This is a genomic window from Pseudomonas sp. UBA7500 (assembly GCF_002478435.1).
Lineage (GTDB): Bacteria > Pseudomonadota > Gammaproteobacteria > Pseudomonadales > Pseudomonadaceae > Aquipseudomonas > Aquipseudomonas palmensis.
The window spans coordinates 54,299-100,132 of the sequence record NZ_DLNW01000055.1 but is presented as its reverse complement, the minus strand read 5'-3'; the positions used below and the strand labels follow the sequence as shown (position 1 = coordinate 100,132).

Genomic DNA, 45,834 nt, shown 5'->3' with positions numbered 1-45,834 from the left:
AAACCCCTATCTGCATCTGCAGATAGGGGTTTTGTCTTTGTGGCCTGTTCTGCGCCAAGGCTGGCTCCTGCGCGGTTGTGCTCCCACAATTGGGGCAACGACACTAGAATAGGCCCCGACGTTTTTACTCAGAACCCTTCTATGCCCGACCCTGACGATCGCGATTCACTCGCAGGCTTGCCGCTGGATCAATTGGTGGCGTGCCACGAATGCGACCTGCTGCTGCGCAAGCCCGAGCTCAAGACGGATGAAAAAGCGCAATGCCCGCGCTGCGGCTATGAGTTGTACGCCCATCGGCACAATGTGGTCGAGCGCAGCCTGGCCCTGGTACTGGCGGCCTTGCTGCTCTACGTGCCGGCGAACTTTCTGCCGATCATGCAACTCCATCTGTTGGGCCAGAACTCCGATGACACGGTGTGGAGCGGTGTGATCGGCCTGTACAACAGCGGCATGGGTGGCGTGGCGGTGGTGGTGTTCCTGTGCAGCATGGCCATTCCACTGCTCAAGCTGCTGTGTCAGCTGGTGGTGTTGCTGACCATCCGCTTGAACAGGGGCCGCAGCTACGGCCTGCTTCTTTACCGTTTTTATCACCACATGCGCGACTGGGGCATGCTTGAGGTCTACCTCATGGGCGTACTGGTCGCCATCGTCAAGCTGGTGGATATGGCCGAACTCAGCCTAGGGCTTGGCTTGCTGTGCTTTGTCAGTTTGTTGCTGGTTCAGGTCTGGCTGGAAGTGGTGATGTCCCCCCACCAGATCTGGGTAGCCTTGTCGGGAGAAGATGTGCATGCGGGCGATTGACGCAGGAATACTGATCTGTACCGAGTGTCATGAGCTCAACCGCCAGGAGGCGGGCGCCAGCAGCCAGACCTGCACACGCTGCGGGGCCCTGGTGCATGCACGCCGGCCCAACAGCCTGGCCCGTACCTGGGCGCTGCTGATTACCGCGGCCATCCTGTACATACCGGCCAACGTGCTGCCGATCATGACGGTCAGCACCCTGGGGCAGGGCAGCCCCGACACCATCATGTCCGGCGTCATCACCCTGATGCAGCACGGCATGCTGCCGATCGCGGCCGTGGTGTTCATCGCCAGTATTCTGGTACCTACCTTCAAGCTGGTGGGCATCGCCCTGCTGCTGTACTCGGTGCAGCGCCACCAGCCGCTGTCGGCACGCCAGCGCATCGTGATGTATCGCTTCATCGAATTCATCGGCCGCTGGTCGATGCTGGATATCTTCGTCATCGCGATCCTGGTGGCGGTGGTGAATTTCGGCCGGATTGCCAGTGTCGAAGCCAACCTGGGGGCCGTCGCCTTTGCCAGTGTGGTGATTCTGACAATGCTTGCTGCAGTAACTTTCGATCCCCGACTGATTTGGGATAACACGGAGTCGGATGACGACCATGAGTGATTTGCCTACGGCTAAAACCCGCCCAGCTTCGAACTGGTCGGCCATCTGGATTCTGCCCCTGATCGCATTGGTGATCGGTGGGTGGCTCGGCTGGCAGGCCTACCGTGAAGCGGGGGTGAACATCGAGGTTCGCTTCGAGAGCGGCGAGGGTATCGTCGCCAACAAGACCGAGGTGGTCTACAAGGGCATGTCGGTGGGTAAGGTCAAGAGCCTGGTACTTGACGACAAAGGCCGCAACAAAGGTGTCATCGCCACCATCGAGATGAACCAGGTGGCCGAGGAGCACCTGCGCAAGAACACTCGCTTCTGGCTGGTCAAGCCAAACGTGAGCCTGGCCGGGATCACCGGGCTGGAGACGCTGGTATCAGGCAACTACATTGCCGTGAGCCCGGGCGATGGCGAGCCGAGCAAGCGTTTCAATGCGTTGAGCGAAGCACCGCCGATGTCCGACAGCGTGCCCGGCCTGCATCTGACCCTCAAGGCCGATCGCCTGGGGTCGCTCAACCGTGACAGCCCCGTGTTCTACAAGCAGATCCAGGTTGGCCGGGTGAAGAGCTACAAGCTCTCCGACGACCAGGGTACGGTCGAGATCAAGGTGTTCATCGAGCCGGGCTATGCCGACCTGGTGCGCAAGCACACGCGTTTCTGGAACGCCAGCGGCGTGAGCATCGATGCCAACCTGTCGGGCGTGAAGGTGCGCAGCGAGTCGCTGGCCAGCATCGTTGCCGGCGGTATCGCATTCGCTACCCCCGAGCACCGCAAGGACAGCCCGCCCACCGACCCGAACCTGCCGTTCCGTCTTTTCGAAGACTTCGACGCCGCCCAGGCGGGTATCCGGGTCAAGGTCAAGCTGAGCGACTTCGAGGGCCTGCAGGCGGGCCGTACGCCGGTCATGTACAAAGGTATACAGGTAGGTTCGCTGAAAGCCCTGAAGGTCGATGCCGATCTCTCCAGCGCCATGGCCGAGCTGACCCTGGACCCGCTGGCCGAGGACTATCTGGTCGAAGGCACCCAGTTCTGGGTGGTCAAGCCGTCGATCTCCCTGGCGGGTATCACCGGCCTGGAGGCGTTGGTAAAGGGCAACTACATTGCTATCCGTCCCGGCGACAAGGGCGCCTCGCCTCAGCGTGAATTCGAAGCCCGGGCCAAGGCCCCGCCCCTCGATCTGAAGGCGCCCGGCCTGCACCTTGTGCTGTTCAGCGACAACCTGGGCTCGCTCGAGGTTGGCAGCCCGATCCTGTATCGGCAGGTAAAGGTGGGTAGCGTGCAAAGCTACCAGTTCTCCAGGAAGCAGCAACGCCTGCTGATTGGCGTGCACATCGAGCCCGAGTACGCCAACCTGGTCAATGGTTCGACGCGTTTCTGGAACGCCAGCGGCATTACCCTGACTGGCGGCCTGTCGGGCATCCAGATCAAGAGCGAGTCGCTGCAGAGCCTGATGGCCGGTGGCATCGCCTTCGATACGCCGAAACAGAATGTACCGCTCAAGCGTCGTATCCCCACCTTCCGCCTGCTGGCCAACCAGGAAGCGGCGGATCGCAAGGGCACCAGCATCACCATCAAGGTGGACCGTGCGGACGGCCTCAAGGTCGGCACCCCCATACGCTTCAAGGGGCTGGATGTCGGCAAGGTAGAAGCGGTGGACCTGGCGGAGGACCTGCAGTCGGTGACGCTCAAGGCGCAGATCACCGAGGTGCCCGAGCGTATTGCGCGTGTGGGCACGCAGTTCTGGGTAGTCAAGCCGGCGCTGGGTATCGTCAAGACGGCCAACCTGGAGACGCTGGTCACCGGTCAGTACCTTGAAGTGCAACCGGCGGCGAAGAATCAGGGCCCGCAGCGCAACTTCGTGGCCTTGCCCGAGCCACCGGACCTGACCGCTCGCGAGGCTGGCCTGCCGGTGGTGCTCAGCGCTGCTCGACGCGGGTCGATCAAGGTCGGTGTGCCGGTCACCTACCGTGAAGTGCCGGTGGGCAAGGTCACGGGGTACGAGCTGGGGCAGACAGCGGATCGCGTGCTGATCCATATCCTGATCGAGCCACGCTACGCCTCGCTCGTGCGCGGTGGCAGCCGTTTCTGGAACAGCAGTGGCTTCGGCTTCGATATCGGCCTGTTCAAGGGCGCTACGGTGCGTACCGAGTCGCTGGAGACCCTGATCGAGGGTGGCATTGCCTTCGCCACGCCAGACGGCGACAAGATGGGCAACGCAGCGTTGCCGCAGCAGACCTTTGCCCTGTTCGACAAGGCCGAGGACGAATGGCTGCAATGGGCGCCGAAGATCCCGCTCGGCAAGTAGGCAACGTATAGCCCTTCGCCGACCAGGCCGTCTCCTGCAGGAGTCAGCCTGGTCGACGAAGGGAGCGGCCCTGTCTTCCCGCCATCATCAAATCGCAGGCAATAAAAAACCGACCCTAGGGTCGGTTTTTTAACAAGCGTCGCTTAGGCAGCTGCAGCAATCTTCAGTGCCTTGATGTGGCCATTCAGACGGCCTTTATGGCGAGCAGCCTTGTTCTTGTGGATGATGCCTTTATCGGCCATGCGGTCGATAACTGGAACAGCCAGGATGTAAGCAGCTTGCGCTTTTTCGGCGTCTTTTGCGTCGATGGCCTTGACTACATTCTTGATGTAGGTGCGAACCATGGAACGCAGGCTGGCGTTGTGGCTGCGACGCTTCTCAGCCTGTTTTGCACGTTTTTTGGCGGAAGGTGAGTTGGCCACCGTCGAGCTCCTCGAAAGACTTGGTAAATAGCAAACAAAATAGGCCGCGAATCATGCCGATGAGTTGATCGGTTGTCAAGGGCGCTTGTTAGGTTCCGCTGAGCGGTCGATTCGCTGGAGGGGATGATTCCCTTCTGGCGCATGACCTGTAAACTCGGGAGTTTTGCTCTGTCTGCTTTGCGCGGCGGAGTATCGCATACTTGGATGCCGTTTAGGCCTCTCCTTCATCCATATGGCATGAAAATCTTTCGATGAATCTCCTCAAGTCCCTGGCTGCAGTCAGTTCCATCACCATGGTGTCGCGCGTGCTGGGCTTTGTCCGCGATACCATCCTGGCGCGCATCTTCGGCGCCGGTGTTGCCACCGACGCCTTTTTCATTGCCTTCAAGCTGCCCAACCTGCTGCGGCGAATCTTTGCCGAGGGGGCGTTTTCCCAGGCGTTCGTGCCGATCCTGGCCGAATACAAAAGCCAGCAGGGCGAGGAGGCGACCCGCACCTTCGTGGCCTATGTCGCCGGCCTGCTGACCCTGGTGCTGGCGGTGGTCACGGCGCTGGGGATCCTGGCCGCACCCTGGGTGGTGTGGGTCACCGCGCCGGGCTTCGTCGACAGCGCCGAGAAGTTCGAGCTGACCACCGACCTGCTGCGTGTGACCTTTCCTTATATATTGCTGATCTCGCTGTCGTCCCTGGCGGGCGCCATCCTCAACACCTGGAACCGTTTCTCGGTACCGGCCTTCGTGCCGACCCTGCTCAACGTCGCGATGATCTTCTTCGCGCTGTTCCTCACCCCGTACTTCGATCCGCCGGTGATGGCCCTGGGCTGGGCGGTACTGGCCGGCGGGCTGTTGCAGCTGCTGTACCAGCTGCCGCACCTCAAAAAGATCGGCATGCTCGTGCTGCCCCGCCTGAGCCTGCGCGATACCGGGGTATGGCGCGTGCTCAAGCAGATGCTGCCAGCCATCCTCGGGGTGTCGGTAAGCCAGATCTCGCTGATCATCAACACCATCTTCGCCTCGTTTCTGGTGGCCGGCTCGGTGTCGTGGATGTACTACGCCGACCGCCTGATGGAGCTGCCCTCCGGGGTGCTGGGCGTGGCGCTGGGCACCATCCTGCTGCCGACCCTGGCCAAGACCTACGCCAGCAAGGATCGCCACGAGTATTCGCGCATCCTCGACTGGGGCCTGCGCCTGTGCTTCTTGCTGGTGTTGCCTTGCACCTTTGCCCTGGCAATCCTGTCCGAGCCGCTGACGGTGGCCCTGTTCCAGTACGGCAAGTTCACCGCCTTCGATGCCGCCATGACCCAGCGCGCGCTGATCGCCTACTCGGTCGGCCTGCTCGGCATCATCCTGGTCAAGGTGCTCGCCCCTGGCTTCTATGCCCAGCAGAACATCCGTACACCGGTAAAGATCGCCATCTTCACCCTGGTGGCCACGCAACTGCTCAACCTGGTGTTCATCGGCTACCTGCAGCATGCCGGGCTGGCCCTGGCGATCAGTGTCGGCGCCTGCCTCAATGCCGGCCTGCTTTACTGGAAGCTGCGCCAGCAGAACCTGTTCGAGCCGCAGCCGGGCTGGACCGCCTACCTGCTCAAGTTGCTGGTGGCCGTACTGCTGATGGCCGGTGTGCTGGTGGCCGGCATGTGGTACATGCCCGCCTGGGAGCAGGGGCACATGCTCGAGCGGTTCCTGCGCCTGGGCGTACTGATTGGCGCAGGCGTGGTGACCTATTTCGGTTGCCTTTACCTGTTTGGTTTTCGTCCACGGGACTTCGCCCGCAAGGCGCTGCACTGATGGCCGGCGCGGGTCAGGCGTCGGTTTTGTGTTTTAGACGCCCTGGCATCGCGCTGCTGCCTGTCGTCGGCGCCCGGGTGTGGTTATAATCGACCACTTTATGAGCAAGAAGCGCGTTATGCAGCTGGTTCGAGGCCTTCACAACCTTCGCCCCGAGCATCGGGGCTGTGTTGCCACTATCGGCAACTTCGACGGTGTTCACCGCGGTCACCAGGCTATCCTGGCGCGTTTGCGTGAGCGCGCGGTAGCGCTGGGCGTACCCAGCTGCGTGGTGATTTTCGAGCCACAGCCGCGTGAGTACTTTGCACCGGACACCGCGCCTGCGCGCCTGGCCCGCCTGCACGACAAGGTCGCCCTGTTGGCCGCCGAAGGCATCGACCGGGTGCTGTGCCTGGCGTTCAACCAGCGCCTGTGCAAGCTCAGCGCCGCCGAATTCGTCGACACCATCCTGGTCGACGGCCTGGGCGTGCAGCACCTGGAGGTCGGTGACGACTTCCGGTTCGGTTGCGACCGGGTGGGTGACTTCACGTTCCTGCAGCAGGCCGGCCTGCGCCACGGCTTCACCGTGGAAGCGGCGCAAACCGTGGAGCTCGAGGGCCTGCGGGTCAGCAGCACGCAGGTGCGCGAAGCACTGGCGCGTGCCGACTTTGCCGTGGCCGAGCGTCTGCTGGGCCGCCCGTTCCGCATCCGCGGCCGGGTGCTGCATGGGCAGAAGCTGGCGCGCCAGCTGGGTTGGCCCACGGCCAACATACAACTCAAGCGTCATCGCGTACCGCTCACCGGGGTGTACCTGGTCAGCGTCGAACTCGATGGCCAGGCGTGGCCGGGTGTCGCCAACATCGGCGTGCGCCCCAGCGTTGCAGGTGATGGCCGCGCCCACCTGGAAGTGCATCTCCTGGATTTTGCCGGCGATCTGTATGGCCGGCGTCTCACGGTGGAATTCCACCACAAGCTGCGCGATGAGCAGCGATTCGCCTCCCTGGAGGCGCTGAAGTCGGCGATCGATGCGGATATCGCCGCCGCACGTGCCCATTGGCACGGTCAACCGCTAACGAAGAGCCTGAAATGACCGACTATAAAGCCACGCTAAACCTTCCGGACACCGCCTTCCCGATGAAGGCCGGCCTGCCACAGCGCGAACCGCAGATCCTGCAGCGCTGGGACAGCATTGGCCTGTACCAGAAGCTGCGCGAAATTGGCAAGGATCGTCCGAAGTTCGTGCTGCACGACGGCCCGCCCTACGCCAACGGCAAGATCCACATCGGTCACGCGCTCAACAAGATTCTCAAGGACATGATCTCGCGGTCCAAGACCCTGGCCGGCTACGATGCGCCGTACGTGCCGGGTTGGGACTGCCATGGCCTGCCGATCGAGCACAAGGTCGAAGTGACCCACGGCAAGCACCTCACCGCGGACAAGACCCGCGAGCTGTGCCGTGCCTACGCGGCCGAGCAGATCGAAGGGCAGAAGAAGGAATTCATCCGCCTGGGCGTGCTGGGTGACTGGGACAACCCCTACAAGACCATGGACTTCGCCAACGAAGCCGGCGAAATCCGTGCCCTGGCCGAAATGGTCAAGCACGGTTTCGTGTTCAAGGGCCTCAAGCCCGTGAACTGGTGCTTCGATTGCGGTTCGGCCCTGGCCGAAGCCGAGGTCGAATACGCCGACAAGAAGTCCCAGACCATCGACGTGGCCTTCAACGTGGCCGACGAAGCGCGGCTGGCCCAGGCCTTCGGCCTGTCGTCGCTGGCCAAGCCCGCCGCCATCGTGATCTGGACCACCACCCCGTGGACCATCCCCGCCAACCAGGCGCTGAACGTGCACCCCGAGTTCAGCTATGCCCTGGTGGACGTCGGCGACAAGCTGCTGGTGCTGGCCGAAGAGCTGGTCGAAGCCTGCCTCAAGCGCTACTCGCTGGAAGGTTCGGTGATCGCCACCGCGCCGGGCTCTGCACTGGAGCTGATCAACTTCCGTCACCCTCTGTACGATCGCCTGTCGCCGGTCTACCTGGCCGAGTACGTCGAGCTGGGCGCCGGTACCGGCGTGGTCCACTCGGCCCCGGCCTACGGTGAAGACGACTTCGTGACCTGCAAGCGCTACGGCATGGTCAACGACGACATCCTCACCCCGGTGCAGAGCAACGGCGTGTACGTCGACTCGCTGGAATTCTTCGGTGGCCAGTTCATCTGGAAAGCCAACCCGCACATCGTCGACAAGCTCGCCGAAGTGGGCGCGCTGATGTTCACCGACACCATCAGCCACAGCTACATGCACTGCTGGCGCCACAAGACCCCGCTGATCTACCGCGCCACAGCGCAGTGGTTCGTGGGCATGGACAAGCAGCCTGACAGCGGCGAAACCTTGCGCAAGCGCGCCCTCAACGCCATCGAAGAAACCAAGTTCGTGCCGGCCTGGGGCCAGGCGCGCCTGCATTCGATGATCGCCAACCGCCCGGACTGGTGCATCTCGCGTCAGCGCAACTGGGGTGTGCCGATCCCGTTCTTCCTGCACAAGCAGACCGGCGAACTGCACCCGCGCACCGTCGAACTGATGGAGCAGGTGGCCCAGCGCGTCGAGCTCGAGGGCATCGAAGCCTGGTTCAAGATGGACGCCGCCGAACTGCTCGGTGACGAAGCCGGCCAGTACGACAAGATCGCCGACACCCTGGACGTGTGGTTCGACTCCGGTACCACCCACTGGCACGTGCTGCGTGGCTCGCATAACATCGGCCACGAAAGCGGCCCGCGCGCCGACCTGTACCTGGAAGGTTCCGACCAGCACCGCGGCTGGTTCCACTCCTCGCTGCTCACCGGCTGCGCCATCGACGGCCATGCGCCGTACCGCGAGCTGCTGACCCACGGCTTCACCGTGGACGAGAACGGCCGCAAGATGTCCAAGTCGCTGGGCAACACCATCGAGCCGCAGAAGGTCAACGACACCCTGGGTGCCGACATCATGCGCCTGTGGGTATCGGCCACCGACTACTCCGGCGAGATGGCGGTTTCCGACCAGATCCTGCAGCGCAGCGCCGACGCCTACCGGCGCATCCGCAACACCGCGCGCTTCCTGCTCTCCAACCTGTCCGGCTTCGACCCGGCCCGCGACCTGCTGCCGGCCGACGACATGCTGGCGCTGGACCGCTGGGCGGTCGACCGTACCCTGCTGCTGCAGCGCGAGCTGGAAGAGCACTACGGCGAGTACCGTTTCTGGAACGTCTACTCCAAGATCCACAACTTCTGCGTGCAGGAGCTGGGCGGCTTCTACCTCGACATCATCAAGGACCGCCAGTACACCACCGGCGCCAACAGTGTCGCGCGCCGCTCGTGCCAGACCGCGCTGTACCACATCAGCGAAGCGCTGGTGCGCTGGATCGCACCGATCCTGGCGTTCACCGCCGACGAGCTGTGGCAGTACCTGCCGGGCGAGCGCAACGAGTCGGTCATGCTCAACACCTGGTACCAGGGCCTGACCGAGCTGCCGGAAGGCATCGAGCTGGACCGCGCCTACTGGGACCGCGTGATGGCCGTCAAGGCTGCGGTCAACAAGGAGCTGGAGAACCAGCGTGCGGCCAAGGCCATCGGCGGCAACCTGCAAGCCGAAGTCACCCTGTTCGCCGACGAGGCCCTGAGCACCGACCTGAACAAGCTGGGCAACGAACTGCGGTTCGTGCTGATCACCTCGGCAGCCAGCGTGGCGCCGTTCGTCGAAGCCCCGGCCGATGCCGTGGTTACCGAAGTGGCCGGCCTCAAGCTCAAGGTGGTCAAGTCGGGTCACGCCAAGTGCGGCCGTTGCTGGCACTTCCGCGCCGACGTGGGCGTGAACCCGGAGCATCCGGAAATCTGCGGTCGTTGTGTCGACAACATCAGCGGCAAAGGTGAGGTGCGTCACTATGCCTAACCCCAACGTGGGGCGCTTCGGGCGCCTCGCCTGGCTGTGGCTGAGCCTGCTGGTACTGGTCCTGGACCAGGCCAGCAAGCACTACTTCGAAGGTGCGCTGAGCCTGTACCAGCAGATCGTGGTCATCCCCGACTACTTCAGCTGGACCTTGGCCTACAACACCGGTGCGGCCTTCAGCTTCCTGGCCGACAGCTCCGGCTGGCAGCGCTGGCTGTTCGCCCTGATCGCCCTGGTGGTCAGTGCGGTGCTGGTGGTGTGGCTCAAGCGCCTGGGCCGCGACGACACCTGGCTGGCCGTTGCGTTGGCCCTGGTGCTGGGCGGTGCGCTGGGCAACCTGTACGACCGCATCGTGCTCGGGCATGTGGTCGACTTCATCCTCGTGCATTGGCAGAACCGCTGGTACTTCCCGGCCTTCAACCTGGCCGACAGCGCCATCAGCGTGGGCGCCGTGATGCTGGCGCTGGATATGTTCAAGAGCAAAAAGTCCGGAGAACCCGTCCATGACTGATACCCGTATCGGCCAGAACACCGAAGTCACCCTGCACTTCGCGCTGCACCTGGAAAACGGTGATACTGTCGACAGCACCTTCGAGAAAGCTCCGGCGGTGTTCAAGGTCGGCGACGGCAACCTGCTGCCGGGCTTCGAAGCCGCGATCTTCGGCTTCAAGGCCGGCGACAAGCGCACCGTCAGCGTGGCACCGGAGAACGCCTTCGGTCAGCCGAACCCGCAGAACGTGCAGATCATTCCCCGCTCGCAGTTCCAGGACATGGAGTTGTCCGAAGGCCTGCTGGTGATTTTCAACGACGCGGCCAACGCCGAGTTGCCCGGCGTGGTGAAGGCGTTCGATGACGCGCAAGTGACCATCGACTTCAACCACCCGCTGGCCGGCAAGACCCTGAACTTCGAGGTGGAAATCCTCGCAGTCAAGGCCCTTTGAGCCAGGAGTCAGCCATGCAGATCAAACTCGCCAACCCACGCGGCTTCTGCGCCGGCGTGGACCGGGCGATCGAAATCGTCAATCGCGCCCTCGAGGTGTTCGGCCCGCCGATCTATGTGCGTCACGAAGTGGTGCACAACAAGTTCGTGGTCGAAGACCTGCGCGCGCGCGGGGCGATCTTCGTCGAAGAGCTCGACCAGGTGCCCAATGACGTCATCGTCATCTTCAGTGCCCACGGCGTTTCCCAGGCCGTGCGCCAGGAAGCGGCGGGGCGCGGCCTCAAGGTCTTCGACGCGACCTGCCCGCTGGTGACCAAGGTGCACATCGAGGTGGCCAAGTACAGTCGCGATGGCAAGGAATGCATCCTGATCGGCCACGAAGGGCACCCCGAGGTCGAAGGCACCATGGGCCAGTACGACGCCAGCAATGGCGGTTCGATCTACCTGGTCGAAGACGAAGAAGATGTCGCCAACCTGCAGGTTCGTGACCCCGAACGCCTGGCCTTCGTGACCCAGACCACCCTGTCGATGGACGACACCAGCCGTGTCATCGATGCGCTGCGCACGCGCTTCCCCAGCATTGGCGGGCCGCGCAAGGACGACATCTGCTACGCCACCCAGAACCGCCAGGATGCGGTCAAGCAACTGGCTGACGAGTGCGACGTGGTACTGGTGGTGGGCAGCCCGAACAGCTCCAACTCCAACCGCCTGCGTGAGCTGGCCGAGCGCATGGCCACCCCGGCCTACCTGATCGACGGTGCAGAAGACATGCAGCGCAGCTGGTTCGACGGTGTCGAGCGTATCGGCATCACCGCCGGCGCCTCCGCCCCCGAAGTGCTGGTGCGTGGTGTGATCGCGCAGTTGCAGGAATGGGGCGCCACAGGTGCCGACGAGCTCGATGGTCGCGAAGAGAATGTAACGTTCTCGATGCCCAAGGAGCTGCGGGTGCGTTCACTGATCTGACCCGGCGGCCGCGCACAGCGGCTGATCGGTGGCGAGGTGGCGCAGGCTGACCCGCCCGGTGCGTGACAGCACCACCTGATGCAGGCTCCGGGTTCCGGGACTTTCGCACACGTGCAGGGTCCCGGCCTGGAACGCACCGCCCGCCTGCAGCGGTACCCCCAGCCCGCTGAAATGCACCTGCCGCGCCAGCGGCTGATTGCCCACCACCCGAACCTTCCCGCTGGCACGGTACTCGTGCAGCAAGCCTTCATCGTCGGCGCTCATTCGCCATCCCTTGCTCCAGTCGCCCTCCAGGGCCGTCAGGCTGACTCGCTGATTGCGCAGCAGGGCTTCGCTGCGGGCGCTGCGCAAGGCCTGCGCAAGGTTCTGCGCGCTGGCCTCGCGCTGTAGGCTCACGCTCATGGCGCTGTAGGCCGGCAGCCCTAACTGCGTCAGCGCCGCGATCAGCCCCAGCGCATACATCATTTGTATCAGTGTTACGCCCTGTTGCCCCATCGTGCATCCCTCCCTGGAAGTGCTTCTCTGTAGATTCAGTGCCGCTCGGTTGGGCGTCCAGTCGGCCGGGTAGGCAATCACATGGGGAAATTTCGCAGGAGGCGAACATGGCCAGGAGGCTGCAGCAGGGCATGACCCTGATCGAAGTGATGGTGGCGCTGCTGGTGCTGTCACTGGGGGTAATGGCGGCGGCTGCGCTGCAAGGGCGGGCGTTGCACGGCACCGACGGCGCGCTGCGTACCACCCAGGCGCTGTACCTGGCCCAGGCCCTGCTCGAAGGCGCGCGCGCTGTGGGCGGGCTGAGGGCAGGGGAGGCCAGCGCCTTGCAACGCGAGCTGGTGAAGGTGGCCGGCGCGTCCGCGCAGGCACAGGTGCGCCAGGCGGGCAATGGGCTCGCACTCGACCTGCACTGGCAGGGCGGTGGCCTTGCTGTGCAGGGGCAGGTGGGGCCATGAGGCGCGACACCGGTTTCGGCCTGGTCGAGGCGCTGCTGGCGTTGAGCCTGGGTGTGCTGCTGGTGCTGGCCGGCAGCCGTCTGTTCATCGGTGCGCTGCAGGGTTGGCAGGCGCAGGGCGCACTTGCGCAGTTGCAGGAGGATGCGCGCTTTGCGCTGCAGCGCATGGCCCGTGACATCCGCATGGCCGGTGCATTCGGCTGCCTGCGGCGCGAGGCGATCAGCTTTGCCGACCCTGCCATTGCCGCGACATTTGCCCTGCCGATCAGTGTCAGCCTCGAGCCTGACGGCACCCTGCGCAGCCTGAGCCTGGTTGGCGTGCAGGGTGGGGAGGCCGGTGGCCCGCCCAACTGGACGCTGCTCACCGACTGCCTGAGCACCGCCCAGGTGCAGGCAGGCGAGCGCTTGCCCGGGCCACACCAGTTCGCCTTGCCCGTTCGTCAGCAGGTGTACCGCCTGGTGGACGGGCAACTGCTGCTCACCAGTGGTGGCAGCCACGCGGTGCTGATCGAACATGTCAGCCGGCTGCAGGTTGACCTGGGCGTGGCGGGCGAGGGCGGTGAGCTGGCCTGGATGACGGCGGTGCCCGACCCTTCGCGCATTCGCAGCATCCGCCTGCGCCTGACCCTGGACGACCCCGCTGAACGGGTGCGCGCGCAAACCTATCAGATGGTCGCCGCCGTACGTAACCGCCTGCCATGAAGCTGCAACGGGGCATGGCGCTGCTGGTGTGCCTGGTGCTGATGCTGCTGTGCGGCCTGCTGGGTGTTTCGGTGCTGCACAGTGCCGCCTTGCAGGCACGCATGGCCGGCAACCTGGTGATGGCATTGCAGGCGTTCGAAGCGGCGGAAGCCACGTTGCGGCTCGCCGAGGCCCGTGTGCTGGCGGGGCTTGAGCCATCGGGCCCGTGCGTGTACTGCCTGCCGCCGCCGGAGGCACCCAGGGTACGCGCCGCCGGTGTGCAGGGCGGGGCGGGGCCAAGCTCCGGGCTGGGCTGGCAGGCGCAAGGGCCAGGTTTCTTCCTGGTACAGAACCTGGGCCGCAGCTCGCGCCCCGCGCGGCTGCCCGACGGCCTTGAGGTGCAGCTGCTTCGGGTGACTGCCGTGGGGCGTCAGCAGCAGGCGCGGGTGGTGCTGGAGAGCGTGCTGGCGCAGCCAGTGGTGTCGGCTGAGTGGTCGGCGCAACGTATCTTGTGGCGGCAGATCCACTAGGGGCGCACAACATGCCGCGAACTCATCAGGGCCTGAGCCTGATCGAACTGTTGATTGTCGTCGCCGTGGTCGGCATTCTGGCGGGCATTGCCTACCCCAGCTACCGCGACACGGTGAAAAGAGCCGCGCGCAGCGAGGTCGTGGGGCTGCTGTTCGACAGTGCGCAGCACCTGGAGCGCCATCGCGCCCGCACGGGCCAGTATGCCGATACCGACGCCGTGATCACCCCGTTGCCCCCCGGCACAGGCCACTACAGCCTGCACGCCAGCCGCGAGGCCGAGGGTTTCAGCCTGCTGGCCCGGCGTCATGCCGGCGGGCTGATGGCCGGCGACGCCTGTGGCGACTTCGAGCTCGATCAGCAAGGTGTGCGCGGCAACCCCGGTGCCAGCAACGAGGCGGACGGGGGCTGCTGGGGTAACTGACGTCTTTCATACGGGTACTGGACCAATAGATGACCAAGCAAGTAGTGATTGTCGGCGGTGGGGTGATCGGCCTGCTGACTGCGTTCAACCTGGCGGCCGATGTCGAGCAGGTGGTGGTGTGCGACAAGGGCGCGCTCGGGCAGGAGTCTTCCTGGGCCGGGGGCGGGATCGTGTCGCCGTTGTACCCGTGGCGCTACAGCCCGGCGGTTACTGCGCTGGCGCATTGGTCGCAGGACTTCTATCCGCAGCTGGGCGAGCGTCTGTTCGCCAGCACCGGTGTAGACCCCGAGGTGCATACCACCGGCCTGTACTGGCTGGACCTGGACGATGAAGCCGAGGCGCTGGCCTGGGCGGCCCGCGAGGGGCGCCCGTTGAGCGCAGTGGATGTGGCCCGCGCCTATGCGGCGGTGCCCGTGCTGGGGCCGGGCTTCGAGCGGGCCATCTACATGGCGGGTGTGGCGAACGTGCGCAACCCGCGCCTGGTCAAGTCGCTCAAGGCGGTGTTGCAGGCCCTGCCGAACGTGACCCTTCGCGAGCATTGTGAAATCACCGGGTTCAGCCGCGAGGGCGAGCGTATTTGCGGCGTTGAAACCGTCGATGGCCCGATCCGCGCCGACCAGGTGGTGCTTACGGCGGGGGCCTGGAGTGGCGACCTGCTGCGCCCGCTGGGCCTGGAACTGCCGGTGGAGCCGGTGAAAGGGCAGATGATCCTGTTCAAGTGCGCGGAGGATTTCCTGCCGAGCATGGTGCTGGCCAAGGGGCGCTACGCGATCCCACGGCGTGACGGGCACATTCTGGTCGGCAGCACACTGGAGCATGCAGGCTATGACAAGACGCCCACCGAAGCGGCGCTGGCGAGCCTGAAGGCCTCGGCCATCGAATTGCTGCCGGCGCTGGCCGATGCCACGCCGGTCGGGCATTGGGCGGGGTTGCGGCCAGGCTCACCGGAAGGTGTGCCGTACATCGGCCAGGTGCCCGGGCATGAAGGCTTGTGGTTGAACTGCGGGCATTACCGCAACGGGCTGGTGCTGGCGCCGGCGTCCTGCCGGTTGTTCGCCGACCTGCTGCTGGGGCGTGCGCCGATCATCGACCCGGCGCCGTACGCGCCGGGGCCGCGCCTGCTGTAACAGCAGGCATGTGGAAACCGGCCTGGCCGGCGAAGGGGCCCTCAGCCCTGGCGGGTATCGTTGGGCCCCTGCTCCAGATGCGCCGGGCTGCAATACCACAGCTGGCCCCGGTGCAAGGCACGGTCGGTGGGCAGGTGCACGCCGCAATGGGCACAGCGCACCATCTTCAGCGGGTCATCGAGGGTAGGGCGAGTATCGGCAGCAGTGCCGGCCTTGAACTTGCGCCACAACCAGAACGCAGCAGCAATCAGGGCAATCCAGAGAATTAGGCGAACCATGGTGTCCAGCTTTGTCGAATGAAGAGCCCCCAGTTTAGGGCCTGGCAACAAAAAAGGGAGGCCATCAGGCCTCCCTTTTTCATTCACCGTATGGCGTGTCAGTCGAATACGCCAAAGGTCATGTAGCTGAACCACGAACGGTCTTCGTTGTTGCCTTCGGCTTCGTGGTTTTCTTCTTCGATCACGTCGCCATTTTCGTCCTTGGGCAGCAGTTCCTGCGGGATCGCGTCTTTGGCGTCCTGGTACTGCTTCTGCACGTCCTGGTTGGCGCGGGTCTGGCCTGGCGGCAGCGGCGGCGCGCTGGAGATCAGGCCCAGGGTGGCCTTGGACAGCCACGAGCGGTTGTCCGCCTCGTCCTGCTGAGGCACGAACTGGCCGTCTTTCAGGCTCGGGTGATCGGGGTAGTTGAGTTTCAGGGTTTCCAGGCTGGTGGCTGCCAGTTCGTCCAGGTGCAGACGCATGTAGGCTTCGGTCATCACCGCCAGGCCGTCACCGACCGATGGGGTTTCCTGGAAGTTTTCCACCACGTAGCGGCCACGGTTGGCGGCGGCAACATACGCCTGACGGGTCAGGTAGTAGTCGGCCACGTGGATCTCGTAGGAGGCCAGCAGGTTGCGCAGGTAGATCATGCGCTGCTTGGCGTCCGGCGCGTAGCGGCTGTTGGGGAAGCGGCTGGTGAGCTGGGCGAACTCGTTGTACGAGTCACGCGCTGCGCCCGGGTCACGCTTGGTCATGTCCAGCGGCAGGAAGCGCGCCAACAGGCCGCGGTCCTGGTCGAACGAGGTCAGGCCCTTGAGGTAATAGGCGTAGTCGACGTTCGGATGCTGCGGATGCAGGCGGATAAAGCGCTCGGCAGCCGACTTGGCAGCCTCGGGCTCGGCGTTCTTGTAGTTCGCGTAGATCAGCTCCAGCTGCGCCTGGTCGGCATAGCGGCCGAACGGGTACCGCGACTCCAAGGCCTTGAGCTTGGAGGTGGCGCTGGTATAGCTGTGGTTGTCCAGGTCGGCCTGCGCCTGCTGGTACAGCTCGGTTTCGCTGAGGTTTTCGTCGACGACTTCCTTCGAAGAACAAGCAGCGGTGAGTCCGAGGATGGCGATCAGCAGCAGGTGTTTCACTTGCATGGCGGCTTGCGTCCCTATGACGGCTGCTGTCTTGGGCGAGGCCGTCCTGTTATGATGAGCACCCCGTTGGAACCCTCGGGGCAAAAGACGCCGTATTTAACCACAAGCGTGCAGCTGAAACCAAAGGCTGTGCCTCCGCCTGATTCGAGCATGTCCGAGAAAATTGAACTTCGCGCAGAGGTACCGTCCGAATTGGGCGGGCAACGCCTCGACCAAGTCGCCGCCCAACTGTTTGCCGAGCACTCGCGCTCGCGCCTTTCCGCCTGGATCAAAGAAGGCCTACTGACCGTCGATGGCAACGTCGTGCGTCCGCGCGACATCGTCCATGGCGGCGCCCTGCTGGCGCTTGACGCCGAGCAGGAAGCCCAGGGCGAGTGGGTGGCGCAGGACATCGAACTGGACATCGTCTACGAAGACGAGCACATCCTGGTCATCAACAAGCCGGCCGGGCTTGTGGTGCACCCGGCTGCCGGTCATGCCGACGGCACCCTGCTCAATGCCCTGCTGCACCACGTGCCGGACATCATCAACGTGCCGCGCGCCGGCATCGTGCACCGCCTCGACAAGGACACCACCGGTCTGATGGTGGTGGCCAAGACCATTCAGGCGCAGACCCAGCTGGTAGCCCAGTTGCAAAGTCGCAGCGTCAGCCGCATCTATGAATGCATCGTGATCGGCGTGGTTACCGCAGGCGGCAAGATCAACGCCCCGATCGGTCGTCACGGCCAGCAGCGCCAGCGCATGGCGGTGATGGAGGGCGGCAAGCAGGCCGTCAGCCACTACCGCGTGCTCGAACGCTTCCGCTCGCACACCCATGTGCGGGTCAAGCTGGAAACCGGGCGTACCCACCAGATCCGCGTGCACATGGCCCACGTCAACTTCCCGTTGGTCGGCGACCCGGTGTACGGCGGGCGCTTCCGCATCCCGCCGGCGGCCAGCGTGACCATGGTCGACGCGCTCAAGACCTTCCCGCGCCAGGCCCTGCACGCACGCTTCCTGGAGCTGGATCACCCGGTGACCGGTGAGCGCATGGGCTGGGAGTCGTCCCTGCCGGACGACTTCGTGTGGCTGCTGTCGCTGCTCAAGCAGGACCGCGAGGCCTTCGTCGGATGAGCCCGCTGACGCACCACCTGCTGACCCCCGACTGGCCTGCGCCAGCCTGGGTCAAGGCGTGCGTCACCACCCGGGGCGGCGGCGTGAGCCTGGCGCCCTACGATTCGTTGAACCTGGGCGACCACGTCGGTGACGCCCAGGCCGCAGTGGCCGAAAACCGTCGGCGCCTGACCGCGCAGTTCGGCATCCAGCCCGCCTGGCTCAAGCAGGTGCACGGCATCGATGTGGTCGAGGCCGACCCGGCGCGGGTTGCCGAAGCCGACGCCAGCTGCACCAGCACCCCCGGCATCGCCTGCACGTCCATGACCGCCGACTGCCTGCCGGTACTGTTCTGCGACCGTGCCGGCACCCGCGTGGGCGCTGCCCATGCCGGCTGGCGCGGGCTGGTGGGCGGTGTGCTGGAGGCCACGCTCGATGCGCTGGGCGTACCGGCCAGCGAGGTGCTGGTATGGTTGGGCCCGGCCATCGGGCCCCAGGCGTTCGAGGTGGGCGGCGAAGTGCGCGAAGCCTTCATGACCGTTCATCCGGAAAGTGCCAGCGCCTTCGTGGCGGGTGCGCAGCCCGGCAAGTTCATGGCCGACATCTATGCACTGGCGCGCATTCGCCTGACGGCCCGTGGCATCACTGCCGTGTATGGCGGCGGCCTGTGCACCGTGAGCGACCCACGCTTCTATTCCTACCGTCGCAGCCCCGTAACCGGGCGCTTCGCTTCGCTGATCTGGCTGGCGCCTCGCTGACCTGGATCAAGCCCGCTACGCTTGAATCTTCCACAATCACCCTTATCTATAGGGGTATCTCAGGCAGGTTTTTCTTCATCAGGTGTGTCCATCGCTCCGGCCTGCCCATTAAAGGAAGGTAAGTTATGCGAATAGACCGTTTGACCAGCAAGCTGCAACTGGCGTTATCCGACTCCCAGTCCCTGGCGGTTGGCATGGATCACCCCGCGATCGAGCCTGCGCACCTGTTGCAGGCGCTGATCGACCAGCAGGGTGGTTCGATCAAGCCCCTGTTGATGCAGGTGGGCTTCGACGTCAACAGCCTGCGCAAGGAACTGAGCAAAGAACTCGACCAGTTGCCAAAAATCCAGAACCCTACCGGCGACGTCAACATGTCGCAGGACCTGGCACGCCTGCTCAACCAGGCCGACCGCCTGGCCCAGCAGAAGGGCGACCAGTTCATCTCCAGCGAGCTCGTGCTGCTGGCGGCCATGGACGAGAACAGCAAGCTCGGCAAGTTGCTGCTCGGCCAGGGCGTGAGCAAGAAGGCGCTTGAAAACGCCATCAGCAACCTGCGCGGCGGCGAAGCGGTGAACGACCCCAACGCCGAGGAATCGCGTCAGGCCCTGGACAAGTACACCGTCGACCTGACCAAGCGTGCCGAAGACGGCAAGCTCGACCCGGTGATCGGCCGTGACGACGAGATCCGTCGCACCATCCAGGTGCTGCAACGCCGTACCAAGAACAACCCGGTGCTCATCGGTGAGCCTGGCGTGGGTAAGACTGCCATCGCCGAAGGCCTGGCCCAGCGCATCATCAATGGCGAAGTGCCCGATGGTCTGAAGGGCAAGCGCCTGCTGTCGCTGGACATGGGCGCGCTGATTGCCGGCGCCAAGTTCCGCGGCGAGTTCGAAGAGCGCCTTAAAGGCCTGCTCAACGAGCTGTCCAAGCAGGAAGGCCAGATCATCCTGTTCATCGACGAGCTGCACACCATGGTCGGTGCAGGTAAAGGCGAAGGCTCGATGGATGCCGGCAACATGCTCAAGCCTGCGCTGGCGCGCGGCGAGCTGCACTGCGTCGGTGCCACCACGCTGAACGAGTACCGCCAGTACATCGAGAAGGATGCGGCGCTGGAGCGTCGTTTCCAGAAGGTATTGGTAGAAGAGCCGAGCGAGGAAGACACCATCGCCATCCTGCGTGGCCTCAAGGAGCGTTACGAGGTGCACCACAAGGTGGCGATCACCGACGGCGCGATCATTGCCGCGGCCAAGCTCAGCCATCGCTACATTACCGATCGTCAGTTGCCCGACAAGGCCATTGACCTGATCGACGAGGCGGCCAGCCGCATTCGCATGGAGATCGACTCCAAGCCCGAGGTGCTCGACCGTCTGGAGCGTCGCCTGATTCAACTGAAGGTGGAATCCCAGGCGCTGAAGAAGGAAGACGACGAGGCGGCCCTCAAGCGCCTCGAGAAGCTGACCGAGGAGATCGTGCGGCTGGAGCGTGAGTACTCCGACCTGGAAGAGATCTGGACCTCGGAAAAAGCCGAAGTGCAGGGCTCTGCGCAGATCCAGCAAAAGATCGAGCAGTCCCGTCAGGAGCTGGAAACCGCCCGCCGCAAGGGCGACCTGAGCCGCATGGCCGAGCTGCAGTACGGGGTGATCCCGGACCTGGAGCGCAGCCTGCAGATGGTCGACCAGCACGGCAAGGCCGAAAACCAGCTGCTGCGCAACAAGGTGACCGAGGAAGAGATCGCCGAGGTGGTGTCGAAGTGGACCGGTATCCCGGTATCCAAGATGCTCGAAGGCGAGCGCGAAAAGCTGCTGAAGATGGAAAGCCTGCTGCACCAGCGCGTGATCGGCCAGGAAGAGGCCGTGGTGGCCGTGGCCAACGCGGTGCGTCGTTCGCGGGCCGGGCTGTCCGACCCTAACCGGCCAAGTGGTTCGTTCCTGTTCCTGGGCCCTACCGGTGTGGGTAAAACCGAGCTGTGTAAGGCGTTGGCCGAGTTCCTATTCGACACCGAAGAGGCCATGGTGCGTATCGACATGTCCGAGTTCATGGAGAAGCATTCCGTGGCGCGGCTGATTGGTGCACCGCCAGGCTACGTGGGCTACGAAGAGGGCGGCTACCTGACCGAAGCCGTGCGGCGCAAACCCTATGCGGTAGTGCTGCTGGACGAGGTCGAGAAGGCCCACCCGGACGTGTTCAACGTGTTGCTGCAAGTGCTTGAAGACGGTCGCCTGACCGACAGTCATGGCCGTACCGTGGACTTTCGCAACACGGTGATCGTGATGACCTCCAACCTGGGGTCGGCACAGATCCAGGAACTGGTGGGTGATCGCGAGGCGCAGCGCGCTGCGGTGATGGACGCGGTGGGTTCGCATTTCCGCCCCGAGTTCGTCAACCGTATCGACGAAGTGGTGGTGTTCGAGCCTCTGGGTCGCGACCAGATCGCCGGTATCACCCAGATCCAGCTGTCGCGTCTGCGCAGCCGTCTGGCCGAACGCGAGCTGAGCCTGGAGCTGAGCCCCGAGGCCCTCGACAAGCTGATCGCGGTCGGTTACGACCCGGTGTATGGCGCACGGCCGCTGAAACGGGCGATCCAGCGCTGGATCGAGAACCCGCTGGCGCAACTGATTCTGTCGGGTCAGTTCATGCCGGGCAGCAGCATCACCGCCAAGCTGGAGGGCGAAGAGATCGTCTTTGCCTGAGTTTTCGGCGGGTTACGCTAAGGCCTCGATTTTCGAGGCCTTTTTTCTTTGCATTTTGCTTCGAGTGCTTGTAAAGTGCGCCCCGCTGTATGTCACCCCGCAGGTTTCCGGCAGAAGTGGGAATCTGAAAAAAAGTTGCAAATCAGTGTGTTGAATGCAAATTAAGGGTTGACAAGGGTTTTGAAGATTGTAGAATAGCGCGCCTCAGAGACATGAACGCAGCGATGCACAAGGTCGAAGAGTTCGAAGCGGTAGCGATACAGTTTTCGAAATTGCAGCAAGTTGTACTTGAAATTGATAGTTCCGCGATAGCTCAGTCGGTAGAGCAAATGACTGTTAATCATTGGGTCCCAGGTTCGAGTCCTGGTCGCGGAGCCAAATTTCAAACCGGGGTATAGCGCAGTCCGGTAGCGCGCCTGCTTTGGGAGCAGGATGTCAGGAGTTCGAATCCCCTTACCCCGACCATATTTGGGTCGTTAGCTCAGTTGGTAGAGCAGTTGGCTTTTAACCAATTGGTCGTAGGTTCGAATCCTACACGACCCACCATTTTTGAATCCGGTTCGCTGGGTTTGAATCTTAAAAGGTTGGTACGCCATTAGCGTCCAGCCATTAAAAAAGGCACCTTAATCGGTGTCTTTTTTTTACCGGGGTATAGCGCAGTCCGGTAGCGCGCCTGCTTTGGGAGCAGGATGTCAGGAGTTCGAATCCCCTTACCCCGACCATCTTCAGAAAAAGGGCACCTTGCAAAAGGTGCCCTTTTTCGTTTGCGCGGGGTTTAGCGCGTGTGCAGCCAGCTGGCGGTACTGCCTATGCCCAGTACCTCCTGCAGGGGGCTGTAGTGCGCGCATCCGCGCCTCGTCGAAATGCAGCTCGCTCCGGGTCAACCGCACGCCAGTGGCCTGGCGCCCATCCGGCCCCGGCAGGGCGCCGGGGCGGACGGGGGTAGCCGTCAGTGCAGCTTGAGGCGGGGTTCGGTACCGCGGCCGATACGGCTGCCGAGCATCAGCATCAGCGTGCGGAAGGTGCCATACAGCGCCATCTGGTGCATGCGGTACAGCGACACATAGAACATCCGCGCCAGCCAGCCTTCGAGCATCACACTGCCGGTGAGGTTGCCCATCAGGTTGCCCACTGCCGAGAAGCGCGACAGCGAAACCAGCGAGCCGTAGTCGCGGTACGCGTAGGTGGGCAAAGCCTTGCCCTCCAGGCGCGCCTTGAGCCCTTTGGCCAGCAGCGAGGCCTGCTGGTGGGCGGCCTGGGCGCGCGGCGGCACATTGCGGTCGCTGCCCGGCTGCGGGCAGGCGGCGCAGTCGCCGAACGCGAAGATGTCATCGTCCAGGGTGGTCTGCAGGGTAGGGCGCACCACCAGTTGGTTGATGCGGTTGGTTTCCAGCCCGTCGATGTCTTTGAGAAACGCCGGTGCGCGGATACCGGCCGCCCACACCTTGAGGCTGGCGTGGATCACCTCGCCGTTGGCGGTCTTGAGCGAGTCTGCGGTGACCTCGCTCACCGACGCGTTGGTCAGCACCGTCACGCCGAGTTTTTCCAGGGTTTTGTGCACCGGCACGCTGATGCGCTCGGGCAGCGCCGGCAACACCCGTGGGCCGGCCTCGATCAGGGTGATCTGCATGTCCTTGGGCTGGATGCGGTCCAGGCCATAGGCGGCCAGTTCGTGGGCGGCATGGTGCAGCTCGGCCGCCAGCTCCACGCCGGTGGCACCGGCACCCACGATCGCCACGCTGATCTTCTCGCTGGCAAGGTCGCCGGCGTGGGCGCGCAGGTAGTGGTTGAGCAACTGCTGGTGGAAGCGCTCGGCCTGCTTGCGGGTGTCGAGGAACAGGCAATGCTGCGCCGCACCCAGGGTGCCGAAGTCGTTGGTGTTGCTGCCCACCGCGATCACCAGCGTGTCATACGCCAGGGTGCGCGCCGGCAGCAGCTCGCGGCCGTCCTCGTCGAGGGTGGCGGCCAGCTGGATCTGCTTGCTCGAACGCTCCAGGCCGCTCATGCGCCCCAGCTGGAACTGGAAGTGGTTCCACTTGGCCTGGGCCACGTAGTTGAGCTCGTCTTCGGAGGAATTGAGCGAACCGGCCGCCACTTCGTGCAGCAGCGGCTTCCAGATGTGGGTCAGGTTGGCGTCGACCAGGGTAATCGCGGCGGTGCCGCGCTTGCCCAGGGTCTTACCCAGGCGGGTCGCCAGTTCCAGGCCGCCGGCGCCGCCGCCGACAATCACGATACGGTGAGTCATGGGGATATCTCATAAGGTTTGCGGAATTCTGGGTTGGGTCCTGAGTGGCCGGCCGCGCAGGGCGGGCGGTTTGGGCGAGCGCAAGGCAGCTCATAGCACCAGGTGGCTCAGGAGGCGGCTCAACAGGCCAAGGCTGATCGTCACGCCCACCACCAGAGCAAGGAGCAGCCATGGCCTGAAAGGCTTGCGCTCGACTTGGTGTTGGGGGGCACGCAGGTATTCATCGACTCGTCGCTGGTCTTCGGGGTTCAGGCGGCTGGTCATGGAGGCCTCGTCAGGTAGACGCATGTGACTGTGGGAACGCTACAGTGTTCACTGTAGTCCGTCGCCAAAGGCTTACCTGGGGGATCGAAGCGCTCGTGACAGCGAATGATTGCGCTTTGTATCACCCGCGCCGCATTTATGCCATCCCGCTTTGGCAGGGGGCGGCGATCACAGGCTGATCCCCACATCGAAGACGATGCTGCGCCCCAGGTTGGCGCGCAGAAAATCCGGCGCATCGGGGTGGGCGAACAGCACCCGGGCGAAGGTCGGGCCCACCAGCGACAGCGAGCGCCAGCCCTGGCGCAGGTATTCTGTGGGCGGCGGGAAGTGGCTGTTGAGGTCGAGCACTTCGCGCTTGAGGCTGGCGAAGGCAATGATGTCCAGTTCGCCCAGGTCCAGGTTGCGTTCGCGGTAGTTGTGCGACTTCTTGCGCAGGGTGGGCGCCAGGCGCTGCAGCAGCTCCTGCGCACTGATGCGTCGCGGCCGGGCCTCGCGCCTTACCAGCTGCGCGAGGGAGAACGCGCTGCGCCTGCGCTGCAACTCTTCGCGCCATTCGTCGTTGAGCCGGCGCCCTTCGTCGAGCACGAAGAACACCTCGAAGGCGGCATCGCGAAACAGCACGTCGGGTGGCTCTTGACCGGCGGCGGTGAAGTCCTCGCTGCGGTAAGGGATGTTCAGACCTTGCAGCAGGCGCTGGCATACCCAACGCTCGCGCTCCCATTTGCGGGCATTGGACAGGAACGCATTGGCTTGTTCGGCCTGAATGGTTAGCAGGCGCAGGTAGTCTGAGTCATCCATGGGCACAAGCTTAGCGCCCAAATCATGACAACGCTGCATTCCAGGCCCGGTGGATGGCGGCAACAGGCCATGGAACGGTGTGTAGAATGAGCCATCCTCGGGCGCAATGCACACAAGGGGCAGACAGCCGTGATTGGCGCACAAGTGTTATCGGAACAAAGCCTGCTGCTGGGCTGGCTGTGCTACGTGCCGCTGCTGCTGTGGGCGGTGTGGCGCGCGCCGTGGGTCGAGCTGTTCACCGACCGGCGGCGTCAGCACCTGCTGTTCGGCACCATCTTCGCGCTGTTCGCGTTGTGGCTGGTCCGCCGCGACTTCGACACCGGCGTGTCGTACCACTTCATCGGCATGACCGCGGTGACCCTGCTGCTGGACTGGCCGCTGGCAATCGTCGGTGGCCTGGTGGCGCAGGTGGGTCTGGTGGCGCTGGGGCGTCAGGACCTGGCGGCGATGGGCGTCAACGGCCTGCTGCTGATTGGCCTGCCGGTGCTGGTGACGGAGGGGGTGGCCATACTGGTGGAGCGTGCACAGCCGAAAAACCTGTTCGTGTACATCTTCTGTTCGGGGTTTTTCGCCGCCGCGCTGGCGACCTTGCTGTGCCTGCTGGCCAGCCTTGGCTGGCTGTGGCTGGACGGTATCTTCGTGATGCCCGAATGGCTGTCGGACTTCATCGGCTACCTGTGGCTGATCATCTTCCCCGAGGCCTTCATCAACGGCATGGTAATCAGTGCGCTGGTGGTGTTCTGCCCCGAGTGGCTGGAAACCTTCAACCGGACCCGCTACCTGCAGGCCCCGTGGAAGGACGACGAACCGCGCGGTTAGTGTTCGCGCGGGTTGAAGTCGCCGGAGAACAGCTCGTCTTCGGCATCCGGTGCCACCGGAATCTTGTGCTCTTCAGCGGCCCATGCACCCAGGTCGATCAGCTTGCAGCGGTCGGAGCAGAATGGCCGATAGGTATTTGTGGCACTCCATTCAACAGGGGCGCCACAGGTCGGGCAGTCTACGGTCAGGGGTTGGCTCATGCTTGGCCTCCACGCAAAGTCAGGTAAAAGTGATGCAGGCGGTCGACCTCCGAATGCAGCCAGGCCAGGTCGCGGTCGTTGACGATCACGTCGTGGGCATGGCGCAGGCGCTCTTCGCGGCTGGTCTGCGCCTTGAGAATGGCCTGCACCTGTTCGGGGCTGGTCTGGTCGCGCTGCAGTGTACGCTCGATCTGCAAGGCCTGCGGCGCGTCGATCACCAGCAGGCGCTGGGTGCGCTGATACTGGCCCGACTCGATCATCAACGGTGAAACGAACACCGCATAGGGCGACTCGGCCTTGGCCAGGTAGCTGAAGATCTCCTGGCCGATCAGCGGGTGCAGCAGGGCTTCCACCCAGCGGCGTTGCGCCGGGTCGCTGAAGATCAGCTGGCGCAGCGCGGCGCGGTCCAGTTGCCCGTCGCTTTGCAGCACGCCGGGGCCGAAATGCTCCACCAGGCTGGCCAGCGCCGGGCGCCCGGGCTCGACCACCCAGCGTGCGGCCTGGTCGGCATCCACCAGGTGCACGCCCAGCTCGATGAAGCGTTGCGCCGCGGCGCTCTTGCCACTGCCGATGCCACCGGTGAGGCCGAGAATCCAGGGTGTGAAGGCGGGTGTGGTCATTGCAGTCCGGCAAATTGCAGATAGGAAGTGGTCATTTGACCACCCCAGAGCAGCGCGATCCAGCCCGCAATGGCCAGATAGGGCCCAAACGGAATCGGCGTGCTAGCCTGCTGGTTGCGCAGGCGCAGCAGTACCAGGCCCAGCAGCGCGCCCACCAGCGAGGCCAGCAGCAGCGTCAGCGGCAGGATCTGCCAGCCGCCCCAGGCGCCGAGCATGGCCAGCAGCTTGAAATCGCCATAGCCCATGCCCTCCTTGCCGGTGACCAGCTTGAACAGCCAGTACACCGTCCACAGGCTCAGGTAGCCGGCCACGGCGCCCCACAGCGCCTGGTCCAGCGGCACGAACACCTCGAAGGCATTGAGTATCAGCCCCAGCCACAGCAGCGGCAGCACCAGCACATCGGGCAGCAACTGATGCTCGATATCGATCAGGCTCATTGCCAGCAGGCCCCAGCTCAACAGCATGAACGCCGCCGCGCTGGCGCTGAAGCCGAAATGCCAGGCCGCGAACAGGCCAAGCCCTGCGCAGGCCAGCTCCACCAGTGGGTAGCGCGGGCTGATCGATGCCTTGCAGGCCGAACAGCGCCCGCGCAGGCACAGGTAACTCAGCACCGGGATGTTCTCCCACGCGCGGATGCGGTGCTGGCAGTGCGGGCAGTGGGAGTGGGGCAGCATCAGGTCGAAACGTGGCTCGGCCGGGCTGGGCAGCTCCAGTACTTCACGGGCCTCGCAGCGCCATTGGCGCTCCAGCATCATCGGCAGGCGATGCACCAGCACATTGATGAAGCTGCCCACAATCAGGCCAAGCAACAAGGCGACGCATTGGTAGGCCAGCGGCTGGCGGGCCAGGGTTTCGAACAGGTCCATAGTCAGATCACATCGCCCAGCTGGAAGATCGGCAGGTACATGGCGACCACCAGGCTACCCACCACCAGCCCGAGAATCAGCACGATCATCGGCTCCAGCAGGCTGGCCAGGTTGTCGAGCCATTCGTCGACGGCCGTTTCGTGGTGGCTGGCGATCCGGTCGAGCATATCGTCGAGCGTGCCGGATGTCTCGCCAATGGCGCACATCTGTACCGCCAGGCACGGGAACAGCGGCTCGTTGCGCATCGCCGCGCTCATCGACAGGCCGTTGCCGATGGCCTGGCGCAGGCGCAGCACGGCCTGCTCGTACAGCGTATTGCCGCACGCGGCGGCCACCGGCCCCAGGGCTTCGGTGAGCGGTACGCCGGCACTGAACGACGTGGCCAGGGTGCGTGCAAAACGAGCCAGCGCCGCATGCTGCATCACCGGCCCCAGAACCGGCATGCGCAGCCCCTGGCGCAACATCCACAAACGCACCGCCTGCTGTCGCTCGAAGGCGCGGCGCAGGGCAAATCCCGTTGCCAGCAGTACCCCAAGCACCCACAGCAGATACTGCCCCAGCCAGTCGGCCAGGTTGATGACACCCTGGGTGAAGGCCGGCAACGGAGCGCCGAAGCCTGCGAACATGGCCTGAAACTGCGGCACCACCTTGAGCAACAGCAGCGCCGCCACCCCCAACCCCACCAGCAGCACCAGCGCGGGGTAGACCATGGCCTTCTTCAGCAGGGCCCGCAGCGCCTGGCGTTTCTCCTGCAGCGTTGCCAGCTGGTCGAGCAGGCTGTCCAGGCAGCCGGTTTGCTCGCCCACGGCCACCAGGTTGCAATACAGGCTGTCGAACTGGCGCGGGTGCCTACGCAGCGCATCGGCCAGGCCGCAGCCGGCGGCGATATCGTTTTTGAGGGTGCCCAGCAGGCGGCGCAGCGGTGGGTTGTTGATGCCTTCGGCGATCATGCCCAGCCCTTGCAGCAGCGGCACGCCGGCCTTGAACAACGTTGCCAGCTGGCGGCTGAAGCGGGTGATGTCCTGGGCGCCGAGCGAAGCGGGCAGTTGCAGGGTAAATCGGCGTGCCGGGCTCACCTGGGTAGGGCGTATGCCGCGACCGCGCAGCAGCGCCTTCACCAGCGCACTGTTCTGCCCGCTGCTGTGCCCGCTCACGTGGGTGCCGGAGCGGTCGATGCCTTGCCAGGCATAGGTTTTTGTCTTGTGGTTCATCGCTACCTCCCTGCAGCGGTGGACAGTCACAAACCCTGTAACAGCTTCAGGGTGATAGGCCCGGGCAATCCCGCCCGGTGGCCACTAGAGTAGTCGAGCGCGGTGCTGGGTTAAGCACCCGCAGGGTGACAAAAGGTGTCTGTTCGGGCCTACTGGCGCGCTGGTCTGCGGCGGTGCCCGTGGCGGGATTTGTGAGTTTTTGCGAGGGGAGTGCCCATGAAGGGACAGCGCGGTATTACATTGATCGAGTTGATGATCGTGGTGGCGATCATCGGCATTCTGGCGACCATTGCCATGCCCATGTACACCAACCACCAGGCGCGGGCCAAGGCCACGGCGGCGCTGGCCGAGGTGTCGGCATTGAAGACCGCCTTCGAAGTGCAGATCAACCAGGGCAAGGACGTGGCCGATGTCGCCGCCCTTGGCGGCCAGCCGACCACGGCCAACTGCACCTTGAGTGCGCAGGGCGTGGCGGCGACCGGTGTGGGCACCCTTGCATGCGTGCTGGTGGATGCGCCGGCGCCGGTAGCGGGCAAGCACCTGACCTGGACCCGTTCGGCCACGGGCTGGGCGTGCAGCACCGATATCGAGGCCGACCTGGCCCCGGCCGGGTGCACCGCGGTGCAGGCGAGTGGTGGGCAATAGCTGTTGATAAACAGTGATTTGCGAAAGCGTGGCGGCAATGGTAGCGTTGTCGCCACGCCGGTGTAGCTCAGTCGGTAGAGCAGCGCACTCGTAACGCGAAGGTCGCAGGTTCGATTCCTGTCTCCGGCACCAGAGAACAGTTTCCAGAAGACTATTACTGTCTAGGAAGCGCACAATAAAGCCCGCTTAGTGCGGGCTTTTTTGTTTCTGGTTGTCTAATATGCCCTTTATACATCTACGCGATATTGGGATATACCTAGATATACCTCGGTTCGACAAGGGATCGTATACCTATGGTGCATACAGTGGAGGCACTGGCCGAGCCTAAATGCGACTTGGGCAAGCTACGTGACAAGGACTACAAGTTAGTCGATGGCAAAGGCATCTATCTGCTAGTAAAGCCATCAGAGGTGAAACTCGGCGGTTGAAATACACCAAACCTGGTGGTCGAGACGGCCCGGGCGCATTCGTCAAGACCTGATTGTTGTGGACCAGGGACAAGAAATCAAGCTCATTGATGACAGTATCGACAAAGCAATTCCTGAATATGAGACGAGCGATCAACCAGCTGTATCGCTGTCCACTGAACGCCTTCAAGAACAGTGGGGTAGGTGTTCAAAAGTTGACAACTATTGAATCGAAGCTATATGCGGGTAAGCAATATGTGGGCTGGGAGACGAACAAATTCCAGGCTTATAAGTTTCGTAATGAAGTATAATCTTATACCGCTTGGGGCTGTAGTAGCTGATAGGGATTTAGCTCGCAATTCTCAGGTCGCAAGATATTTTTCGGCCCTACAGGTCTAATTAGAGGCAAAAAATACCGCTCACTTGTCTAGCATTGGTAACTGAAATTTTGCAAGTGATACTTAAAGAAATCCAGTCCACTAAAAGATTTTAGGGGAATAAAGCTAGTGAAGAATTTGCTAGTGAATTGGATCCGGGTGCGATGTTCTGACTGACGTAGATATCTATGCGGGGATGATTTTGGAGAGAGTGTGCCACATAACATAAAGGGTGATAGCCCACAACCCTGCGTAGTACCAAACACTTGAAGCATTCCAAATTAGCCAAGTAAAGCAAGTTCCCGCTTTTGTTAATTTTAGGTACTCAAATTCCGGCGAATGACGCTTGGTGGCTAAAAAAAATCTATCGTCGGTTGGTGTGTGATTCTCAGTGCACTGACCTTTTATTTTTTCGTACTCTAACCTTAATGAGTTTGCATCGTCTTGGCTAATAGTTGTACTTGCGGGGTTGTTGTTTTTTTCAACTATATGCCCAATTTTGCTTTGAAGGGCGTTTAGAGCTTCCGCATTTACGTGAAGCATGTATGCCTTCACTCCATTTGCCGAGCCCCACTCCATTAGGGTAAAAACTAATATAAATAGACCCATGCATATAGATATTGCTGTGAGCAAGTTGTCTAAGCCGGGAACGCACAAGATTGAGGTTGAGTATATTCTTTGCACAACAGCAATAATTATGCTTATTGCAGAGAAGAGAGCTAGACTAATTGTGGAGAATAATTCCCGTCTCTTGAGTCGACGAGAAGCGTTGTATCTAGCTCCGGACGTTCTCCAGACGGTGGTCTGCAATTTTTTCAGATATTCTAGCATTGACTTTTTCCAAATGATGTGTGCGTGGCGCCTGAGAGATCAGTCAGATCCTCTTCCCGAGCAGCTATCTAATAGCCCTCGAGAAGGTTTAACACTAGGTGTCTGGCCCTGCTTACGCTAGGTTTTGGGCACTTCCGCTCTTGCCAATGAATGGTAAGAGGTACTGCTTGCGCAGTAGGCGCCACTCACGGACGCTAATATACATGGGTTAGGAATAAATTTCACCTTCATCTGAATGCATTGCTGCAAGGACAGCTTTAAGATAATCGTCATATATTTCATCAATCTGTTTATCTGTAAGTGGGATTTCTGGATCTATTCGACCTCTGCTTGCCAGAAAACTGACTTTTTGAGCAGATGTGGTGATGTCATCATAGTTTCTGACGTATCCACCTTTGGGATTGAATTTCATTTCGTAGTACGCCCTACTTAACTTCTTGATGGCGTTAGGTGCTTGTGCATTTATCTCTTGCATGCGTTTGAGCATTCCGAGAATAGCTTGGTCCATTCTGTATAGGAGAGATGTATCCGTTATCTGATTAAAGTATGCAACCCAGCCATACCGTTTATTTCCGCTAATTGCACCGGTGATTTTCTCGTTAAGCTCCATGAAGAAAATTTCGACCAAGCGGTCCTTCGTCAGATATTTTTGTCGCTCCAATCGCTTTGTCTTATTATGTTTGTATTCGGTTAGTTTTTCAGCGATAGACTGCAAGAAGCGTTCAATGGTTGCGTCTCTAACTGTTATTTCTGGCCAAGAAAAAGTGTACCCAAGATAGCCGAACGTAGATGAGATGGGAGCTATTTGTGTCTTACCTGATGTAAGGTTATGCAGCGAAAGTCCTCTTCTGCTCAGGCGTTCTTTAAGGGATTTGTATGATTTTTTGATTAATTCTTCAGGGCCGTATATTAGTACGTCGTCTACATATCTGAAGTATGTTATTTTAGGAGTATTTTTAAAAGCGTCATCAATAACTTGCATGTATATGGATGCAAGAATGTTGGATATGGCAAGCCCCTGAGGGACACCTTCAGTGTGTTGGAATTTAGATCGCTGTGTTTTTTTTGTATTTTTCGGTATTGTTGGGGTTTTTAGTGCGTGCGAAATTAGCTTCAGTGCTTTTTCGCACTTTACTTTTTTAGAGATTTCTTTGTTGAGCCTTCCGGGTTGTATGGAGTCGTAGAAAGTTTTTATATCTGTGCTACAGACCCAGGTCAATAATGGGTCCAGTGTTTTCATGTCTTCTGAGATTTGTCGGACATATGTGCTCGCGATATTTTTCGGCACACGCTCTGGGAAAATAGCTGCGAGATATTTTTGTAGTTGATGAAGTATAACTCTGTCCCTGACAATTGGCACTCCGATAATCCTTGGAGGTTTTCCGCGGCCTTTTAATTTCAGTTTTTCAAGAAATGGTGCGAAGCGAAAGGAACCATCTAGGCACTTATTTGAAGCTACTGTCAATTCAGCAGTTGAGCGACTGGCAAATTGAAAGCCATTGAGCCGGTCAATGCCTTTTGCAGAATTGTTTATAAAGCGCTCATTAAATACCGTTTGTAGGCTGGCGGCGGAAAACATATGTTCAAATAAACTGATGCTGTCCAGTTCTTCATTTGTTGATAAAATATCATCCCAAGTAAATTTCATTATTTCCCTCGGCCCAGTGTTGGCAATTTTATAATTTTCTGTGTATCGGGTGTATGAACTATCGCAATTTAATTTGTTCTGGTATTTTTCTGCATTTTCAGTTCGTTGAGTGTGATTATTAATGGGCGGTATACTGAACTTGCAGTAGCTTTCCGATGCTCAAAAAGTCAAATAAACACAATATGCTAGGTTGTTTTTAATTGCGTTATTTGGTTTTTGCGGTCATCCGCTCGATCTATCTATCAATGCCGCTCTCTCGTTTCAGTTTAAGGAATAGTACCTCTAATTCGAGGCCTTGCTCAGATCACTCGTGACGCGCTTGATCTTGAAAAAACTAACCGAAAATAGAGGGCGTTAAGGAATGGTTATCTGATGTTTGCACTGGGTTAACACTGCCTTTAGTTGGATAATTCAAACCTCAAGTGTTCATGTGCGCTACCCCAAAAATCACTTTTTACGATCAATTCAGACACCTACTTATGCGGTAGCACTTGAAAATTAGACGCATGGATAAGCACGTTTCACATGGTATCTTAAAGATGTTTTGATGCGACTGTCGACAGAGGGAGAGATCATTCAGATGCTCATGCGCTCTCGCAAACGCCTGTCAATTGAACTCATTGTGCTATTAAGAGTTTTTAATTGCTTCACCAGATCCGGCCCGAAACCATGCTCTGCAGACTCAGAATCCCCAAACATCCTTACGTCCAAATTCGACGCTGCTTGAAGTTTTCTCGCAAATAACCCTTTGCGTCGGCCCCGGTAGCAGAAAGCGTCGACACGAATAGCTTCATCGGCAATGTATTTCGTTAAACCTCCGTATTGACCCCAAGTGATGGAAATTCGCTGCCCAGGCGCAAGAAATGGCACCCCGTCGACGATGGCGCCGGAAATCATTGCCTCTGGCATTTCCTCCGGTGGCTGAACCCCGAAGGCTTGATGGGGCAGTGGCCGACTCGTACGAAAAGTAATCGTATGAGCCGCGCCTCGTCCGATGTTTTCAATAAAAAGGTTAATGATTGATGGTCTCTGCAAATCGGGCTGAGCGTAGACGATCACAATCGGATCAGTGGCCGACCGGAAAACAGCATATGTGACCATCGTAGTCGCAACAGCAATTACGGCCATGAAAATCGATACCCACTCAGCTACATCCATCCCTAACTCCTATGTGAGGCGCCGCGATTGCCGGTTCTATCAATATATCAGGCAATGGCGCAAGAGGGCCCAGATCACATGAAAATGCCGGCTCTCCCGAGTAGTAGGGCCATCCTTTTGATCCTGTTTCCTTCAAAAATCTAGGAAATTTCCGCCCGCCTCAGCGCTTGCGAATCGATCCCACGAGGCATAAATTCCTCCAGTCGCAGAAAAATCTGCGATCAGGTGTAGGAACCTGCTGGTAAACTTGGCGCATGCACTAGGCGCCCCCATCACAACGGCTGGCGTTTTTTTCGCTCGCTGCGATGTGTTATGGCGGCTGTGCGTGGGCAGGCTTCGGCCTGGCCGGGTTCCAAGTTTCCCGGTATTCCTACCCCATGCACAGCTGCCACCCAATCCCGTAGGAAGGATCGTGGTAGCTCCAAAATCAAACTTGGAGTCTCATGCATGCCTATCCGCATTCTGAGCAGGATCCTCGCATCCGCTCTCCGCCTCGGTACGCCGGCGGCGTATTCCACGCACCATTTCTACTCCATCTTCACGCAGGCCAGCTACAAGTCACAGGGCGGAAATCCTCATGATTGACCTTGAGCGCCTGTCTATCCTCCAGCGCTACGCCTGGACCCTCGAATTGCTCGGTGAAGCGCTCGTTCAACATGACGAAGTACTGGAGTGTGAACACAACCCGCAACTGAGCTTCCGCAACACAGCAGGTATTCATCAGGCCATCCGGATCATCAGCCGGCTTGCCAGTGAGCAGTGTGGCAAGTTGCTTGAACTTGAAGATCCAGTGTCGGGTGAGGGCGGCTGAGAAAAGTTGAGTTGAAAACCGTTGGATATGCCGCGCCACAGATTAGGCGCGGCTTATCAAAGTCCTATTAAACGAAACTTTAATCAATTCCCAAAAGCACACTTAAGTCTCTTCCTGCAATTCAATGGCAATTAATATAAATAACAATTATCACTTGCTGATGGCTATTTGACACTACCCGTATCCCTGCCTATAAACCCTTGCGGTCTTTTTTTGTTAAACAAAAACTGTTTAGGGGAAAGCGGCATGGATCAGGATTTTCACTTCTACGGTACTTACCACTCAGCACTGTGCGGCGGCTTCAACAAGGACGATGCAACCCTTATTGCCAAGGCAGCCAACTTCATCGACTTCTTCAGCGAGAGCACCTATGCCTCTTACTGGAGCCTGGTCAGCGACACCCAAAAATCTGCCAAGTACAACGTCGTGGCCAAGATGGACAACCCGCGCTACACCTACCAGGGCGGGCTGCTGGGCACGATGGGGGAGCCTGAAGATGGCCTGTGGTGCTCGTACCACTTCATCCCCGGCAACTACAACGACCCGGCCGGCACGCCCAGCCGAGAAGAAACCCATGGCGCTGAAGTGGCCAACTACCTGCCCAAGTTCATCAAGCGCGACACCTTTGGCGGCGAGCAGATACTGAGAAAGTACAACGCCAGCAAGGTGAAGGATCTGCAATACGGCAAGATGCTCAACCGGCCGCAAAGCGCACTCTCGCGCAGGCTTGTTCAAGATGCCGTGCTCTGCGCTACCGATGACGACCGGCTGGAGAAGATCATCAGCCTGGCCATCGGCGGGGCAGAGGTGCTGAAGGACAATCGTGCAGACGTGCTGCGCAGGTTCAGGCTGATCCTGCTGGGGGTCAGGGCGCATGTGATCGCCGACACCTGGGCCCACCAGGACCACTGCGGCCTCGACAACGTGATGAACACCTACTGGGATGCGGACTACGACCCGGACTCCTGGGAATGGTCCAAGATGGGCTACGGCCCACAGGCCATCTATTACATGGACGGCTCGTCGAAAAACTGGAACAGGAAAGTCCTGAAGTCATCCGACACCAAGGGCGTGCCGTTCGCGAACCCCAACTTCGAAGCGGCCCCCAGCGGTACCAGTTATCTGGGCCACGGCTGGCTCGGGCACTTCCCCGACTACAGTTTCGCCAAGTTCAGGTACAAGCCTTGCTGGTCCAACCCCAAGCAGATGGTCGAGCGCGATAACCCCAAGGAATATGAATCCGCCTGGCTCGAGTTGACCAGTTTGTTTTGCCAGGTAAAAACAGGCAGGAAGTTGCAGTTGGATGACCGCATCAAAGGCGAAATGAGCAAAGCCCGCCAGGCCATCGAGGCCCCCTGCGACCTTACCAAGGGCACCTCGGGAAGAAAGAGTTCGGAGCTTGCCTGGAAGGGCATTCTTACCGAAAAGCCAAGTTCGGAAATCAATGTGGACCTGGAGCCCGATACCCATGCGGTTCTGGAGGGCATGGTCCAGATCAGTACCGAGATCCATCGCTTCGGCACCAACTACGTGAATATCCAAAGCGATCTGTACCTGTTCCAGATTGCCGCCGACTATCACTTCCAGTTCGTGAAGCACTACGTTCAGGCCAACGATATCTATCACTTCACAAGCTCGTGGTCGCGGCAGCGGAGTACGTTGTCGGATGCCATCGTGAACCTGTTCGAGTAGCGCCGGATAACGGCTATCAACCCCCGGCGCGATGCCGGGGGCTTGCCGTTCGGCACCGTCGCGCCATCCACCCCTTGCATTTGGCCAAGGGTCAGGAATATAGTTGACTGATTACTCAGTCTTCTTAAGCGAACCTCCCTCCATGGCACGTCCCCTCAGCCCCGAAAAACGTGAAGCCTTGCTGTTGTCTGCAATGCAGGCGGTCGCCGAGCTGGGCGTGATGGCCAGCACGTCGAGCATTGCGCGGCGCGCCGGGGTTGCCGACGGCACCTTGTTCACCTACTTCAGCAGCAAGGAGGTGCTGTTCCAGGAGCTCTACCTGCACCTCAAGCAAAGCCTGGTGACGGCCATGATGTCGGACTTCCCCGCCCAGGCTGACTACCGCCAGCGCATGGAGTACATCTTCAATCGCTATGTCAGCTGGGGCCTGAACAATGCCCTGGAGCGCGTGGTGCTGGCACGGCTGTCGGCGTCGGGGCAGGTAACCGCAGACACCCGCGCACTGGGCGCGCAGCCGTTCCAGGCCGTGTCCAGGACGATGGAGGGCGGGGTAGAGGACGGCGTGCTGATCGATGCCCCGATCAGCTTCATTTCTTCCGTGATCGAGAGTATCGCCACCACCACCATCGAACACATCGAGAAGTCCCCGGAGGAGGCCGACAGCCACCGCCAGCTGGGCTTCCATATGCTGTGGCGCGCCATTACGGAGTAAAAGCCTTGCCTTTTAACTGAGTGATTAATCACTCACAATTTGTAACAGGAGTATCTTCATGGCTGTTCAAAAGTGGTTCATTACCGGTGCTTCGGGTGGCCTGGGCCTGGCCCTTACCGAAAAGGCGCTGGCCCAGGGGCATACCGTGGTCGCCGCAGTGCGTCGGGTCGAGGCGATGCAGGCGTTGCAACAGGCGTATCCAAAGCGCCTTCATGTGGAAGCGCTCGACGTGACCGACCGCGAACAGGTACGCGCCGTTGCTGCCCGCCATCCCGATGTGGAGGTGGTGGTCAACAACGCGGGCGGGGCGGTGATCGGTGCGATGGAAGAGATGACCGACGCCGAAGTCGAGCAGCAGATCGCGCTCAACCTGATGGCGCCGATACAGGTCACCCGCGCCTTCATGGCGGCGATGCGCGCACAGCAGCGCGGTACCTTCATCCATGTCAGCAGCGTCGGCGGCCGTACCGCCTACCCGGGCGGCTCGCTGTACCACGCGGCCAAGTACGGGCTGGAAGGCTTCGCCGAAGCGGTCGCGCAGGAGCTGGCCGAGTTCGGCATCAACACCCTGATCATCGAGCCAGGTTCGATCAAGACCGGCTTCGTGGCCAACATCCGCTGGACCGAGCAGCTCGACGCCTACAAGGGCAGTGCGGTCGGCAACCTGCGCGGGTGGATCGAACAGCATGGCGAAGACACCGCCTCGGGCGACCCACTGAAAATGGCCGACGCCATCTACACCCTCAGCCAGCTGCACAAGCCGCCGCTGCGCACCGTGCTCGGCGGGGATGCCTATGCGGCGCTGGAGGCAGGCTATGCCCGCAGCCTGGCGGACATTCAGGCACAGAAGGCGCTTGCCGAGTCGGTGATGCTGGAAGGCAAGGCCGGCTTTCGGCCCGAGTGAGCAGCCCCTCTTTTACGTTGCCCATGCGCCGCGTCGGCGCTTTGAAAAGGTTGAATGATCATGTCTGAAGTCTGGTTGATTACCGGTGCGTCCCGAGGCCTGGGGCGCGCCATTCTGGAGGCGGCGCTGCACAGCGGCGCCAAGGTGCTGGCCACTGCACGCGACATCACACGCTTCGTCGAGCTGCAGGCGCAGTACGGCGCCAACCTGGCCACGTTCGAACTGGACGTGACCGACGAACAGCAGGCCAGGCACGCCGTGGCCGAGGCCGTGCGCCGTTTTGGCCGGCTGGATGTGCTGGTCAACAACGCGGGCTTCGGCCATATCCAGCCGTTCGAGCATATCCCCACCGATGATTTTCGCGCCGAGGTCGAGACCAATCTGTTCGGCGTGGTCAACCTCACCCGTGCGGCCATTCCGGTGATGCGTTCCCAGGGCCGCGGCCATATCTTTCAGGTGTCATCGGCCGGCGGTCGCATCGCAAGCCCGGGTCTGTCGGCCTATCAGGCGGCCAAATGGGCCGTGGGCGGGTTCAGCGACGTGGTCGGCAAGGAGGTCGCGCCGTTCGGCATCCAGGTGTGCACCCTGGAGCCCGGCGGCATGCGTACCGACTGGGGCCACCAGGCCCGCAGCACGCTCACCGGGCTGGCCCCGGACTACATGGCGTCGATGGCCGCGTTCAAGGCCTTGATCGAGTCCTACGTGGGCAACGAAGTGGGCGACCCCGAGCGCATTGCACAGCTGATCGTGGCGCTGGCCGCTCGTGAAGGGCTGCCGTCGCGTCTACTGTTGGGGTCGGACGCCTTGTATGTGGTCGAGGTGGAAGAGGCCGCCCGCAGCGAAGCGATGCAGCGCTGGAAGCCGGTCAGCCTCGCGGCCGATTTCGGCACGGCACCGCCGCAATGGCCGTCGGCATGAAGCCGGCGCACCCTTCAGACTGAGCGAGGCCAGCCTACGCCATGAACATAGTGATCTTTGGTGCATCCGGCATGATCGGCAGCGGGGTGCTGCGCGAATGCCTGGCGGCGCAGGATGTGGAGTCCGTTCGCTTGATCGGGCGCTCACGCCTGAACGCCCAGCACCCCAAGCTCCGGCAGGTGGTCAGGCCGGCCTTCGCCGATAACCCGTCCACGCTGCTCGACGACGACCTGCGCGATGTGGATGCGTGTTTCTTCTGCCTGGGCGTTTCGGCGGCGGGCATGACCCAGGCGCGGTACACCCACATGACCTACCGCCTGACCCTGGCGGTGGCCCAGCGCGTGTGCGAGCTCAACCCGCATGCCACCTTCATCTACGTCTCCGGGGCGGGCGCCGACAGCAGCGAAACCAGCTCGACGATGTGGGCGCGGGTGCGCGGCATGACGGAGAACAGCCTGCTGCGCCTGCCGTTCAGGCGCGTGCACATCCTGCGCCCGGCGGTGATTCAACCGTTGCACGGTGCCACCTCCAGAACCCGCGCGTACCGCGTGTTCTACCGGTTCACCGGCCCGCTGCTGAGCCTGGCGCGTGCGCTGTTGCCCGAAAAGGTGCTGAGCACCGAGGTCATCGGCCAGGCAATGCTGTCGATCGCCCGCCATGGTGCCACCCAGCCCGTGCTCGGTTCGGCGCAGATCTACCACACGGCCTTGCGCGAAAAACCGGCCCCCAACGGCGGGTGACGCGCTGGGGAGGTTGATGGCAGGCGCTGAAAAATCCGGTTGCAGATAACATATGGATATCCGTATATTCGGTTATCCATATGTAAGGGCCGCCCACAATGATTACCCCACCCGAGCTGTTCAAGAGCCTGGCCGACGAAACCCGCGCTCGCGCTGCACTGCTGATCGCAGAGCAGGGCGAGCTGTGCGTCTGCGAGCTGATGTGCGCCCTGGGCGACAGCCAGCCCAAGATCAGCCGTCACCTGGCGCAGCTGCGTACCAGCGGCCTGCTGCTCGACCGTCGCCAGGGGCAGTGGGTGTATTACCGTCTCAACCCGCAACTGCCCGGCTGGGTGCACGACCTGCTGCAGGTGACGCTGCGCGCCAATGCCGACTGGCTCAAGGACAACACCACACGCTTGCACAACATGGACGGTCGCCCCGTTCGTGCTGCTGCCTGCTGCTGAGCCAGGAGCGCCCCGATGCTGACTGCCATCGCTGTTTTCCTGCTCACCCTGACCCTGGTCATCTGGCAACCCCGCGGCCTGGGCGTCGGCTGGAGCGCCAGCCTCGGCGCACTGCTGGCCCTGGCGCTGGGCGCGGTGTCGTTGCACGACATCCCCACGGTGTGGGCGATTGTGTGGAACGCCACCGCCACCTTCATCGCGATCATCGTCATCAGCCTGCTGCTCGACGAGGCCGGCTTCTTCGAATGGGCAGCCCTGCACGTGGCCCGCTGGGCGCGCGGCAACGGGCGCCGGCTGTTTGCCTTCATCGTACTGCTGGGCGCTGCGGTCTCGGCGCTGTTCGCCAACGATGGCGCGGCGCTGATCCTTACCCCTATCGTCATGTCGATGCTGCTGGCGCTGCGTTTCTCCCCGGCTGCGACCCTGGCGTTCGTCATGGCCGCAGGCTTCATTGCCGACACCGCCAGCCTGCCGCTGGTGGTCTCCAACCTGGTGAACATCGTCTCGGCCGATTACTTCGGCCTGGGCTTTGGCGAATACGCGGCGGTGATGGTGCCGGTGAACCTGGTGAGTGTGGCGGCCACCTTGCTGGTGCTGTTCCTGTACTTTCGCCGCGACATACCGGTGGTGTACGAAGTACAGGCACTGAAGGCGCCGGTGCTGGCGATTCGCGACCGCGCCACCTTCCGCGTGGGCGGGGGCGTGCTGGTGGCGCTGCTGGTGGGCCTGTTCCTGCTCGAGCCGCTGGGCATCCCGATCAGCGCCGTGGCGGCGGCCTGTGCAGTGGTGCTGTTCATTGTCGCTGCGCGCGGGCATGTGATCTCTACCCGGCGCGTGCTGCGCGAGGCGCCCTGGCAGATCGTGGTGTTCTCGCTGGGCATGTACCTGGTGGTGTACGGCCTGAAAAACGCCGGCCTTACCGACCTGCTCACCCAGTTGCTGGACCGTCTTGCCGCCTATGGCGTGTGGGGCGCGTCGCTGGGCACCGGGCTGCTTGCCGCAGTGCTGTCCTCGGTGATGAACAACCTGCCCAGCGTGCTGATCGGCGCGCTTTCGATCCACGCCAGCGAAGCACAGGGTGTGGTGCGCGAGGCGATGGTCTACGCCAACGTCATCGGCTGCGACCTGGGCCCCAAGATCACTCCCATCGGCAGCCTGGCCACATTGCTCTGGCTGCATGTGCTGGCGCGCAAGGGTACGCGCATCACCTGGGGCTACTACTTCAAGGTCGGCCTGCTGCTGACCGTGCCGGTGCTGTTGATCACGCTTTCGGCCCTGGCCCTGCGCCTGAGCCTTTGACCATTCTGCCTGCCAAAGGGAGTACACCACCATGCGAGTTCTGTTCATGTGCACGGCCAACAGCTGTCGCAGCATCCTCTGCGAAGCGATGTTCAATCACCTCGCCCCGGCGGGCTTCGAGGCGTTGAGCGCTGGCAGCTTCCCCAGGGGGCAGGTGTTGCCGCGCAGCCTGCTGACCCTGCAGCAGGCCGGCATCAGTACAGCGGGCCTGAGCAGCAAGGGCAACGAGGCCTTCGCGGCCAACCCGCCGGATATCGTCATCACCGTGTGCGACAAGGCCGCAGGCGAGGCGTGCCCGGCGTTTTTCGGCCCGGCGCTCAAGGCCCACTGGGGCCTGGCCGACCCTTCCGAACAACCCGGCACCGACGACGAGGTGGAGGCGAACTTTCACCATGCGCTGGCGCGTATCGAGCGTCGCTGCCGGGCGTTTTTCGCGCTGTCATTCAGCCAGCTCGATGCCCACGCGCTCAAGCGTGAACTCGACCGCATTGCCACGCTCTGACCCGGAGGCCCCATGCACCACGACCTGCCCAACCTCGACCCGAGCCTGTTCGAAGGCCTGCCTACCGCCCTGCAGGCCGGCGAGCGAAAGCCGCGCATCCTGTTGCTGTACGGCTCCACCCGCGAGCGTTCCTTCAGCCGGTTGCTGACCGAGGAGGCCGCGCGCCTGCTCCAGCATTTTGGCGCCCAGACGCGCATCTTCGACCCCAGCGGCTTGCCACTGCCAGACGACGTACCGGTGGAGCACCCCAAGGTTCAGGAACTGCGCGAGCTGGTGCTGTGGTCCGAAGGCCAGGTGTGGTGTTCGCCTGAACGGCACGGCGCGATGTCGGCGGTGTTCAAGGCGCAGATCGACTGGGTGCCGCTGGCCCTCGGCGCCATTCGCCCCACCCAGGGCAAGACCCTGGCCGTGATGCAGGTGTGTGGCGGCTCGCAGTCGTTCAACGTGGTCAATCAGCTGCGCGTGCTGGGGCGCTGGATGCGCATGTTCACCATCCCCAACCAGTCGTCCGTGCCCAAGGCGTACATGGAGTTCGACGAGCAGGGCCGCATGAAGCCCTCGCCGTATTACGACCGGGTGGTGGATGTGATGGAAGAGCTGGTCAAGTTCACCCTGCTGCTGCGCGACAGCCAGGCGCACCTGGTGGACCGCTACTCCGAGCGCAAGGAAACGGCGCAGGCGTTGTCCGATCGCATGCGCCAGGCGTCGATCTGACGCCAGGGCGCAACCGGCGGGCAGCCCTCAGGCAGCCCGCTCCAGCGCCCCCAGCAGGTCGACGAATTCGCGCGACAGCTTGTGCCGCGGTGCCATGTGCACCAGCGGCACCGACAGCTCGTGGGATTCGCGCATCTTCACCGAGCTGCTCAGGTACACCGGCAGCACCGGCAGCCCCTCGGCCAGCAGTTCGTCCACCAGGCTCTGGTGCAGCGCGGTGCGCGCGACGAACTGGTTGGCCACCACGCCTTCCACCTGCAGCGACTCGTTGTGGTCCTGGCGCAGTTCTTCCACCTGCTCGATCACGCTGTACAGCGCCTGGCGCGAAAAGCTGTCGCAATCGAACGGAATCAGCAGGCGGTCGGCGGCCACCAGCGCGCTGAAGGTGTAGAAGTTCAGCGACGGCGGGGTGTCGATGTAGATGCGCTCGTAGTCTTCGGACAGTTCAACCAGCAGCTTGCGCAGCTTGTTGATCTTGAACTTGCTCTCCAGCTTGGGCTGCAGGTCGGCCAGGTCGGGGCTGGCGGTCACCAGGTCGAGGTTGTCGTAGCGGGTGGGGGTGATGCACACGCGCCCGCGCTTGCTGCCCGGTGCGCTGGAGAGGGTCTGCTTGAAGAAGTCGCTGATGCCGGCCGGGATGTCGTCGCCGAGCAGGCCGGTGAGGTAGTGGGTGGTGTTGGCCTGGGGGTCGAGGTCCACCAGCAGCGTCCGATACCCTTCGGCGGCGCTGACGGCGGCAAGGTTGCAGGCGATGCTGGTCTTGCCCACGCCCCCTTTCTGATTGAATACGACACGGCGCATTGAGTTTCGAGTCCTTGTCAAAGGCCCGCTGCAACAGGGCTGCAGCGGGAACAGCTTCCATACTATGACCAAAAGGTTGCAGTTTTAAGACAACTGCGGGGCGGGCACCTCAGTCGGGGAGCGGGGCAACGATGGCCTTGCGGCACACCTCGATGATTTCGTCGGCCAATGGCGCATCGTCCGGGCAGGCGCGCGACAGCATGATCGCGCCCACCGCCTGGGCAAAGCGCTCGATCATCCTGGCGCGTGCGGTGTGCGGGTCTTGATCGCCGTTTTCGGCACCTGCGTGCTCGGCCCGCTTGAGCAGGCCCTCCAGGCCCTCGGCAAAGGTCGCCTTGATTGCGGCCGGCTGGCGCGCCGCGTCGCCACACAGGGCGGCCATGGTGCAGCCGGTGCTGCGTGCATCGCGGTGTTCGCGCGACAGGTAACGCTGGAAAAATTGCGCCACGTCCAGCGCTTCTTCGGCGCTGGCAGTCTTGGCCAGCCCGCAGGCAGCAGCCTCGGCCATCAGGTCGGCCTTGGAGCCGAAGTGCTTGTAGAAGCCTCCGTGGGTAAACCCTGCCGCCGCCATCAGGTCTGCCACGCCCACCCCGTCATAGCCGCGCTCGCGAAACAGTTCGGACGCGGTTTCGACGATGTGCGCGCGATTGGCCTGCGCCTGTGCCTTGGTGACCCTCATGTGCAGATTCCTCGCTGCGTGTGCCGTCAGTCAGGGGCCCACTATACATTGATGTCAACCATCATCAAAACCGTTGACGATTAAGATTATGATCATCATCATAGCGGCTCGTTACCCACCCATCGAGAGCGCAACCCCATGACTACCCTTGCCACTGTTCTCATCACTGGTGCTTCTTCCGGTATCGGCGCTACCTACGCCGAGCGTTTTGCCCGTCGTGGCCATGACCTGGTGCTGGTAGCCCGCGACAGGCATCGCCTTGACGGGCTGGCCAGCCGCCTGGCCCAGGCTCATGGCGTGGTCGTCGAGGTGTTGCAGGCCGACCTCACCCTGGCCCAAGACCTTGCCAGGGTCGAAACCCGCCTGCGCGAAGATGCCCGCATCGGCGTCCTCATCAACAACGCCGGGGCGGCGCAGTCGGGGGCCTTCGTCGAGCAGAGCGCCGACAGCGTCACGCGCATCATCACGCTCAACACCCTCGCGCTGGCGCGTCTGGCCCATGCCATCGCGCCACGGTTGGCGCAGGCCGGGGAGGGGGCCATCGTCAATATCGGCTCGGTGGTAGGGCTGGCACCGGAGCTGGGCATGACGGTGTATGGCGCCACCAAGGCGTTCGTGCAGTTCCTCTCGCAGGGGCTGAGCCTGGAGCTCTCGCCCAGCGGCGTATACGTGCAGGCGGTGTTGCCTGCGGCCACGCGTACCGAGATCTGGGAGCGCTCGGGCATCGACATCAACACCCTGACGCAGGTGATGGAGGTGGACCACCTGGTGGATGCGGCGCTGGTGGGGTTCGATCGCCGCGAGGGGGTGACCATCCCGCCGTTGCATGACGACGCCCGCTGGACGGCCTTCCAGGCGGCGCGTCACACCCTGATCTCGGACATCCGCCAGGCCGAGGTGGCGGCGCGCTACACCGAGCTTGCCTGAGGCGGGCGCGGGCCGGCGCGCCGGTGATCGGCGGCCAGCGCCCGCGCAACCTGCCGGTGGCCGAACCCACAATGATAAGTCGCTGCGCCCCTGGGGCTGAATGACCTGTTCGGGCTGGTACTGCGACGCACCGCGCGTTACGTTAGCCAGAAACAGACGGTCTACGCCTCGCGCATCACCCACACGGGCTGGCCACCCGCTGGCCGATGCTGCGCTGCGAAGGGCCCTGAAGGAGCCGGCACCGATGAATCAACCCCTCACCACCCAGGCGCCCAGCGTTGCCCAGCCGTTTCGCGAAGAGGCGGCAGACGGCTTCAGCCTGGGCGGCTTCACCTGGCGCCACGGCGCGGCGGACCCCACGCGGGCGGTGGTCATCATCAACGCCGCCACCTCGGTGCGCTGCCGTTTCTACTCGCGTTTTGCCGACTACCTGTTTGCCCATGGCGCCGACGTGATCACCTACGACTACCGCGGCATCGGCGAATCGCGCCCTGCCGCCTTGCGGGGTTTTCAGGCCAGCTGGTCGGACTGGGGCCGGCTGGATTTCGAGGCGATGCTCCAGCGCGCCCGGCGCGAGTTTCCCGGGCAGCCCATCGATGTGGTCGGGCACAGTTTCGGCGGTTGCGCGCTGGGCCTGGCGGCGTCGGCGGCGAGCATCCGGCGGGTGGTCACGGTGGGCGCGCAGTTCGCCTACTGGCGTGACTATGCCCCGGGCAGCCGCTGGCAACTGCTGTGCAAATGGCACTTGGCAATGCCGCTGCTGACCCGCGTGTTCGGCTACTTTCCCGGCAAGCGCCTGGGTTGGATGGAGGACACCCCGGCCGGCGTGGTGCGCGACTGGGTGACACCCGCCGCTACCTATGAACAGCGGCCCAGCGGTCGCGCGCTGGGGGCGTTGGGCTTTGGCCAGGTGCAGGCCAGTATCCTGGCGATCAGCCTGACCGACGACCCGTTCGGTACGGTGCCGGCCATCGAGCGCCTGCTGGGCTACTTTACCGCCAGCGCGTGCACGCACCTGCGCATCGCCGCACAGCAGGTCGATGCCAAGGGGGTCGGTCATTTCGCGTTCTTTCACAGCCGCTTTCAGGCGCAGCTGTGGCCCATTGCACTGGGCTGGCTGCGCAGTGCACAACTGCCGGCGCAGGTGCCCGGGCAGGTGATCGAACCCCAGGCATGAAAAAACGGCCCAGGTGGGCCGTTCTTGTGCAGCGGTGTGGCGTCAGCCCTTGCGTTGCAGCG

General features: G+C 62.1%; 48 protein-coding genes and 5 tRNA genes (1 of these 53 running past the window's edge). 36 read left to right on the top strand and 17 right to left on the bottom strand.

Translation table 11 applies throughout. The features are described 5' to 3' along the window. The first annotated feature begins 141 nt into the window (after nucleotides 1-141). Genes B4I46_RS24755 through B4I46_RS24745 form a run of 3 tightly spaced genes read left to right on the top strand, consistent with a single transcriptional unit; the run spans nucleotide 142 to nucleotide 3,704 of the window. The gene (locus B4I46_RS24755) at nucleotides 142-801 is read left to right on the top strand and encodes a paraquat-inducible protein A (RefSeq protein WP_043860301.1); all 660 of its coding nucleotides are present in this window, start codon (nucleotides 142-144) and stop codon (nucleotides 799-801) included. Beyond that, complete coding sequence (locus B4I46_RS24750; protein WP_104572943.1) at nucleotides 788-1,411, top strand: paraquat-inducible protein A; 624 nt, start codon at nucleotides 788-790, stop codon at nucleotides 1,409-1,411. The genes B4I46_RS24755 and B4I46_RS24750 overlap by 14 nt, the downstream gene beginning before the upstream one ends. Further along, complete coding sequence (locus B4I46_RS24745; protein WP_078479466.1) at nucleotides 1,404-3,704, top strand: PqiB family protein; 2,301 nt, start codon at nucleotides 1,404-1,406, stop codon at nucleotides 3,702-3,704. Before B4I46_RS24750 ends, B4I46_RS24745 begins: the two co-directional genes overlap by 8 nt. 143 nt (nucleotides 3,705-3,847) lie before the next feature. Here B4I46_RS24745 and rpsT read toward each other — a convergent pair whose 3' ends face one another. Continuing rightward, nucleotides 3,848-4,126: a 30S ribosomal protein S20 gene (rpsT, locus tag B4I46_RS24740; RefSeq protein WP_043860304.1), complete on the bottom strand. Its 279-nt coding sequence runs from the start codon at nucleotides 4,124-4,126 to the stop codon at nucleotides 3,848-3,850. Nucleotides 4,127-4,377: 251 nt separating this feature from the next. Here rpsT and murJ point away from each other — a divergent pair, with 251 nt between their 5' ends. The 6 genes from murJ (at nucleotide 4,378) to ispH (ending at nucleotide 11,713) form a co-directional block, all read left to right on the top strand. Then, entirely contained in the window at nucleotides 4,378-5,916 is a 1,539-nt protein-coding gene (gene murJ, locus B4I46_RS24735) for a murein biosynthesis integral membrane protein MurJ (RefSeq protein WP_286902265.1), read from the top strand. 118 nt (nucleotides 5,917-6,034) lie between these two features. Further along, complete coding sequence (gene ribF, locus B4I46_RS24730; RefSeq protein WP_054914919.1) at nucleotides 6,035-6,985, top strand: bifunctional riboflavin kinase/FAD synthetase; 951 nt, start codon at nucleotides 6,035-6,037, stop codon at nucleotides 6,983-6,985. Further along, nucleotides 6,982-9,813, top strand: a complete 2,832-nt coding sequence (ileS, locus tag B4I46_RS24725; RefSeq protein WP_043860307.1) for an isoleucine--tRNA ligase — start codon at nucleotides 6,982-6,984, stop codon at nucleotides 9,811-9,813. The genes ribF and ileS overlap by 4 nt, the downstream gene beginning before the upstream one ends. Then, complete coding sequence (gene lspA / locus B4I46_RS24720; RefSeq protein ID WP_043860308.1) at nucleotides 9,806-10,321, top strand: signal peptidase II; 516 nt, start codon at nucleotides 9,806-9,808, stop codon at nucleotides 10,319-10,321. The genes ileS and lspA overlap by 8 nt, the downstream gene beginning before the upstream one ends. After that, on the top strand, nucleotides 10,314-10,751 hold the full coding sequence (fkpB, locus tag B4I46_RS24715; protein WP_054914918.1) for an FKBP-type peptidyl-prolyl cis-trans isomerase: 438 nt from the start codon (nucleotides 10,314-10,316) through the stop codon (nucleotides 10,749-10,751). Before lspA ends, fkpB begins: the two co-directional genes overlap by 8 nt. A 14-nt stretch (nucleotides 10,752-10,765) precedes the next feature. Further along, a complete protein-coding gene (gene ispH / locus B4I46_RS24710) occupies nucleotides 10,766-11,713 on the top strand; it encodes a 4-hydroxy-3-methylbut-2-enyl diphosphate reductase (protein ID WP_043860310.1) in 948 nt (315 codons plus the stop codon). On the opposite strand, the gene B4I46_RS24705 is transcribed toward ispH, so the two are convergent. Beyond that, a complete protein-coding gene (locus B4I46_RS24705) occupies nucleotides 11,702-12,178 on the bottom strand; it encodes a GspH/FimT family pseudopilin (RefSeq protein ID WP_229589858.1) in 477 nt (158 codons plus the stop codon). The genes ispH and B4I46_RS24705 overlap by 12 nt on opposite strands. A 137-nt stretch (nucleotides 12,179-12,315) precedes the next feature. On the opposite strand from B4I46_RS24705, the gene B4I46_RS24700 reads away from it, so the two are divergent. From B4I46_RS24700 to thiO, 5 genes are read left to right on the top strand one after another with little or no spacing between them, the layout of a single operon-like run. Continuing rightward, entirely contained in the window at nucleotides 12,316-12,663 is a 348-nt protein-coding gene (locus tag B4I46_RS24700; RefSeq protein ID WP_286902262.1) for a type IV pilus modification PilV family protein, read from the top strand. After that, nucleotides 12,660-13,364: a PilW family protein gene (locus B4I46_RS24695; RefSeq protein WP_043860312.1), complete on the top strand. Its 705-nt coding sequence runs from the start codon at nucleotides 12,660-12,662 to the stop codon at nucleotides 13,362-13,364. The genes B4I46_RS24700 and B4I46_RS24695 overlap by 4 nt, the downstream gene beginning before the upstream one ends. Continuing rightward, complete coding sequence (locus tag B4I46_RS24690; RefSeq protein WP_286902261.1) at nucleotides 13,361-13,873, top strand: pilus assembly PilX family protein; 513 nt, start codon at nucleotides 13,361-13,363, stop codon at nucleotides 13,871-13,873. The genes B4I46_RS24695 and B4I46_RS24690 overlap by 4 nt, the downstream gene beginning before the upstream one ends. Before the next feature lie 11 nt (nucleotides 13,874-13,884). Continuing rightward, a complete protein-coding gene (locus B4I46_RS24685; RefSeq protein WP_043860314.1) occupies nucleotides 13,885-14,295 on the top strand; it encodes a type IV pilin protein in 411 nt (136 codons plus the stop codon). 29 nt (nucleotides 14,296-14,324) lie between these two features. Next, nucleotides 14,325-15,422 (top strand): glycine oxidase ThiO, encoded by a 1,098-nt coding sequence (gene thiO / locus B4I46_RS24680; RefSeq protein ID WP_286902260.1) that lies wholly within the window; start codon nucleotides 14,325-14,327, stop codon nucleotides 15,420-15,422. A gap of 41 nt (nucleotides 15,423-15,463) precedes the next feature. Here the strand turns inward: thiO and B4I46_RS24675 are convergent, their stop codons facing one another. Both B4I46_RS24675 and B4I46_RS24670 read right to left on the bottom strand, forming a co-directional pair. Then, nucleotides 15,464-15,700, bottom strand: a complete 237-nt coding sequence (locus tag B4I46_RS24675; RefSeq protein ID WP_043860316.1) for a PP0621 family protein — start codon at nucleotides 15,698-15,700, stop codon at nucleotides 15,464-15,466. 98 nt (nucleotides 15,701-15,798) lie between these two features. Further along, nucleotides 15,799-16,821, bottom strand: a complete 1,023-nt coding sequence (locus B4I46_RS24670; protein ID WP_043860317.1) for an outer membrane protein assembly factor BamD — start codon at nucleotides 16,819-16,821, stop codon at nucleotides 15,799-15,801. A gap of 150 nt (nucleotides 16,822-16,971) precedes the next feature. Here B4I46_RS24670 and rluD point away from each other — a divergent pair, with 150 nt between their 5' ends. The 7 genes from rluD (at nucleotide 16,972) to B4I46_RS24635 (ending at nucleotide 22,083) form a co-directional block, all read left to right on the top strand. Beyond that, on the top strand, nucleotides 16,972-17,934 hold the full coding sequence (rluD, locus tag B4I46_RS24665) for a 23S rRNA pseudouridine(1911/1915/1917) synthase RluD (RefSeq protein WP_043860318.1): 963 nt from the start codon (nucleotides 16,972-16,974) through the stop codon (nucleotides 17,932-17,934). Then, entirely contained in the window at nucleotides 17,931-18,671 is a 741-nt protein-coding gene (gene pgeF / locus B4I46_RS24660; protein ID WP_286902259.1) for a peptidoglycan editing factor PgeF, read from the top strand. Before rluD ends, pgeF begins: the two co-directional genes overlap by 4 nt. 125 nt (nucleotides 18,672-18,796) lie before the next feature. Continuing rightward, complete coding sequence (gene clpB, locus B4I46_RS24655) at nucleotides 18,797-21,361, top strand: ATP-dependent chaperone ClpB (RefSeq protein ID WP_286902258.1); 2,565 nt, start codon at nucleotides 18,797-18,799, stop codon at nucleotides 21,359-21,361. Between the two features lie 302 nt (nucleotides 21,362-21,663). After that, nucleotides 21,664-21,739: transfer RNA gene (locus tag B4I46_RS24650), tRNA-Asn, on the top strand. Between the two features lie 10 nt (nucleotides 21,740-21,749). After that, nucleotides 21,750-21,826, top strand: a tRNA-Pro gene (locus B4I46_RS24645). Nucleotides 21,827-21,831: 5 nt separating this feature from the next. Further along, nucleotides 21,832-21,907: transfer RNA gene (locus B4I46_RS24640), tRNA-Lys, on the top strand. A 99-nt stretch (nucleotides 21,908-22,006) separates the two neighbouring features. After that, a tRNA-Pro gene (locus tag B4I46_RS24635) sits at nucleotides 22,007-22,083 on the top strand. Between the two features lie 227 nt (nucleotides 22,084-22,310). On the opposite strand, the gene B4I46_RS24630 is transcribed toward B4I46_RS24635, so the two are convergent. The 3 genes from B4I46_RS24630 to B4I46_RS24620 all read right to left on the bottom strand — a co-directional run bounded on the left by B4I46_RS24630 (nucleotide 22,311) and on the right by B4I46_RS24620 (nucleotide 24,668). Continuing rightward, nucleotides 22,311-23,606: an NAD(P)/FAD-dependent oxidoreductase gene (locus tag B4I46_RS24630; protein WP_043860321.1), complete on the bottom strand. Its 1,296-nt coding sequence runs from the start codon at nucleotides 23,604-23,606 to the stop codon at nucleotides 22,311-22,313. A gap of 90 nt (nucleotides 23,607-23,696) precedes the next feature. After that, nucleotides 23,697-23,870 carry a DUF3094 family protein gene (locus B4I46_RS24625; protein ID WP_043860322.1) on the bottom strand — a complete coding sequence of 58 codons (174 nt, stop codon included), beginning with the start codon at nucleotides 23,868-23,870 and terminating at the stop codon, nucleotides 23,697-23,699. Nucleotides 23,871-24,038: 168 nt separating this feature from the next. Continuing rightward, entirely contained in the window at nucleotides 24,039-24,668 is a 630-nt protein-coding gene (locus tag B4I46_RS24620) for a DUF1780 domain-containing protein (RefSeq protein WP_043860323.1), read from the bottom strand. A 129-nt stretch (nucleotides 24,669-24,797) separates the two neighbouring features. Here B4I46_RS24620 and B4I46_RS24615 point away from each other — a divergent pair, with 129 nt between their 5' ends. Beyond that, nucleotides 24,798-25,487 carry an energy-coupling factor ABC transporter permease gene (locus B4I46_RS24615; protein ID WP_043860324.1) on the top strand — a complete coding sequence of 230 codons (690 nt, stop codon included), beginning with the start codon at nucleotides 24,798-24,800 and terminating at the stop codon, nucleotides 25,485-25,487. Here B4I46_RS24615 and yacG read toward each other — a convergent pair. Genes yacG through B4I46_RS24595 form a run of 4 tightly spaced genes read right to left on the bottom strand, consistent with a single transcriptional unit; the run spans nucleotide 25,484 to nucleotide 28,384 of the window. After that, entirely contained in the window at nucleotides 25,484-25,687 is a 204-nt protein-coding gene (gene yacG, locus B4I46_RS24610; RefSeq protein WP_043860325.1) for a DNA gyrase inhibitor YacG, read from the bottom strand. The two genes, B4I46_RS24615 and yacG, sit on opposite strands and share 4 nt — an antisense overlap. Continuing rightward, complete coding sequence (gene coaE / locus B4I46_RS24605) at nucleotides 25,684-26,307, bottom strand: dephospho-CoA kinase (RefSeq protein WP_078479476.1); 624 nt, start codon at nucleotides 26,305-26,307, stop codon at nucleotides 25,684-25,686. Before coaE ends, yacG begins: the two co-directional genes overlap by 4 nt. Then, complete coding sequence (locus tag B4I46_RS24600; protein ID WP_286902256.1) at nucleotides 26,304-27,173, bottom strand: prepilin peptidase; 870 nt, start codon at nucleotides 27,171-27,173, stop codon at nucleotides 26,304-26,306. The genes coaE and B4I46_RS24600 overlap by 4 nt, the downstream gene beginning before the upstream one ends. Before the next feature lie 2 nt (nucleotides 27,174-27,175). Continuing rightward, nucleotides 27,176-28,384 carry a type II secretion system F family protein gene (locus B4I46_RS24595; RefSeq protein ID WP_286902255.1) on the bottom strand — a complete coding sequence of 403 codons (1,209 nt, stop codon included), beginning with the start codon at nucleotides 28,382-28,384 and terminating at the stop codon, nucleotides 27,176-27,178. Between the two features lie 216 nt (nucleotides 28,385-28,600). On the opposite strand from B4I46_RS24595, the gene B4I46_RS24590 reads away from it, so the two are divergent. Beyond that, nucleotides 28,601-29,029 carry a pilin gene (locus B4I46_RS24590; protein ID WP_286902254.1) on the top strand — a complete coding sequence of 143 codons (429 nt, stop codon included), beginning with the start codon at nucleotides 28,601-28,603 and terminating at the stop codon, nucleotides 29,027-29,029. 56 nt (nucleotides 29,030-29,085) lie between these two features. Continuing rightward, nucleotides 29,086-29,161, top strand: a tRNA-Thr gene (locus tag B4I46_RS24585). An 838-nt stretch (nucleotides 29,162-29,999) separates the two neighbouring features. On the opposite strand, the gene B4I46_RS24580 is transcribed toward B4I46_RS24585, so the two are convergent. From B4I46_RS24580 to B4I46_RS24570, 3 genes are all read right to left on the bottom strand, one after another. Continuing rightward, nucleotides 30,000-30,644: an SLATT domain-containing protein gene (locus tag B4I46_RS24580; RefSeq protein WP_286902253.1), complete on the bottom strand. Its 645-nt coding sequence runs from the start codon at nucleotides 30,642-30,644 to the stop codon at nucleotides 30,000-30,002. A gap of 208 nt (nucleotides 30,645-30,852) precedes the next feature. Further along, on the bottom strand, nucleotides 30,853-32,292 hold the full coding sequence (locus B4I46_RS24575) for a reverse transcriptase domain-containing protein (RefSeq protein ID WP_286902252.1): 1,440 nt from the start codon (nucleotides 32,290-32,292) through the stop codon (nucleotides 30,853-30,855). Nucleotides 32,293-32,868: 576 nt separating this feature from the next. After that, on the bottom strand, nucleotides 32,869-33,450 hold the full coding sequence (locus B4I46_RS24570; RefSeq protein ID WP_286902251.1) for a hypothetical protein: 582 nt from the start codon (nucleotides 33,448-33,450) through the stop codon (nucleotides 32,869-32,871). A gap of 577 nt (nucleotides 33,451-34,027) precedes the next feature. Between B4I46_RS24570 and B4I46_RS24565 the strand changes: the two genes are divergently transcribed. The 10 genes from B4I46_RS24565 to arsH all read left to right on the top strand — a co-directional run bounded on the left by B4I46_RS24565 (nucleotide 34,028) and on the right by arsH (nucleotide 42,188). Beyond that, nucleotides 34,028-34,261 (top strand): hypothetical protein, encoded by a 234-nt coding sequence (locus B4I46_RS24565; protein WP_286902250.1) that lies wholly within the window; start codon nucleotides 34,028-34,030, stop codon nucleotides 34,259-34,261. Between the two features lie 246 nt (nucleotides 34,262-34,507). Continuing rightward, nucleotides 34,508-35,953 (top strand): DUF6765 family protein, encoded by a 1,446-nt coding sequence (locus B4I46_RS24560; protein ID WP_286902249.1) that lies wholly within the window; start codon nucleotides 34,508-34,510, stop codon nucleotides 35,951-35,953. 142 nt (nucleotides 35,954-36,095) lie between these two features. After that, nucleotides 36,096-36,665 carry a TetR/AcrR family transcriptional regulator gene (locus B4I46_RS24555; protein WP_286902248.1) on the top strand — a complete coding sequence of 190 codons (570 nt, stop codon included), beginning with the start codon at nucleotides 36,096-36,098 and terminating at the stop codon, nucleotides 36,663-36,665. 58 nt (nucleotides 36,666-36,723) lie between these two features. Beyond that, entirely contained in the window at nucleotides 36,724-37,569 is an 846-nt protein-coding gene (locus tag B4I46_RS24550; RefSeq protein WP_078479487.1) for an SDR family NAD(P)-dependent oxidoreductase, read from the top strand. A gap of 60 nt (nucleotides 37,570-37,629) precedes the next feature. Then, nucleotides 37,630-38,487 (top strand): SDR family NAD(P)-dependent oxidoreductase, encoded by an 858-nt coding sequence (locus tag B4I46_RS24545; protein WP_286902247.1) that lies wholly within the window; start codon nucleotides 37,630-37,632, stop codon nucleotides 38,485-38,487. A gap of 41 nt (nucleotides 38,488-38,528) precedes the next feature. Continuing rightward, nucleotides 38,529-39,227: an epimerase gene (locus B4I46_RS24540; protein ID WP_286902246.1), complete on the top strand. Its 699-nt coding sequence runs from the start codon at nucleotides 38,529-38,531 to the stop codon at nucleotides 39,225-39,227. A gap of 98 nt (nucleotides 39,228-39,325) precedes the next feature. Further along, entirely contained in the window at nucleotides 39,326-39,673 is a 348-nt protein-coding gene (locus B4I46_RS24535; RefSeq protein WP_043860440.1) for a metalloregulator ArsR/SmtB family transcription factor, read from the top strand. 15 nt (nucleotides 39,674-39,688) lie between these two features. Beyond that, on the top strand, nucleotides 39,689-40,972 hold the full coding sequence (locus B4I46_RS24530) for an arsenic transporter (protein ID WP_258660004.1): 1,284 nt from the start codon (nucleotides 39,689-39,691) through the stop codon (nucleotides 40,970-40,972). 31 nt (nucleotides 40,973-41,003) lie between these two features. Next, complete coding sequence (locus tag B4I46_RS24525; protein WP_286902245.1) at nucleotides 41,004-41,474, top strand: arsenate reductase ArsC; 471 nt, start codon at nucleotides 41,004-41,006, stop codon at nucleotides 41,472-41,474. A 12-nt stretch (nucleotides 41,475-41,486) separates the two neighbouring features. Further along, nucleotides 41,487-42,188, top strand: coding sequence for an arsenical resistance protein ArsH (gene arsH, locus B4I46_RS24520; protein WP_043860437.1), 702 nt, complete (start codon nucleotides 41,487-41,489; stop codon nucleotides 42,186-42,188). 27 nt (nucleotides 42,189-42,215) lie between these two features. On the opposite strand, the gene B4I46_RS24515 is transcribed toward arsH, so the two are convergent. Both B4I46_RS24515 and B4I46_RS24510 read right to left on the bottom strand, forming a co-directional pair. Then, on the bottom strand, nucleotides 42,216-42,989 hold the full coding sequence (locus B4I46_RS24515) for a ParA family protein (RefSeq protein ID WP_054914890.1): 774 nt from the start codon (nucleotides 42,987-42,989) through the stop codon (nucleotides 42,216-42,218). A gap of 109 nt (nucleotides 42,990-43,098) precedes the next feature. Continuing rightward, nucleotides 43,099-43,668 carry a TetR/AcrR family transcriptional regulator gene (locus B4I46_RS24510; RefSeq protein WP_286902244.1) on the bottom strand — a complete coding sequence of 190 codons (570 nt, stop codon included), beginning with the start codon at nucleotides 43,666-43,668 and terminating at the stop codon, nucleotides 43,099-43,101. A gap of 138 nt (nucleotides 43,669-43,806) precedes the next feature. Between B4I46_RS24510 and B4I46_RS24505 the strand changes: the two genes are divergently transcribed. Then, a complete protein-coding gene (locus B4I46_RS24505; protein WP_286902243.1) occupies nucleotides 43,807-44,595 on the top strand; it encodes an SDR family NAD(P)-dependent oxidoreductase in 789 nt (262 codons plus the stop codon). A gap of 244 nt (nucleotides 44,596-44,839) precedes the next feature. After that, a complete protein-coding gene (locus B4I46_RS24500; protein ID WP_054914887.1) occupies nucleotides 44,840-45,772 on the top strand; it encodes an alpha/beta fold hydrolase in 933 nt (310 codons plus the stop codon). Between the two features lie 42 nt (nucleotides 45,773-45,814). On the opposite strand, the gene B4I46_RS24495 is transcribed toward B4I46_RS24500, so the two are convergent. Continuing rightward, nucleotides 45,815-45,834 carry the end of a HopJ type III effector protein gene (locus B4I46_RS24495; RefSeq protein ID WP_043860432.1) on the bottom strand. The gene runs 322 nt beyond the window's last position, so only the last 20 of its 342 coding nucleotides appear in the window; the start codon falls outside the window, past its right edge; it ends in the stop codon at nucleotides 45,815-45,817.

Excerpts from the sequence above, each read along its gene's own strand:
- B4I46_RS24755 (WP_043860301.1), top strand. The coding sequence starts at position 142 with ATGCCCGACCCTGACGATCGCGATTCACTCGCAGGCTTGCCGCTGGAT.
- B4I46_RS24750 (WP_104572943.1), top strand. The coding sequence starts at position 788 with ATGCGGGCGATTGACGCAGGAATACTGATCTGTACCGAGTGTCATGAG.
- B4I46_RS24745 (WP_078479466.1), top strand. The coding sequence starts at position 1,404 with ATGAGTGATTTGCCTACGGCTAAAACCCGCCCAGCTTCGAACTGGTCG.
- murJ (WP_286902265.1), top strand. The coding sequence starts at position 4,378 with ATGAATCTCCTCAAGTCCCTGGCTGCAGTCAGTTCCATCACCATGGTG.
- ribF (WP_054914919.1), top strand. The coding sequence starts at position 6,035 with ATGCAGCTGGTTCGAGGCCTTCACAACCTTCGCCCCGAGCATCGGGGC.
- ileS (WP_043860307.1), top strand. The coding sequence starts at position 6,982 with ATGACCGACTATAAAGCCACGCTAAACCTTCCGGACACCGCCTTCCCG.
- lspA (WP_043860308.1), top strand. The coding sequence starts at position 9,806 with ATGCCTAACCCCAACGTGGGGCGCTTCGGGCGCCTCGCCTGGCTGTGG.
- fkpB (WP_054914918.1), top strand. The coding sequence starts at position 10,314 with ATGACTGATACCCGTATCGGCCAGAACACCGAAGTCACCCTGCACTTC.
- ispH (WP_043860310.1), top strand. The coding sequence starts at position 10,766 with ATGCAGATCAAACTCGCCAACCCACGCGGCTTCTGCGCCGGCGTGGAC.
- B4I46_RS24705 (WP_229589858.1), bottom strand. The coding sequence starts at position 12,178 with ATGATGTATGCGCTGGGGCTGATCGCGGCGCTGACGCAGTTAGGGCTG.
- B4I46_RS24700 (WP_286902262.1), top strand. The coding sequence starts at position 12,316 with ATGGCCAGGAGGCTGCAGCAGGGCATGACCCTGATCGAAGTGATGGTG.
- B4I46_RS24695 (WP_043860312.1), top strand. The coding sequence starts at position 12,660 with ATGAGGCGCGACACCGGTTTCGGCCTGGTCGAGGCGCTGCTGGCGTTG.
- B4I46_RS24690 (WP_286902261.1), top strand. The coding sequence starts at position 13,361 with ATGAAGCTGCAACGGGGCATGGCGCTGCTGGTGTGCCTGGTGCTGATG.
- B4I46_RS24685 (WP_043860314.1), top strand. The coding sequence starts at position 13,885 with ATGCCGCGAACTCATCAGGGCCTGAGCCTGATCGAACTGTTGATTGTC.
- thiO (WP_286902260.1), top strand. The coding sequence starts at position 14,325 with ATGACCAAGCAAGTAGTGATTGTCGGCGGTGGGGTGATCGGCCTGCTG.
- B4I46_RS24675 (WP_043860316.1), bottom strand. The coding sequence starts at position 15,700 with ATGGTTCGCCTAATTCTCTGGATTGCCCTGATTGCTGCTGCGTTCTGG.
- B4I46_RS24670 (WP_043860317.1), bottom strand. The coding sequence starts at position 16,821 with ATGCAAGTGAAACACCTGCTGCTGATCGCCATCCTCGGACTCACCGCT.
- rluD (WP_043860318.1), top strand. The coding sequence starts at position 16,972 with ATGTCCGAGAAAATTGAACTTCGCGCAGAGGTACCGTCCGAATTGGGC.
- pgeF (WP_286902259.1), top strand. The coding sequence starts at position 17,931 with ATGAGCCCGCTGACGCACCACCTGCTGACCCCCGACTGGCCTGCGCCA.
- clpB (WP_286902258.1), top strand. The coding sequence starts at position 18,797 with ATGCGAATAGACCGTTTGACCAGCAAGCTGCAACTGGCGTTATCCGAC.
- B4I46_RS24630 (WP_043860321.1), bottom strand. The coding sequence starts at position 23,606 with ATGACTCACCGTATCGTGATTGTCGGCGGCGGCGCCGGCGGCCTGGAA.
- B4I46_RS24625 (WP_043860322.1), bottom strand. The coding sequence starts at position 23,870 with ATGACCAGCCGCCTGAACCCCGAAGACCAGCGACGAGTCGATGAATAC.
- B4I46_RS24620 (WP_043860323.1), bottom strand. The coding sequence starts at position 24,668 with ATGGATGACTCAGACTACCTGCGCCTGCTAACCATTCAGGCCGAACAA.
- yacG (WP_043860325.1), bottom strand. The coding sequence starts at position 25,687 with ATGAGCCAACCCCTGACCGTAGACTGCCCGACCTGTGGCGCCCCTGTT.
- coaE (WP_078479476.1), bottom strand. The coding sequence starts at position 26,307 with ATGACCACACCCGCCTTCACACCCTGGATTCTCGGCCTCACCGGTGGC.
- B4I46_RS24600 (WP_286902256.1), bottom strand. The coding sequence starts at position 27,173 with ATGGACCTGTTCGAAACCCTGGCCCGCCAGCCGCTGGCCTACCAATGC.
- B4I46_RS24595 (WP_286902255.1), bottom strand. The coding sequence starts at position 28,384 with ATGAACCACAAGACAAAAACCTATGCCTGGCAAGGCATCGACCGCTCC.
- B4I46_RS24590 (WP_286902254.1), top strand. The coding sequence starts at position 28,601 with ATGAAGGGACAGCGCGGTATTACATTGATCGAGTTGATGATCGTGGTG.
- B4I46_RS24580 (WP_286902253.1), bottom strand. The coding sequence starts at position 30,644 with ATGCTAGAATATCTGAAAAAATTGCAGACCACCGTCTGGAGAACGTCC.
- B4I46_RS24575 (WP_286902252.1), bottom strand. The coding sequence starts at position 32,292 with ATGAAATTTACTTGGGATGATATTTTATCAACAAATGAAGAACTGGAC.
- B4I46_RS24570 (WP_286902251.1), bottom strand. The coding sequence starts at position 33,450 with ATGGATGTAGCTGAGTGGGTATCGATTTTCATGGCCGTAATTGCTGTT.
- B4I46_RS24565 (WP_286902250.1), top strand. The coding sequence starts at position 34,028 with ATGATTGACCTTGAGCGCCTGTCTATCCTCCAGCGCTACGCCTGGACC.
- B4I46_RS24560 (WP_286902249.1), top strand. The coding sequence starts at position 34,508 with ATGGATCAGGATTTTCACTTCTACGGTACTTACCACTCAGCACTGTGC.
- B4I46_RS24555 (WP_286902248.1), top strand. The coding sequence starts at position 36,096 with ATGGCACGTCCCCTCAGCCCCGAAAAACGTGAAGCCTTGCTGTTGTCT.
- B4I46_RS24550 (WP_078479487.1), top strand. The coding sequence starts at position 36,724 with ATGGCTGTTCAAAAGTGGTTCATTACCGGTGCTTCGGGTGGCCTGGGC.
- B4I46_RS24545 (WP_286902247.1), top strand. The coding sequence starts at position 37,630 with ATGTCTGAAGTCTGGTTGATTACCGGTGCGTCCCGAGGCCTGGGGCGC.
- B4I46_RS24540 (WP_286902246.1), top strand. The coding sequence starts at position 38,529 with ATGAACATAGTGATCTTTGGTGCATCCGGCATGATCGGCAGCGGGGTG.
- B4I46_RS24535 (WP_043860440.1), top strand. The coding sequence starts at position 39,326 with ATGATTACCCCACCCGAGCTGTTCAAGAGCCTGGCCGACGAAACCCGC.
- B4I46_RS24530 (WP_258660004.1), top strand. The coding sequence starts at position 39,689 with ATGCTGACTGCCATCGCTGTTTTCCTGCTCACCCTGACCCTGGTCATC.
- B4I46_RS24525 (WP_286902245.1), top strand. The coding sequence starts at position 41,004 with ATGCGAGTTCTGTTCATGTGCACGGCCAACAGCTGTCGCAGCATCCTC.
- arsH (WP_043860437.1), top strand. The coding sequence starts at position 41,487 with ATGCACCACGACCTGCCCAACCTCGACCCGAGCCTGTTCGAAGGCCTG.
- B4I46_RS24515 (WP_054914890.1), bottom strand. The coding sequence starts at position 42,989 with ATGCGCCGTGTCGTATTCAATCAGAAAGGGGGCGTGGGCAAGACCAGC.
- B4I46_RS24510 (WP_286902244.1), bottom strand. The coding sequence starts at position 43,668 with ATGAGGGTCACCAAGGCACAGGCGCAGGCCAATCGCGCGCACATCGTC.
- B4I46_RS24505 (WP_286902243.1), top strand. The coding sequence starts at position 43,807 with ATGACTACCCTTGCCACTGTTCTCATCACTGGTGCTTCTTCCGGTATC.
- B4I46_RS24500 (WP_054914887.1), top strand. The coding sequence starts at position 44,840 with ATGAATCAACCCCTCACCACCCAGGCGCCCAGCGTTGCCCAGCCGTTT.